The organism is Salicola sp. AFF1 (assembly GCF_056783195.1).
Map to the genome: position 1 here is coordinate 1 of NZ_JBXAYL010000024.1, position 42,045 is coordinate 42,045.

40 protein-coding genes are annotated in these 42,045 nt (G+C 59.9%); 24 read left to right on the forward strand and 16 right to left on the reverse strand.

Annotation, left to right across the window (positions count from 1 at the left end):
• The 6 genes from AC1RQI_RS13745 to AC1RQI_RS13770 all read left to right on the forward strand — a co-directional run.
• The coding region (locus AC1RQI_RS13745; protein WP_481905225.1) for a sensor histidine kinase at positions 1–984 on the forward strand (984 nt) is incomplete at its 5' end.
• A complete protein-coding gene (locus tag AC1RQI_RS13750) occupies positions 981–1,418 on the forward strand; it encodes a response regulator (RefSeq protein ID WP_416633923.1) in 438 nt (145 codons plus the stop codon). The genes AC1RQI_RS13745 and AC1RQI_RS13750, both read left to right, overlap by 4 nt.
• 175 nt (positions 1,419–1,593) lie before the next feature.
• Positions 1,594–4,008, forward strand: coding sequence for a Lon protease family protein (locus tag AC1RQI_RS13755; RefSeq protein WP_481905226.1), 2,415 nt, complete (start codon positions 1,594–1,596; stop codon positions 4,006–4,008).
• Positions 3,992–4,849 carry a universal stress protein gene (locus AC1RQI_RS13760; protein ID WP_481905227.1) on the forward strand — a complete coding sequence of 286 codons (858 nt, stop codon included), beginning with the start codon at positions 3,992–3,994 and terminating at the stop codon, positions 4,847–4,849. The genes AC1RQI_RS13755 and AC1RQI_RS13760 overlap by 17 nt, the downstream gene beginning before the upstream one ends.
• Before the next feature lie 226 nt (positions 4,850–5,075).
• Positions 5,076–7,805 (forward strand): cation-translocating P-type ATPase, encoded by a 2,730-nt coding sequence (locus AC1RQI_RS13765; RefSeq protein ID WP_481905228.1) that lies wholly within the window; start codon positions 5,076–5,078, stop codon positions 7,803–7,805.
• Positions 7,806–8,019: 214 nt separating this feature from the next.
• A complete protein-coding gene (locus tag AC1RQI_RS13770; RefSeq protein WP_481905229.1) occupies positions 8,020–8,817 on the forward strand; it encodes a BPSS1780 family membrane protein in 798 nt (265 codons plus the stop codon).
• 61 nt (positions 8,818–8,878) lie between these two features.
• Here the strand turns inward: AC1RQI_RS13770 and AC1RQI_RS13775 are convergent, their stop codons facing one another.
• Positions 8,879–9,664 (reverse strand): hypothetical protein, encoded by a 786-nt coding sequence (locus AC1RQI_RS13775; protein WP_481905230.1) that lies wholly within the window; start codon positions 9,662–9,664, stop codon positions 8,879–8,881.
• A 59-nt stretch (positions 9,665–9,723) separates the two neighbouring features.
• Positions 9,724–10,752 (reverse strand): hypothetical protein, encoded by a 1,029-nt coding sequence (locus tag AC1RQI_RS13780; protein WP_481905231.1) that lies wholly within the window; start codon positions 10,750–10,752, stop codon positions 9,724–9,726.
• Between the two features lie 279 nt (positions 10,753–11,031).
• On the opposite strand from AC1RQI_RS13780, the gene AC1RQI_RS13785 reads away from it, so the two are divergent.
• On the forward strand, positions 11,032–11,598 hold the full coding sequence (locus tag AC1RQI_RS13785; RefSeq protein WP_481905232.1) for a Fic/DOC family protein: 567 nt from the start codon (positions 11,032–11,034) through the stop codon (positions 11,596–11,598).
• A gap of 417 nt (positions 11,599–12,015) precedes the next feature.
• Positions 12,016–12,540, forward strand: coding sequence for a DUF805 domain-containing protein (locus AC1RQI_RS13790; protein WP_481905233.1), 525 nt, complete (start codon positions 12,016–12,018; stop codon positions 12,538–12,540).
• A 22-nt stretch (positions 12,541–12,562) separates the two neighbouring features.
• On the opposite strand, the gene AC1RQI_RS13795 is transcribed toward AC1RQI_RS13790, so the two are convergent.
• The 7 genes from AC1RQI_RS13795 to AC1RQI_RS13825 form a co-directional block, all read right to left on the reverse strand.
• Positions 12,563–13,906 (reverse strand): DUF58 domain-containing protein, encoded by a 1,344-nt coding sequence (locus AC1RQI_RS13795; RefSeq protein ID WP_481905234.1) that lies wholly within the window; start codon positions 13,904–13,906, stop codon positions 12,563–12,565.
• Entirely contained in the window at positions 13,903–14,883 is a 981-nt protein-coding gene (locus AC1RQI_RS13800; RefSeq protein ID WP_481905235.1) for an AAA family ATPase, read from the reverse strand. The genes AC1RQI_RS13795 and AC1RQI_RS13800 overlap by 4 nt, the downstream gene beginning before the upstream one ends.
• The gene (locus AC1RQI_RS13805) at positions 14,880–16,055 is read right to left on the reverse strand and encodes a DUF4350 domain-containing protein (protein ID WP_481905236.1); all 1,176 of its coding nucleotides are present in this window, start codon (positions 16,053–16,055) and stop codon (positions 14,880–14,882) included. The genes AC1RQI_RS13800 and AC1RQI_RS13805 overlap by 4 nt, the downstream gene beginning before the upstream one ends.
• Complete coding sequence (locus tag AC1RQI_RS13810; RefSeq protein WP_481905237.1) at positions 16,048–17,517, reverse strand: DUF4129 domain-containing protein; 1,470 nt, start codon at positions 17,515–17,517, stop codon at positions 16,048–16,050. Before AC1RQI_RS13810 ends, AC1RQI_RS13805 begins: the two co-directional genes overlap by 8 nt.
• Complete coding sequence (locus AC1RQI_RS13815; protein ID WP_481905238.1) at positions 17,507–18,478, reverse strand: stage II sporulation protein M; 972 nt, start codon at positions 18,476–18,478, stop codon at positions 17,507–17,509. Before AC1RQI_RS13815 ends, AC1RQI_RS13810 begins: the two co-directional genes overlap by 11 nt.
• Positions 18,475–19,176: an RDD family protein gene (locus AC1RQI_RS13820; RefSeq protein ID WP_481905239.1), complete on the reverse strand. Its 702-nt coding sequence runs from the start codon at positions 19,174–19,176 to the stop codon at positions 18,475–18,477. The genes AC1RQI_RS13815 and AC1RQI_RS13820 overlap by 4 nt, the downstream gene beginning before the upstream one ends.
• A gap of 143 nt (positions 19,177–19,319) precedes the next feature.
• A complete protein-coding gene (locus AC1RQI_RS13825) occupies positions 19,320–20,816 on the reverse strand; it encodes an AAA family ATPase (RefSeq protein ID WP_481905240.1) in 1,497 nt (498 codons plus the stop codon).
• Positions 20,817–21,250: 434 nt separating this feature from the next.
• Between AC1RQI_RS13825 and AC1RQI_RS13830 the strand changes: the two genes are divergently transcribed.
• Positions 21,251–21,550 (forward strand): hypothetical protein, encoded by a 300-nt coding sequence (locus AC1RQI_RS13830; protein ID WP_481905241.1) that lies wholly within the window; start codon positions 21,251–21,253, stop codon positions 21,548–21,550.
• 19 nt (positions 21,551–21,569) lie between these two features.
• Here AC1RQI_RS13830 and AC1RQI_RS13835 read toward each other — a convergent pair whose 3' ends face one another.
• Positions 21,570–22,448 carry a LysR family transcriptional regulator gene (locus tag AC1RQI_RS13835; RefSeq protein WP_481905242.1) on the reverse strand — a complete coding sequence of 293 codons (879 nt, stop codon included), beginning with the start codon at positions 22,446–22,448 and terminating at the stop codon, positions 21,570–21,572.
• Between the two features lie 165 nt (positions 22,449–22,613).
• Here AC1RQI_RS13835 and AC1RQI_RS13840 point away from each other — a divergent pair, with 165 nt between their 5' ends.
• From AC1RQI_RS13840 to AC1RQI_RS13885, 10 genes are all read left to right on the forward strand, one after another.
• Positions 22,614–22,994, forward strand: a complete 381-nt coding sequence (locus AC1RQI_RS13840; protein WP_481905243.1) for a carboxymuconolactone decarboxylase family protein — start codon at positions 22,614–22,616, stop codon at positions 22,992–22,994.
• A 277-nt stretch (positions 22,995–23,271) separates the two neighbouring features.
• Positions 23,272–24,528, forward strand: coding sequence for a diguanylate cyclase (locus AC1RQI_RS13845; RefSeq protein WP_481905244.1), 1,257 nt, complete (start codon positions 23,272–23,274; stop codon positions 24,526–24,528).
• A gap of 90 nt (positions 24,529–24,618) precedes the next feature.
• Complete coding sequence (locus tag AC1RQI_RS13850; protein WP_481905245.1) at positions 24,619–25,629, forward strand: AraC family transcriptional regulator; 1,011 nt, start codon at positions 24,619–24,621, stop codon at positions 25,627–25,629.
• A gap of 136 nt (positions 25,630–25,765) precedes the next feature.
• The gene (locus AC1RQI_RS13855; protein WP_481905246.1) at positions 25,766–27,088 is read left to right on the forward strand and encodes a sphingomyelin phosphodiesterase; all 1,323 of its coding nucleotides are present in this window, start codon (positions 25,766–25,768) and stop codon (positions 27,086–27,088) included.
• Between the two features lie 3 nt (positions 27,089–27,091).
• A complete protein-coding gene (locus AC1RQI_RS13860) occupies positions 27,092–28,072 on the forward strand; it encodes a hypothetical protein (protein ID WP_481905247.1) in 981 nt (326 codons plus the stop codon).
• Between the two features lie 379 nt (positions 28,073–28,451).
• Positions 28,452–29,366 carry a ubiquinol oxidase subunit II gene (gene cyoA / locus AC1RQI_RS13865; RefSeq protein WP_481905248.1) on the forward strand — a complete coding sequence of 305 codons (915 nt, stop codon included), beginning with the start codon at positions 28,452–28,454 and terminating at the stop codon, positions 29,364–29,366.
• Positions 29,367–29,370: 4 nt separating this feature from the next.
• On the forward strand, positions 29,371–31,362 hold the full coding sequence (gene cyoB, locus AC1RQI_RS13870) for a cytochrome o ubiquinol oxidase subunit I (protein ID WP_481905249.1): 1,992 nt from the start codon (positions 29,371–29,373) through the stop codon (positions 31,360–31,362).
• Positions 31,363–31,364: 2 nt separating this feature from the next.
• Complete coding sequence (gene cyoC, locus AC1RQI_RS13875; protein ID WP_416635691.1) at positions 31,365–31,961, forward strand: cytochrome o ubiquinol oxidase subunit III; 597 nt, start codon at positions 31,365–31,367, stop codon at positions 31,959–31,961.
• A 2-nt stretch (positions 31,962–31,963) separates the two neighbouring features.
• Positions 31,964–32,287 carry a cytochrome o ubiquinol oxidase subunit IV gene (gene cyoD, locus AC1RQI_RS13880; RefSeq protein ID WP_416633947.1) on the forward strand — a complete coding sequence of 108 codons (324 nt, stop codon included), beginning with the start codon at positions 31,964–31,966 and terminating at the stop codon, positions 32,285–32,287.
• Between the two features lie 61 nt (positions 32,288–32,348).
• Complete coding sequence (locus AC1RQI_RS13885) at positions 32,349–32,960, forward strand: Yip1 family protein (RefSeq protein ID WP_481905250.1); 612 nt, start codon at positions 32,349–32,351, stop codon at positions 32,958–32,960.
• 79 nt (positions 32,961–33,039) lie between these two features.
• Here the strand turns inward: AC1RQI_RS13885 and AC1RQI_RS13890 are convergent, their stop codons facing one another.
• Positions 33,040–33,171 carry a helix-turn-helix domain-containing protein gene (locus AC1RQI_RS13890; protein ID WP_481905260.1) on the reverse strand — a complete coding sequence of 44 codons (132 nt, stop codon included), beginning with the start codon at positions 33,169–33,171 and terminating at the stop codon, positions 33,040–33,042.
• Here AC1RQI_RS13890 and AC1RQI_RS13895 point away from each other — a divergent pair.
• Positions 33,133–33,291 carry a hypothetical protein gene (locus tag AC1RQI_RS13895; RefSeq protein WP_481905261.1) on the forward strand — a complete coding sequence of 53 codons (159 nt, stop codon included), beginning with the start codon at positions 33,133–33,135 and terminating at the stop codon, positions 33,289–33,291. The genes AC1RQI_RS13890 and AC1RQI_RS13895 overlap by 39 nt on opposite strands.
• Positions 33,292–33,375: 84 nt before the next feature.
• On the opposite strand, the gene AC1RQI_RS13900 is transcribed toward AC1RQI_RS13895, so the two are convergent.
• Positions 33,376–33,888 (reverse strand): hypothetical protein, encoded by a 513-nt coding sequence (locus tag AC1RQI_RS13900; protein ID WP_481905251.1) that lies wholly within the window; start codon positions 33,886–33,888, stop codon positions 33,376–33,378.
• A complete protein-coding gene (locus tag AC1RQI_RS13905; RefSeq protein WP_481905252.1) occupies positions 33,885–34,373 on the reverse strand; it encodes a hypothetical protein in 489 nt (162 codons plus the stop codon). Before AC1RQI_RS13905 ends, AC1RQI_RS13900 begins: the two co-directional genes overlap by 4 nt.
• 858 nt (positions 34,374–35,231) lie before the next feature.
• Here AC1RQI_RS13905 and AC1RQI_RS13910 point away from each other — a divergent pair.
• On the forward strand, positions 35,232–36,224 hold the full coding sequence (locus AC1RQI_RS13910) for a virulence RhuM family protein/type II toxin-antitoxin system death-on-curing family toxin (RefSeq protein WP_481905253.1): 993 nt from the start codon (positions 35,232–35,234) through the stop codon (positions 36,222–36,224).
• 41 nt (positions 36,225–36,265) lie between these two features.
• Complete coding sequence (locus tag AC1RQI_RS13915; RefSeq protein WP_481905254.1) at positions 36,266–36,484, forward strand: hypothetical protein; 219 nt, start codon at positions 36,266–36,268, stop codon at positions 36,482–36,484.
• On the opposite strand, the gene AC1RQI_RS13920 is transcribed toward AC1RQI_RS13915, so the two are convergent.
• Both AC1RQI_RS13920 and AC1RQI_RS13925 read right to left on the reverse strand, forming a co-directional pair.
• Positions 36,448–37,617 (reverse strand): Fic family protein, encoded by a 1,170-nt coding sequence (locus AC1RQI_RS13920; RefSeq protein ID WP_481905255.1) that lies wholly within the window; start codon positions 37,615–37,617, stop codon positions 36,448–36,450. The genes AC1RQI_RS13915 and AC1RQI_RS13920 overlap by 37 nt on opposite strands.
• A gap of 64 nt (positions 37,618–37,681) precedes the next feature.
• Positions 37,682–37,813 (reverse strand): hypothetical protein, encoded by a 132-nt coding sequence (locus AC1RQI_RS13925; protein WP_481905256.1) that lies wholly within the window; start codon positions 37,811–37,813, stop codon positions 37,682–37,684.
• 76 nt (positions 37,814–37,889) lie between these two features.
• On the opposite strand from AC1RQI_RS13925, the gene AC1RQI_RS13930 reads away from it, so the two are divergent.
• Positions 37,890–38,789: an acyltransferase gene (locus AC1RQI_RS13930; RefSeq protein WP_481905257.1), complete on the forward strand. Its 900-nt coding sequence runs from the start codon at positions 37,890–37,892 to the stop codon at positions 38,787–38,789.
• Between the two features lie 17 nt (positions 38,790–38,806).
• On the opposite strand, the gene AC1RQI_RS13935 is transcribed toward AC1RQI_RS13930, so the two are convergent.
• A complete protein-coding gene (locus tag AC1RQI_RS13935; protein WP_481905258.1) occupies positions 38,807–40,105 on the reverse strand; it encodes a methyl-accepting chemotaxis protein in 1,299 nt (432 codons plus the stop codon).
• Positions 40,106–41,650: 1,545 nt separating this feature from the next.
• Here AC1RQI_RS13935 and AC1RQI_RS13940 point away from each other — a divergent pair.
• Positions 41,651–41,956 carry a hypothetical protein gene (locus AC1RQI_RS13940; protein WP_481905259.1) on the forward strand — a complete coding sequence of 102 codons (306 nt, stop codon included), beginning with the start codon at positions 41,651–41,653 and terminating at the stop codon, positions 41,954–41,956.
• Positions 41,957–42,045 lie beyond the last annotated feature (89 nt).

Here is a 42,045-nt window from a genome sequence, read left to right on the forward strand (position 1 = left end):
GACCGCTGCGAGCCTTGCCCGGAGCCACTACACTGGCAGAAACGCCGTCTTCGGCCATTCATGAGAAATTCGGGCTATCTCGCCACGCCCGAGCCCCGGATGATGGGGCAGGGGCGCGACCTGTACGGTCTGGGTAAAGGCGGGGAGGAGATTCCCATTGAAGTGGGGCTTACCCCAATCCGCATGCCCGATGGCCCCCATGTGCTCAGTGCCATTATTGACCTCACCTACCGCAAGCAGGCCGAAGAAGCCCTGGCCCGACAAGCGGATGAACTGGCGCGCTCCAACGCCGAGCTGGAGCAGTTTGCGTATGTGGCGTCCCACGATCTTCAGGAACCGTTGCGGATGGTGCGCAGCTACACCGAGCTGATGGAAAAGCACCTGGGGCAGGAACTGGATGCCAAGACGGCCAAGGCCATGAAGTATGTGGTGGAAGGCGCCGAGCGGATGCAGCTGTTGATTGACGACCTGCTTCTGTATTCACGGGTGGGGCGGGGGGAGCTGGACATCACCCGGGTGGACGTCAACACTGTGGTTAAGCATGTAGTGAACCTCCTTAGTGTCAAGATTGCCGAACAGCCGGGTGCCAGCGTGACCTGGGATGAGCTTCCAACGGTGATGGCGTCGGAGTCCATGCTCGTACAGCTTTTCCAGAACCTGCTCTTCAACGGGCTGAAGTTCCATGGAGACGAGCCGCCAAGGGTTCATGTGACCTGTGAGGAAACCGCCAGTGAATGGATCTTTCATGTGGAAGACAATGGCATTGGCATTGACCCACAGTACGCCGAGCGCGTGTTCCAGGTGTTCCAGCGCTTGCATGAGCGTGCCCGCTATCCCGGAACCGGCATTGGCCTGGCGGTTGCCAAACGGATCGTGGAGCGCCACGGGGGAAGCATCGGGTTCGACTCCCGGCCGAACGCCGGAACCCGCTTCTATTTTTCCCTGCCAAAGGTGCTCAGGACGGGGAAAGGGGAAGGCCCATGAAGTCGCAATCCTGTGCCATTGATATCCTGCTGGTTGAGGACAATCCCGCTGATGTGGATCTGACCATTGAAAGCTTCGCGGAAGCGGGAAATCGGGCTTGCCTGTATCCGGTCAGCGATGGTGAGGAGGCCATGCGCTTTCTGCGCCACGAAGGTGAACATAGCGGGTCGGTGCGCCCGGACCTGGTGCTGCTGGATCTCAATCTGCCCCGGATGGACGGTCGTGAAGTGCTGCAGGCCATCAAGACCGACCCGGATCTCCGGTCACTCCCAGTGATTGTGCTGACATCCTCCCAAGCGCAGAAGGACATTACGACCAGCTACGAGCTGCATGCCAATTGCTACATAACCAAGCCCCTTGGCCTTTCTCAATTCTACCAGCTTGCCGAAGCCATTGAGGTCTTCTGGAGCGATGTGGCTACCCTGCCGGCATAGCCCTCTTCCCTCGCGGGGTATTCAGGTGTCACCTTAATTAGGCCGCTGTTGGTCGTTGTGGTTGCACGGCACGAGTTCCTTGCGTGCCTTTCCGCGAATCAGCTGTGGCTGAAACGAGCCCTGTGCTGATCTGGACAGCGGCGTGATTCGAAACGGAGCAAGGAGTTGGTGTTTCATGACTCGACCTGAACCGCTGGCCACTGAGTCGCTTTACCGTACCTGCGAGCTGGAAAGGCTGGCTTTTGACACAAGCGATGAGCTGGAAGCCCTGGATCAGCCGCTGGGCCAGGAGCGGGCCCTGGATGCCCTGACATTTGGCACCGGCATGCCGGGAAACGGCTACAACCTCTTTGTGCTGGGCCCTCAAGGTTACGGTAAGCATGACGTCGTGGAGCGCTTTCTGAAGGAACGCGCAGCCAGCGAGGCGGTCCCCAACGACTGGTGCTACCTCTATGATTTCGAGCAACCCAACACCCCCAAGCTGGTGGACATGCCGGCGGGCCAGGGCGATCAACTGAGAAAGGACCTTGATCAACTGGCGGAAGACCTGCGCTCGGCCGTTCCGGCGACCTTTGAAAGCGACGAATACCAGAACCGGCTGCAGGAAATCCAGCAGGAATTCCGGCAGAAACAGCAGGACGCGTTCAAGGAAATCCAGGATGAAGCGGAAAGCAAGCGTATAGCGCTCATGCAGAGCCAGACCGGCTTCAGCTTTGCGCCCAAAAAGGCCAATGGCGAGGTCATGAGCGCGGAGGAGTTCCAGAACCTGGAAAAGTCCGTCAGGGACCGGCTCCAGGAAGACATTGAGGCACTGCAGGCCAAGCTCCAGAACGTGGTCCAGCAGGTGCCCAAATGGCAGAAGGAGACGCAGGAGAAGGTGCGGGAGCTGAACCAGCAGATGGCAAACCTGGCTGTTGGCGAACGCATCGGTGCGTTCAAGGAATCCTATAACGATTATCCGCGTGTTCAGAGCCACCTCGACGCCATCCAGCAGGATGTGGTTGATCACGTCGAAGTTTTTGCCGGGCAACAGGACGAAAAAAACCAGATGGGCATGATGCAGGTACTGGCGCGTTACGGTGCCAACGTTCTGGTCAACCATGCCAATCAGGATGGCGCCCCGGTGCGCTATGAAGACCTGCCCACCCACCAGCGATTGGTGGGGCGGGTGGAGCACCGCGTCCAGCAGGGGGCGCTGCTCACGGACTTTCGCCTGATCCGGGCCGGAACGCTCCACACCGCCAATGGTGGCTACGTGGTCATCGATGCCCGCAAGCTGTTGATGCAACCCCTGGCGTGGGAGAGCCTCAAGCGGGCGTTGTATTCGCAGAAGGTCCGCATTGAATCACCGGAGCAGTTGTTCAGCGTCATGAGCACGGAGTCGCTGGAGCCGGAACCGATGCCCTTGTCGGTTAAAGTGGTGCTCATCGGGGATCGTCTGCTCTACTACCTGCTGGCTGCCTACGATCCGGACTTTATGGAGCTTTTCAAGATACAGGCGGATTTTGAGGAGGATCTGGCGCGAACCGAGGATAATGAGCAGCTCTATGCCCGGCTGATCGCCACCATGGCCCAGCGCGCCGAGCTGGCGCCGTTGCAGCGTGATGCCATGGCGCGGCTTATTGAGCATGCCAGCCGTCTTGCCGGTGATCGGGAGCGCCTCACAGCCCAACAACGGACGCTGGACGAACTGCTCCGGGAAGCGGCGTTCTGGGCACGCGAAGATGGGGCAAGCGGCGTGGAGGCTGACCACATCCAGAAAGCCATTGATCAGAAAACCCACCGGTCGGGGCGTATTCGCGACCAGATGGACCGGAGCATCCAGCGTGGCATCCTGATGGTGACCACCAGTGGGGAGGCTGTGGGCCAGATCAATGGCCTTTCGGTCATGCAGCTGGGGGATTCTGCTTTCGGCCGCCCCACCCGCATTACGGCCACGGCCCGTCTGGGCGCGGGCAAGGTGGTGGACATCGAGCGTGATGCCAACCTCTCCGGCGACATCCACGCCAAGGGGGTGATGATTTTGTCGCATTGCCTGGCTGGACGCTACGCGCGTGACCGTCCTCTGTCACTGTCCGCGAGCCTGGCGTTTGAGCAGAATTACGCCATGGTGGACGGTGACAGTGCCTCGGTTGCGGAATTATGCGCCCTGCTGTCAGTCCTGGGCGATGCGCCCCTTAAACAGGGGCTTGCCGTTACCGGCTCCGTGAACCAGATGGGCGAGGTCCAGCCCGTGGGCGGGGTGAACGAAAAGATTGAGGGGTTTTTCGAGGTCTGTCAGGCGCGGGGGCTTGATGGTCAGCACGGGGTGATCCTGCCTGCCGCCAACGTTGAACACCTGATGCTCAGGTCTGATGTGAGGGAGGCGGTCGATCAGGGGCGGTTCCATGTGTACCCGGCTTCAACAGTGGACGAGGTGCTGGCGCTTCTCACTGACCTTGAGCCCGGTGAGCGTGACGCCCAGGGCTTTTACCCGCCAGGCAGCCTGAACCGCCGGGTAGAAGACCGGCTCATTGATTTCTCCGAGCGCCATCGCCGCTGGGATCAACAAGCGAACGAGGAGCAGTCGTCCAATGACCAGGGGCAATGATGCCGAGCCATTGATGGAGCGGATATGGGTGCTGCTGGACAGTTCCCACCAGAGCCGTGTGGCACTGGAAACGGCCGTCGACCTTGCCGCGTTGCTGGACATTGAACTCCAGGGCCTGTTCATCGAGGATGAAAACCTGCTGAAGATGGCGGAGCTGCCCTTTACCCGGGAAGTGGGAGCAACTTCGGCTGCCACTCGCCCGCTCGACAGCCAGACGCTGGAGCGGCGCCTGAAGCGGGAAGCGCAACAGCTTGAGCAGCATCTGGCGCTCCAGGCTCAGGGGCGGCGGCTGCGTTGGGGGTTTCAGGTCAGGCGTGGCTCACTCCCGGAGGCCGCTCTCAGCAGTGTCTCGCCGCAGGATCTGGTCACCATGGGCAAGGTGGGCTGGTCCTCCAGTCGCGGTGAACATCTGGGACGTACAGCCAGAGCCATGCTGGGGGAGGCGCCGTGTTCGGTATTGTTTACCAGCGAAACGGCTGCTTTCGAGGCAGACCATCCCATCGTGGTCTGGTACGAGCCGCACTACGGCGCCCAGGAGGCACTTGAGACGGGGTTGCGGATCGCGCGTGCGGAGCGGCGCCCATTGAAGCTCTTATGGGCTACCCAAGAGACCGGGCCTGAAGCCGGTGAACGCCAGGAAGTGGAGGCCAGGGCCCTTGCCAGTGGTGTGGCGCTGGAAGTCGAGTCGTGGCCCCGGGCCGATGCTAGTGCCCTGGCAGCGTTCGCGGCGCGCACCCGAGCCCGGGCACTGGTGATCAGCCGCAGGAGCCCGGTCCTGCACCAGAGCGGTGATCGGGGGCTGGCGGCGCATGGTCCGTATTCATTGGTGGTCGTGCCCTGAACGCTTCTGGGTGCAAACAGCCCGCCACTGTGACGCGCACCCCATGCTGGTTCCGTGTACCGCACGGAACCAGTGGCGCGATCGGGTCGTTGACGCCGTTCATAAGGCGTTGGTATTAATGGAAAGAGCATGGAGCTGAACCGAGCGAGCGCCACCGTTACAGGGGCCTTGTGAGATCCTTGCCGTCTGTTTCTATGGCAAGCCACCAACCAAACGCCGGGAAAACGTGAGCAACGAGCAAGCACCCAGCACGGGCTCTGGAGCCCAGGAAGTCCCACCCCACGCACAAACAGGTGATGCGGTCCTTGATGCTTTTGAAAGCGATGCGCAGGGCCTGTCGAGCGAGGAAGCCAGCCGCCGGCATCAGCACTATGGCCCAAACCAGCTCCCGAGCCGACGCCAGCGGGGGCCTGTCGCCCGCTTCCTGGCGCAGTTCCAGGATGCACTGGTCTATGTGCTGATTGTTGCCGCCGGCATCACGGCCGCTCTGGGCCACTGGATTGATACGGCCGCCATTATTGGCATTGTCATCATCAATGCCGTGATCGGCTTTGTTCAGGAAGGGCGGGCCGAGCGTGCCCTGGCTGCCCTCCACGGGTTGCTGTCCCCCAGGGCCCGTGCTCGGCGTGACGGGCGCAACCGGGTCGTGGATTCTGCGGATCTGGTGCCAGGGGATATCGTCCTGCTGTCAGCCGGAGACAAGGTGCCAGCGGATGTTCGTCTGCTCAGGGTGCGTAGTCTGTTGGTTGATGAGGCAGCGCTCACCGGTGAATCCGAAGCGGCGGAGAAACAGTCGGACCCGGTGGCTGCGGAGGCAACCCTGGGGGACCGGTTCGACATCGCATACTCGGGCACGTTGGTGCGCAGCGGTGAAGGCGAGGGCGTTGTGGTTGCCACCGGCGCGAAGACCGCCATTGGCGCGATGAGCTCGATGCTTGCGGGGGTCGAGAAGGTGGCGACGCCGCTTACACGCCAGATACGGACGTTCGGGCGGCGCCTGACCGTCGCCATCGTGATTCTGGCGGCAGCCGTTTTCGGCCTCGCCACCCTGGCGCGGGCCTATCCCGTGGCCGAGGCCTTTCTGGCCTCCGTGGGCATCGCCGTAGCGGCCATTCCCCAGGGGCTGCCCGCGATCATGACCATCACCCTGGCTGTTGGCGTCCAGGCCATGGCCCAGCGCCGAGCTGTTATACGGCGGATGAACGCCGCGGAAACACTGGGCTCGGTGACCACCATCTGCTCGGACAAGACGGGCACCCTGACCCGCAACGAGATGACCGCCGTGACCCTGGCCACCTGTGCCACTGAGGCGCAGGTCACCGGTACGGGCTACGCACCCAGCGGGCGGATCGAGCGTGATGGCGAAGCACTTGATATTGACGCATTACCGGACGTGAAGGCGTTGGTTCGGTGTGGGTTGCTGTGCAATGAAGCCGAACTGGAACAGGATGATGAAGGCGAATGGCAGCTCCAGGGCGATCCTACGGAAGGGGCACTGGTTACGCTGGCCCTTAAGGCCGGGCTGGAACCCGCTGGCGAGGCGCAGGCCGCCCCGCGCATCGATAGCATCCCCTTTTCCTCCGAAAACCGGTATATGGCCACGCTCAACCGCTTTGACGAGGGCCTGTGTATTGCCGTGAAGGGGGCGCCGGAGCAGGTGCTGACCATGTGCAGCCACGTGCGCCATGGCGACACGGTTGATGTCATTGATGCCGACGCCTGGCACGAAAGGGCGGAGCAGATCGCAGCCCAGGGGCAACGGGTGATTGCCATCGCCCAAAAGCCGGTCTCCGGGGAGCTGTCATCCCTGGCCCCTGGGGATGCGGACGAAGGGCTTGTCCTGCTGGGCTTTCTGGGACTCATTGATCCGCCTCGCCAGGAGGCGGTGGATGCGGTGGCCGAGTGCCAGTCAGCCGGAATCCGGGTGAAGATGATCACGGGGGATCACGCCCGAACCGCCTGTGCCATTGGCGCCCAGATGGGGATTGGGGATGGCCAGCGGGTCCTGGTTGGAACCGACCTCGATGCGCTGGATGAAACGGCGCTGCGCGAGCGGGTGAGCGATACCGATGTGTTCGCGCGGGTCAGTCCGGCGCACAAGCTCCGGTTGGTCAAGGCGCTTCAGGCCAAGGGGGACGTGGTGGCGATGACCGGGGATGGGGTTAATGATGCCCCGGCGCTGAAGCGGGCTGATGTAGGCGTGGCCATGGGCCAGAAAGGCACGGAGGTGGCGAAAGAGGCCGCCGAGATCGTGCTCACCGATGACAACTTTGCTTCCATCGCGGCCGCGGTGCGCCTTGGACGGGCGGCTTACGACAACATCAAGCGATCGGTGCTGTTCCTGTTGCCGACCAATGGCGGCGAGGCACTGGCCATTATCGCGGCGGTGCTGATCGGCATGCAGCTGCCCGTGACCCCGGTCCAGATCCTCTGGGTGAACATGGTGACGGCCGCAACACTGGGGCTCGCGTTAGCCTTTGAGCCACCGAGAAAGGAGGTGATGCAGCGTCATCCACGCTCACCCAATGAGCCCATTGTCTCCGGCCAGCTTCTGGCGCGTATTCTTCTGGTTTCGGTCGTGATGCTGGTGGGCACCTTTGGGTTTTACGGGGCCCTGCGCAGCATTGACGTCTCACTTGACGTGGCGCGTACCGCGGCCGTCAATGCCCTGGTGCTGTTTGAGGCCGCTTACCTGCTCAGCGCCCGGCTGCTGGAACGCCGGCTGAGGCACTGGCGGGACTTTACGGGTAACCAGGCCGTCTGGAAATCCATAGGCATTGTGCTGGTACTGCAACTGGTATTCACCTACATGCCCGGGCTTCAGGTCCTGGTGGGGTCGGCACCGATGCCCGCCTGGTACTGGGCCGTGCTCGTTCCCATGGCACTGCTCGTGCTGCCCATTGTGGAGCTGGAAAAGCGGTTATGGGAGACGCGACCAGGCGCTGGTGCCCATTAGAGGCCGGCAAGGGGAGCGCCTCTATTGCTAGCAGGGGTTATTTTCTCTAGGCTCGTCCATTCGAGGGAGGGAGCGCCCACCACGCATGGACGGGCAGAGAAGCGGCTTCGGTTCAGGACCCCTGCTTTCCGCTGATTCTTTACGCACCGTCACAGTGGCGGCGCCCGCCCGTTCAACCAGAAGGGTTCACCAAGCGTTACAGGGAGGCAAGATAATGAGTAATGAGGCGTATGCCCAACCCGCCACAGAAGAAGCGGCGGGCACGAGTTCTGGGGGACTGCAGCTGGGCGCGTCCCGATCCCGGCCAGTCGGGCATGGTTGGCGCTGGATCAGTCAGGCCTGGTCGCTGTTTGCACCGGCCTGGGGATCTTGGATTCTGGCGGCGTTGTTGTTCATCGTCATCGTGTCGGTGGTGCAGGTGATTCCCATGATCGGGATGCTGGCCAGCATGCTGCTGAGTCCACTTCTAACCGCTGGCGTACTCGCCATGGCACACCGTGCGCAGGAAGGCGGTGGTGTGGAGATTCCAGACCTTTTTGCGGCCTTTCGCGAACGCACTGGCCCTCTCCTGGGGCTTGCAGCCCTGAACCTCGGGGTAAGCGTGCTCCTGTTTGTGGTGGTATTGGTGCCCGTGTTGTTCTCTATGGACTTTACTGCTTTGGCGCAGATGAACCCAGAGGGTCAAGCGGCGGCCCAGAGGGTGATGGCTGACATGGGGACAGGGGCCATTCTGGGTCTGTTGATCATGCTGGCGCTGTTCATTCCGTGGCTGGCCGCCTACTGGTTTGCCATCCCGCTGGTGTTCTTCGGTAACTACGGCATTGGGGAAGCGCTCAAGAGCAGTCTGATTGCCTGCCTGCGTAACATCCTGCCCATGCTGTGGTTCAGCATTATCGCGTTGGTGCTGTTCATCGTCGCCGCCATTCCCTTCTTCCTCGGGTTTTTTGTGCTGCTGCCGGTGATGATGATCACCCAGTATTCCATGTTCCGGGATATCTACAGCGACGCCTGATACAGGAGGGGCGCTGGCGTTGGCAGGGAGAAGGTCCATGCCAACGCCAGCCCATGCCGGCTCAGCGGCGATAGCCAATCTCGATATGGGTCTTGCCGCCCGTGGTGCTGATGGAAACGTGTTCCTTTTGGGCGATTTCCCTGATCCGGTCCGAGGGACTTTGCTCATACAGGCCCGGGACACCGCCCTTGGCAAAGGTATACTGCACCTCCGGATCTCCCGCCGCGTCAAAACCGCTCAGCTTGTCCCGGTAGAACGCGATCACTTCCGACGGTGAGTCAGAGGTCGTCAGCTTGATGACGGAAACCGGGTTCTCGCCGAAAGTGTCCTCGTTGCTCAACATCATGCTTGAGCTCGGGTAGTGGGCCAGCACTTCGTGGTTGGGGTAAACAGGCAGGGTCACCCGGCTCTTGGGAATACCGGCGGCTGCTTTTTTGGCGGCTGCAGCCATCTTCTCCATTTTTTTCTTGAACTTCTTTTGGGCTGCTTGTGGCGACTGGGATTGCGTCTGCTCATGCTTGTTGCCGTGCCTTTCATCGCAGGCCTTTATCCGTTCTATTGAGATACCCAGCTCGTCACTGACCTGGTTTCTTTGACATTGACCAAAGGCTTGGGTCGTGACTTTGGAAACCCGTTCGACACAGGTATCAATGCTGGTGTCCATGCTTTGCCTGCAGGTGGTGGCCTCGATGCCGAGGCATTCCATCATGGCGGTGTTGCCGCACCACTCTTTGGATTGCGCCTTCATCATCTCAATGGCGGGGTCATTCTGGCCGATGCCCATGGTGGGGGCTGCCATGCCTGTGAGGGCGGCAAGCCCCAGTGCCTGGATCCATTGTTTGTGCATGGGTGTTCTCCTTGATGTTTGAGGTTCCTTGGTCGAGCATCCGTGGCCAGTGGCACGGATCACTCGGTACTGGTTTGAGCCGCAGTGGACTGCTGTTTGTCGGTGGGCCCGGCGTCTGGCGCGTCTCCTTCCATCTCCTGGCCTTTCTCGCGATCCCAGGACAGGGCCTTATCCTTGAAGCTCGCGAACTGGTCGGAGACCTCGTTCAGCTTGGCATCCCAGTCCGGATCGGGTTCCTGACCCTCGGTGACCTTGAAGAACACCTGCATCAGGGCGGTCATGCCCATGGGCTCGATAACGGCCTGCTTGATGCCCCAGGCAAAGACCAGCGTCACGATAACGGTCAGCGAGCCCGCCATGCCTGGGAACAGGGATACCAGAGCGCCCACCGGCGCCAGGATCAGCAGGAAGACCAGGAAGGTGGTGCCCCAGATGAACAAGGCCAGGAAGAACGCGTTCTTGAGGAAGGCCTTGTAGTTCTGGGCGTAAAGGATCAGCGCCGTCTGGCTGGCACGCCAGGGGTTGTCGGCATCGTTTCGGATGTTGTAGGCCAGGATCACCTCGTCGAGATAGGTCAGTGACAGGTTGATGACCGTATTAACGAACTTGGCTATTCCGTCCAGACCAGGAATGGGAAGGAACGAGGTGATGGTGAAAAAGGCGCGGTTGAAGGCTTTGAGCACGCCCTTGATCAACTGGTCGAGCCCGAACAGGACTGAGGACTGGACAAAGCGCTCACGCACGATCTTCTGGGCGTGGTCAATCTGGCCCCGACCCTCAGGCAACTCCTTGCCTTCCAGAAGCTCGACAAGCACCGCGATATGGCCCGCTTTCACCATGTAAAGCAGGTATTCACGCAACAGGTAGGCAACCGTTGAGACGATACCAAAGCCGATGAGGCCACCCCAGACGCCGTAGGTGCCGGGTGCGTCGCCAATGGTACCAATGAAGTAGCCAAGGCCTGCGCCCACCCCCGTGGTAATGGCATAGGCCAGCGTAATGCCGAAATAGATCAGGAAGCGGAACACCAGGAACGGCAGGGTCTTCGCCATCAGGCTGAAGACGTCGCCCATCTTGAAGTCCATCATGCTCATATCTCCTTAAGCTGGGGAATCCTTGAAGCAAGCAACGTTGCCCGGTCGATGCTAACGAAAATGCACCGTGTCGGCCAGATTTCAGCGGCGTTGGCCTCTTATGATCCGAATTCAGGGTGTATTGTGCTGGGAATCTGGGCATCTGTTATAAGCTGAGACGGGCATTCGTTAGGTTTGCGTGCTCAGGTTGGTTGCCGAATTAGGGGGATCTTCGTGGCTGGTCGGTATGAGGTATTAGGCTCTGAGGGCGAATGTGAACCAGGTTCAGAGGGCTTGGTCCTGGTCAACAGGCATGGCATTACCTCGCCAGGGGATATCAATGAATTGGAGATGAGGCTGCTGCATGATCTGTACGCAGCTGTGTTGTTTGATCACCTACCTCTCCGCCAATTGACCGTTGAAGATCTGAAGATGTGGCATCGGCAGTGGCTTGGAAATGTCTATGAGTGGGCAGGACAGGAGCGCTCCGTGAACATGAGTAAAGGGGGCTTCCCCTTTGCTTCCCCCAGCAACCTCAGAAAGTTACTGGCGTTTTTCGAGGATGACGTTTTGACTAGAAATACCCCCTGCACAGGGATGGCAGAAGATGAGCTGGTGGTGGCAATAGCTGAAACGCACGTTGAGTTGATCCTGATCCATCCATTCAGGGAGGGGAATGGCCGGCTTTCACGCTTGCTTGCGGATGTAATGTCAGCCCAGGCGGGCTTCGGAACACTGGACTATAGCGAATGGGATGTTCACAAGGAGGCCTACATCGAAGCGATCCACCAAGGGATGGGCCGAGATTATACCTCAATGCAGCAATTGGTCCGGCAGGCTTTGGCTATCAGCCAGGGATAGGCGTACTCGTCAGCTTGCCAGCGTTATATGACTGTATTTGCTGCGTTTGTGCTTGAGCTTGGTTTCTAGAGACTGAATGCTCTCACCCGTTTCAATCGCAGTGGAACTGGCTACGGAGCGTCGAATGGATGCGCGAGTCACATTACGCTCGTTTTTGCGCTTTGTCGTTGCAGCCACAGGGTCCTCCCGAGCTTTGATAGCCTACTGGAAGTATTATAGCAGAAAGATAGGCTGCATTTGAGAGGCTTTGAGCCCAGTTATGGAGCAGGCAAGCATTGTAGAGAAGCGGTGGTGTCCCTGTTTCAGGTTAGCGCATCATGGGTGCAAGGATTGACCTTATGGGGGCTTTCAGTAAGCTGACCCCCTTCCTGAATGCAGGATACTCATACTTCAATGAACGCGGAAAAGGACAATGCAATGGAAGCAACCAACCCCTATCAAACGCCCGAGGGCAACCTTCAGCAGGAGGATGCCCTCCAGGCCGATGTAAAAGTCTTCTCGCCCAGTGGACGGATCGGGCGTCTGCGCTATCTGGCCTACTTTACCGCTTTGACCCTTGTGAGCTATGCCGTTGTGGCCATTCCGCTCATCATGATGGTGGGATCGGACGGCTCTGAGGGGGTAAGTGTCATCTTCAGTCTGGTTAATGCGGTGGTTAGTATTGCCGGGGCTGTGCTCGGTATTATCTGGGCCATCAAGCGGTTGCACGATCTGGACAAGACCGGCTGGCTGGCATTGCTGATGATTGTACCGCTTGCGAACTTCATCATGATTCTCATCCTGTTGTTCGCCCCGGGCACCCCCAACATCAACCGCTTCGGTCCGCCGCCGGTTCCCAACACCACGGGCGTCAAGGTCCTGGCGTGCCTGTTTCCGGTCCTTCTACTGGTCATCGCCATCCTGATGGGCGTGTTCATCAGCTTTATGGGCGGTATGCAGTAACAGCGCGTACCGAGGCGTGGGACTAGAGCAGTCCCGCTTCCTTGATTTCGAGGTACCGGTTAATGACCTGTGTGGTCAATGCCTGGGGGGCAGTGTCCAGCAGGAAGGCCCCTTCAGCACTCAGGCGCTCGTGGGTCTGGCGCCGCTGGCCCAGGTATTCCACGGTGCCGGCATAACGCAGGGCATTCTCCATTTCGTTGATCGGTTCCTCCAGTACGGCGTCCAGGGCCGGTTCCCGCAGTGAGGCGATCAGGACCAGGTGGCGCTTGCGCAGAAGGCGGATGGCCTGGAGCACGTCACTGGTGTCGTCGTCCCGCAGGTTGGTGACCAGCACCACCAGGGAGCGCTTGGGCTGGAAGCGAACCAGTGATTCCGCGGCGCGCAGGTAGTCGGAGGCGTGCGGCCCGGCATAAAGATCGTAGAACTGGTGCAGCAGGGCCGGTACGCTGGCGGTACCCTTGACCGGTGCCACCCAGCGCTGGGCGGCACCGAAGCTCATCATGCCCACGGCATCCCCCTGGCGGAGGGCTACATACGCCAGCATCAGCCCGGAGTTGAGGGCGTGGTCGAAGTGGCTCAGCTCGCCTTCCTGGGATTGCAGGCGCCGACCGGTGTCCAGAAGCAGGACAAGGTTCTGGTCTTTCTCCTGCTGGTATTCCCGGGCGATCAGTTCCCGCCGCCGGGCGCTTGCCTTCCAGTCGATCTGGCGCAGTGTGTCGCCCTCGCGGTAGTCGCGCAGCTGGTGGAACTCGGTGCCTTCGCCCCGGCGCTGGCGGCGGCGGATGCCCAGTTCAATGGCACGGTTTTCCGCGCCCAGCAGGTTGTAGCCGGCAATTGCCGCGAAATTGGGGAACACTCTGACCTGCTCCCGTTCTCCCATAAGGTACTGGCGATCCCATAGCCCCAGCCAGGACCGGCAGCGCAGTTCGGTGCCCGCCAGTGTCATCTCGCCGCGCCGGGTAGGGCGGACGGTATAGCGCACCTGGCTCAGTCGTCCCGGTACCAGTTCCACCTCCAGGGGCAGCTCGCGAAGGGCAAAACTGCCGGGAACATGGTCATGGAGGGTGATGGTCTGCGCACGCCGCATGTCATGGCGGACCGTCAGGCGGACCGGGGTCCAGCGGTCCAGCGCCATGCTGGCGGGGATCTGGCGCTGGATCTCGATCGCGGGGGCGTGGCGGGAAAGCCAGGCGTCCGATAAAGCCACCACACCGAACGCCCCCAGCACCGCTAATGTCGGGTGCTGCACCACGGCATGGGCGGAAGGCGCCAGGTAGGACAGCATCGTCAGCACCGCCCCCGCGATGAAAAAGCCGAGGAAGGCGTAGAGCAGTTGCTTTGACGGGCGCAGGCGTTTGAGTGTCATTGGCGCGGCGCGGCGGTCTCGTCCAGGATCTCCTGCAGTACCTGGTCGGGCTGGACGCCCTCGATCTCCATGTCGGCACTGAGCAGGAGGCGGTGGCGCAGTACTGGCCGCGCAACCGCTTTGACGTCGTCCGGGATCACGAAGTCACGCCCGGCCATCAGCGCGTAGGCCCGGGCCGCGTAGGCCAGCCAGATGCCGCCACGGGGCCCGGCACCCCGGTTGACACCGCGCCAGTCACGAGTGGCGCGTACCAGCCGCACCAGATAGGCCATAACGGCCGGGTCGATCTGAACGGAGCGGGTAAGCGCTCGCAACTGCTGGATCTGGTCCGGCTGCATCAGCTGCTCAACCTGTTCCAGGTACTGGTGCTGACCGGCGCTGGCCGTGACCTCCTGGACCAGTTGCACCTCTTCCTGTTCGCCCGGGTAGTCGATGAACACCTTGAACATGAAGCGGTCCAGTTCCGCTTCCGGAAGCGGATAGGTGCCTTCCTGTTCGATGGGGTTCTGGGTGGCCAGTACCATGAAGGGGTCGGCCACCCGGAAGGGATCGCTTTCGATGGTGACCTGTTGCTCCTGCATCACCTCCAGCAGCGCCGCCTGGGTCTTGGCGGGCGCGCGGTTGATCTCGTCCGCGAGAAGGAGGTTGGTGAAGACCGGCCCCTTGCGTACCTCGAACCGGCTTTCGTTCATGTTGTAAAGGGTGTGGCCTGTAACGTCCGTGGGCATCAGGTCCGGGGTGAACTGGATGCGCGCGAAGTCTCCGCTGAATGTCTTGGCCAGGGCCTGAACCAGCAGCGTCTTGCCCAGCCCGGGGACGCCTTCAATCAGAACGTGGCCGCCGGCCAGTAACGCCGTGAGCACCTGGTCGACCACCGTTTCCTGGCCCACCAATACCTGCTTCAATTGGTCCCGCACCCGTCCCAGCAGCGCCACGGCCTCCTGGGTCTCCATTGCGGTTGGGTTCGACTCGTTCATAGGCTCTCTCTCAAGGATTTCAGGGTTTGCATCGCCGCCAGGAAGGCGTGTTCATCCGTCGGGTTGCCGCCCATAGCCCGTGTTACCGAGGTCTCGTCCAGCCCGGCGTGATGGGCCAGGGCCTGGTGGCGTGCTTCCGGCCCCAGGGCCCGGAAACCGGGGATCGTCTGGGCGGCCAGGCCTTCAACCTCCTGCTGTACGGACCGCAGGAGCCGCTCCTGGCGGCGGTGGCGCCAGGCGAAGTGGGCGGCGGCGTCCACATGCTCCAAAAGGCTGCGTGGGCGCTGGCTGACGGACTCCCGAACCGGCCCGAAGCGCACGCCGTGGTGCCAGAGCAGCAACAGGATGCCGATTGCAAAAGCGAGGGCCGCCAGGCTGGCCCGGTTTTGGACTGCATCCCACAGTGAAGGCCCTTCCAGGTTGTGGAGAATGCGCAGCTTTGACTGCTCCGGCACGAGCCGCCACAGCAGGTAGGCATGATCATGGCAGCCCACATAGGCGTTGCGCCAGATCGCCGCGCTGGCGACGAAGGTGACCTGGCCCTTGCCGGCATCCAGCTGTACCAGGCGGGGGCCCGAATCATCGGCTACCTTGCGGCTCGTGTGATCTTCTGGAACCTGCAGGATGCGATCGCCGGTCATGGCCATCTGCAGTTCGGTTTCGTCGTCCGCCATGCTGAACGTGATGGGCGCTTGGAGGTCATCGCAGGCCTGGCCGGCCTTGGTGCCGGGGCCCGATCCCGACTCCGCCTCTTTTACACGGAGCCCGAAATGGTCGAATAACGGGGTCTGGATGGTACTGCTGAGCCCCACGAAGGGGTTTTCCGCTGTGACGATCAAATGGCCTCCGCGCTCAACCCACTCCAGGAGGTTATCGCTCCGGTGCTCGGACAGCTGGCCGTAGGCGTTGAGCAGGAGCAGGGTCTCATCGGCTCCGGGCATGGGGCGTTCGTTGTTGTCGCCATCCAGGCGGCTGAAACCGCGTTCCTTCTCAAAGGTGACGCCCCATTGCTGCAGGAAGCGGTTCGCAACCAGGAAGGGGTCCTGGTTGGCTTTGTCAGTGAAGCGGCCGTCGATGACCTGCTCTTTCCATTCCAGCGTCCACAGCCAGCCGCCGAGAAGGATCAGGACCACCATGGTGATCACGGTCAAAAGCCATGCCTGCCTATTCATTGGCATGCTCCTGCCGTGCTTCAAACAGGGCTGGCCACTGCTCACAGAGTTGCTCCACCTGCTCCGGGTGGGGCGGCCGGTGGGCATACGCCAGCTGCAGCCAGACGGTGGTCAGGCTGCGGAAATACTGGTCCAGGTCCTGCTGTTGCAGGTAGGTCACCCGGCGTTGGCAGTCCCCTTCGGTATCGCCCCGTTTGAATTCCACCGCGTACAGAGACAGGAGTCGGCTCAGGGTGCCACGATAAAGTAGGGCCAGGGCTGCGCGTGTCTGGCCGGCATGCCAGAGACGGCGCACCTCGCTAACGACATCCTCTGGCAGGGAGGCCTCGCGCACATCCAGCCCGAACAGGGTTTCTGGCGAGGCGTCGTCTTTTGTCCTGCGCCTGCGCTCGGGCAGCGGGAGGCCCTTGAGCGCCGGAATCAGGTGGGCATAGCGGAATACCAGCCAGACAACCAGCCCAATCAGCAGACCCCAGCCAAGCAGCTCCAGAATCAGGGCCAGCAGTTCAAAGTCAAAGCTGGGCGGCTCAGCGGGCTCGGGCTCGTCTGGCTCCAGCAGAAATTCGGGGAGCCAGATGGTTTCCTGGTCGGTAACCTCGTCGCTGTCAATGATGGTCTGGACTGTTTCCCGGGCGGCTTCCGGGGTGCGTTCCTGGGCTGCCCAGCTGGTCTGGGGCAAGCCCGTGCCCAGGGTTCCCAGAAGCAGGACCACTGCTGCCAAGCCGGCGCCCGCTCTTGGTGAGCGGCGCTCGGCCAGGCGCCGGAAGACCAGCTCAATGTCCCAGCCTTCCAGCTGGATGCGCCGGTTGAGATAGAGCATAAATCCACCGGCCACATAGAAGGGGGCCACTGCCGCCATGGCCGGCACACTCAGGCAAAACCAGAGCGGTTGCACGGACCAGAGCCCCATCAACGCATCCAGGCCCAGCAGTTGCGGGGGAATGAGCCATACCATCAGGATCATCAGGCTGGTGCTGAGAAAGCTCTCCACATGGATGCCAATAATGGTCAGCCATCCGGCGGCGGTGCCCTGTTCCCCATGCAATACAGCCAGCCGGCTCTGGCGGCGGCTGCCGGAAAGGCCCTCCAGCTGTTGCACCGGCATATCCATTGACCGGGTGGGGCTGAAGCGCCGCCATGTGAGTGCCTGCAGGAACTGGGGCCGGGCCAGGCGTGGGAAGGATGCCAGGGACTCCCGGATGGAGGGCATTTCGCCGAAAACCGCCCGGCTCAGTACGAACAGTAAAGCCTGCTCGGGCATGGGTTTCATCCACCAGACCAGGAGCGACTTCCAGGCCCAGCCGATGGGCAGGCAGGCGACCAGCAGCACCCAGGGCATCATGATCAGCAGCCACAGAAGGCACAGCCGCCCCCAATGGACGGCGCCCAGGCGCAGTCCCAGGTCCATCGCCTGCCATGCACGGATGGGGCGGGCATCAATGCGAAGGGCTTCAAGCTTCATGGCTGCGGCCCGCCCGGGTCAGGTAAAGCAGTACGAACAACCAGCAGGCCGTTCCCACACCGTACTTCACGGCATCCGTCACGGCGTGGTTGGACGACCAGAAGGCTTCCACGAAGGCAGCGATGATCAGCATCAGGATGACCCCGTACACCAGCCGGATCGCCGTCTGCCCGGCGTCCTTCAGTGCTGAAAGACGGCTTTGCGAGCCGGGAACCAGCAGGCTGTAGCCCAGCTTGAGGCCGGCTGCCCCAGCCAGGGCAATGGCGGTCAGCTCGAAGGCGCCGTGGCCGATCACGAAGGGGAAGAACGTACTGGTGTAGCCCAGGTTCTGCAGGTGTGCCGCCACCCCGCCCAACAACAAGCCGTTGAACAGCAGCATGAAAACGCTGCCAAGCATGAAGACCAGCCCGCTGGCAAAGCAACGGAATGCCACCGAGATGTTGTTGTAGATGTAGTAGCCAAACATCATCACGTCGGAGTCAGAAGCCCGGTCGCTGCCGAAACGCTCGGAGGCGGGGTTGTACATGTCTTCCATCTTCGTAACCTGGGTCGCATCCAGCAGGCCGTAGATGAGGCTGGGCTCAATCAGCACGGCCAGGTAGAACAGCAGCCCTGGCAGCACGAACACGGCCGATGCGACGGCCACCATTTTCCATTCCTGGCGCACCAGGACTGGAAACCCCACCAGGATGAAGGTCACCAGGTGTTGCCAGAAGCGGGTATTGAAGCGGTACAGCTGATGGTGGCCACGCAACACCAGGGCGTTGAGGCGCTCCACCAGGTCGGTGCGGTAGCCGCGTTCCTGGGCGATCGCCAGCAGTTGGCACATCTGGCGGTAACGGGCAGGGAAGCTGTCCAGAGCGTCGGCATCCGGATGCCTGGATTTTTCCAGTTCCGTCAGGTCCTGCTCAAAGCGTTCCCATTCTTGCTGGTGGCGCTGCTCGAAAATCTCCTGCTTCATGACGAACGCCCCGACAGGCCGCTGGCAATCTGGTGGAGGCGGGTCACGGCCTCGTCATCCCGGGCTTCCAATACCGGTGACAGGATATTGGCCAGTTCGCGTTGCCGATCTGCAGAGAGGCGCGGCGCGCGCGCGGAGAAATCGATAATGGCTCGCTGCTCGTCCCGGTTCAACGCAATGGGGGGCGGGCGTACCCCTTTGGTTTCCGCCAGAACGAGCGCCTCCGCTGCTGGCTCGTGGATGACGAGGGTGCCCGCCACCAGGTCGCCCAGGCGCTTGAATTGACCGTTCACCATCATGGAGACCAGTCCCACCACATAACCAATAGGCAGGATGTCCACCGTCCGGAGCAGGTTGCGTAGCATGGAGCCGCCCAGTGTGACGGCGGTGCCGTCATCATGCAGAACCCGGAGTTTCATCTGGCGCTTACCAGGAGTGGTCCCGTTGCGCCAGAGTTCGAACACTACCGGGTAGAGCCATTCCAGCACGAAATAGGCAAGAAGGAGCAGGCCGTTGCCGAAAAGACCGGCAAACGTCAGGATAAAGCCCAGAGCGACGTAGATGATGGAGCGGATCAGCAGGTCGATGAGATAGGCGACCGCGCGCACCCCAGGACCAGCCGGTGCCAGAGCGATCGCCACCCCTTCGGGCGTCGCAATGTGGCTCCGGCTGTCCAACTTCCTTGTGGTTGCTTCCATTGGCCGCATGGCTACAACTGGTTGATCGCAATAGGGGCGTGATGCTGAAGCCAGCCAGCTTAGCGGGCAAAAAAGCACGCGTCCAGTTCACTGCGCCTGGGAGTTGGTTCCAGGGTCGATACATCCTATAGCCCGGGTCAGTCCTAGTCCGCCCAGACAGCCCGATCCCCCGCCCACGCCCGCAGCGCTTCGATGGATTCCTCTTTCACGACCGACAGCGGCTGTGTATTGGACAGTTCATGGGCGATCAGGTCCGTGGTCATCGGCCGATCCTCCGCGTGGGCGTGGTAGAGGGCGGCCACCACCGCCTGTTCGATCTCGGCGCCCGAAAAGCCGTCGCTCATACTGGCAAGCCGTGGGAGGTCGAACTTGCCGGGATCCAGGTCCCGCTTGTTCAGGTGGATGCTGACGATATCCTTGCGGACGGTGTCATCCGGCAGGTCCACGAAGAAGATCTCGTCCAGCCGCCCCTTGCGCAACAGCTCCGGTGGCAGTTGGCTGACATCGTTGGACGTGGCCACCACGAAGACAGCCTCCTCGTTTTCCGCCATCCACGTCAGAAGGGTACCCAGAAGGCGCTTGGAGGTGCCGTTATCCTGATCCTCCTGGCCCATGCCCTTTTCGATCTCGTCCATCCACAGCACGCAGGGCGCCATCGTCTCCGCCAGCTGCAGCGCCTCCCGCATGTTCTTTTCAGACTCACCCACGAACTTGTTGAACAGTGCCCCGAAATCCAGCCGCAGCAATGGTGCCCCCAACAGTCCCGCGGTTGCCTTGGCCGCGAGGCTCTTGCCGCTGCCCTGAACGCCAAGCAGCATCACGCCTTTGGGCGGCTCCAGTGCCTGTGCATCGTCATTCTGGCTGAACGCGTTGCGGCGGCGCTGGATCCAGGTCTTGAGCTCCGAGAGGCCGCCCACCTCGGCGAACTGGGCCGTGTCGTATTCGTAGCTGAGCACCGCATCCATGCCCATCAGCTCGAATTTTGCCTTGCTTACTTCAGGGACGTCGTCCGTGGTAATGGCACCGTCATTCACAATGGCCCCACGCGCCAGCCGGCGGGCTTCACTGAAGCTCAGCCCCTTCAGGTTCTGGATCAGCTGCTCCAGGGCGCGGCGCTCCGTACGGACCTTGTCCGCACCGTGGTTGAGCTGCCATTGGCGGGCTTCCTCGCGGATAATGGTGAGCAGTTCCCGTTCGGTGGGCATGCGCATCGCCAGCTTCGTGCACAGGTGCTGGATCGACGCCGGGATACTGACCGAGTGGCCCAACAGCACCAGCGTATGCCCGAGCCGTTCGTAGGCCAGGGCAACGTCCTTGATCTGGCGCTCCGGCTTGGGCGAGCGTTCGAAGTAGGGCGCGATGTCACACAGGACGTAGATGCAGTGCCCGCCCGTATCCTTCTTGATGTAGTCGAGTGCGTCTTCCGGATCGGTGTAATCCTCGTCCTCGTCACTGCTCGGCTCCAGCCCATAACCGAGCCGCCTAAGACCATCGGTGCAGGTCCACTGCATGGCGCCCGAGCGCTTCTTGAGCGCCAGTTCGCCAATCAGTTTGACCACTCGCGCTTCGTCGCGTGACTCGATGACGATCACCGGCTGGCCGGCCTCGATCATCAACCGCATATCCCTGACTTCCGACATGGTTGCCTCTTCCGTTTCTGTCCTTCCTGACGAACTTGTACCGTTTTAGAGTAGCCAAGTCCAGCAGCATGAGGGGGCAACGTTGGCAGGTTGGGCGTCTTCACCGGCAATTCGCGCCCTTCATTATGTGCGTTTTTTCCTACACGCTGCCTGGCAAATGTCCTATAGCAGGAAGGACTCAAGGGCGGTATTGTTACCACTAACATCAACGGATGATCACCCCCTTGCACGGATGCTGCTTGCATGGACGCGGAGGGGGTGCGCCACCTGCTTCAGTGGTGGTACGGCCAGGAGGGACTGGCACCATTCAGCAATCGCATCATCGTGCCTTTACCCTTGTTTATGGATCAGGCCCAGCTCGTTGGCCTGGGGCGGGAAGCCATAGGCGCGTTATGCCAGGGAATGCAAACCTGTAATAGGGAGGTTTCTGAACCATGTCTCTGGGCTGGACGCTCGCAGGCGCTGTTCTACAGGGACTGCATGCCTTTTGGGCATTGCTCTTCGTTATCTTCTCCGCCACCTCCCTGGGGCTGGCAGACGGCAAAGCGCCGATCCATAACGCGATCCTGGACTTCTCTCTGAAGGGGGTTCCCGCCATACCTGCGTTGACCGGGTTCGTGCTGATCATCTTCTATTCCATGGGTGCGAGCGCAAGAGCCTACTGGCTGCATTTGCTGCCGCTCGCGACAACCGTTGCCTACACTGTCTATGTGGTTGTGCTGAATGACGTCTAGAGCTGTAAGGGGATACTCCTTATCCGCTCAGCCGTTCGTGATGTTGGCTCACCAGGTCCGTGAGGAAGTCGGCCAGCACCCTCATGCGTCGTGATCTTGCAAGGTCTGTTTGCATGACCAGGTAGATCGGTTGATCAACCCCAATGGTCGAGTCTACGCAGACCAGCCCCCTTTCACGGGCAATGAAGTGGGGGAGCACCGCAAGCCCGAGTCCTGCCTGGGCTGCCGCCACCTGTGTGGCAAGTGAGGTGGTGGTGAGCGCAGGGTTGCGTCCACGCAGGACCCGTTTCATCCATTGAGCGACAGGCAGGTGCGACTGCAGCTCGTCCCAGGTGATGAAGGCATCCGTCTCAAAGTCGATCTGGTTGGCACCAGGCGCGCGCCGAGAGGCATAGTCCGCGCTGCAATAGAGGCCGTACCCCAGAGTGCCGAGACGGCGCAGCGTGACATTCCCTCTCTCGGGCCGGACCATCCGCAACGCAAGATCGGCATCCCGGCGATGCAGGCTAGTGGTCGCGATGTCGGTCACCAATTCAACCGACAGTTCGGGGTATTGGGCACGAAACGCCGGGAGTGCTGGCAGTATCAAGTCGGTAGCGAGGTTCTCGGCTGTGGCCAGTCGCACCTGGCCACTCACCTGCGCCTGTGTATCCGCGCCCGAGATGAAGGCCTGTGCTGCCTCTTCCAGGGCCTCGGCTTTCTCCACCAGGTCGGTGCCATCCTCGGTTAGCTGGTAGCCCGATTGCTGACGCACGAATAGAGGGAGATTCAGGGCAGCTTCGAGCCGCTCAATACGCCGGGAAAGGGTCGCAAGCCCCAGGTTGAGCTCCTGCGCAGCAGCACTCAGCGTCCCGCAGCGTGCTACAGCCAGAAATGCCCGGGTGTCATCCCAGACCAAGCCGCGAGGCGTCCCATTTCCGATAACGGAAATCCTTTTCCCGGATTCGTTCGTTTTTTTCATTTGTCGATTCTTTCACGCTGTATTCCTGATCATCAAGGAGACAGACATGGAAAAGCGAACAGGCGAACGCTGTACCTCCAAAGGCATGAAAGGAGTGACCGTATGAGTGCCACACCCTCTGACCGGCGCGCCCAGGCCCTGGCCCTGCTCGAAAGGCTTGAGCCCGGCGCACCTGAACGCGTTGCAGGCAACCTTGATGGGTTTCATGATGAGGCGACCGAGATACTGTTGGGATTTTCGTTTACGGATGTGGTGGCTCGTGATGGGCTATCGCTGACGACCCGCGAGATGCTCACCGTCGCCATGCTGGCTGCCATGGGGACGGCCCCTGGCCAGCTCGAATTTCACATGCGGGCCGCGTTGAATGTCGGCGTTACCCGTGAGGAGCTTGTAGAGATTGTGCTGCAGGTGGCGGTCTACGCGGGCATTCCTGCGTCGATGAACGCCATCACAGCGGCGAAATCCGCCTTTGCAACCGTCTAGTTTGTGCCCTTCCAGAAACACCGGTTCTAAGCCGATTCAATTTGTCTCTCGTGCCCCACTTTAGGGGGCGGGGCGTTTCACTGCGTGTTGCTGCGGCTGGTGATGCCGCTGGAGTAATTTGTCTGATCGGCTAAACTGATGGTTACTCGGGCGGCAATGCACGGTAGGGGTGAACAATTGCTGGCTCCATGCGGCTTGCCATCCTTAAAGCGACATTGCGACCCAAATCCCCAAACCCTGGGGGTGACTGGTTGCCGAAACTCCCAGGTCCGGCGCTATGGCAAACAGCGGCACCATCCTTCTCATTGAAGACAGCTCCATGATTACCAAGGTGCTGCGCCACCTCATGAAACAGGAGCTGAACCTGCCCTGTGACAGCGTTGGAACGTTCGCCGAGACTCAGCAGAGGCTTGATCAGCGGTCGGAGGACTATTTCGTCGCGATAGTGGATCTGCATCTGCCGGACGCGCCCCATGGGGAAGTGCTGGATGCGGTGATTAAGGCAGGCGTACCAGCGATTGTGCTGACAGCCACCTTTGATGAGGGGCGGCGCGAGGATATTCTGAACAAACCCATTGTGGATTATGTGGTAAAGGAAGGCCGCCATTCCTACCGGTACGTAGCGCGACTGATTCAGCGCCTGGAGCGTAACCAGCGAATCAAGGTTTTGGTGGCCGACGACTCAGAGACCTCGCGCAACTATATCAGGAACCTGCTGTGCAATCACTTGTATCAGGTTTACACGGCGGCTGATGGCCGCGAGGCGCTGCAATGCATCCAGCACGACCCGGCCATTAAGTTGTTGATCGTTGACTACCACATGCCGGAGATGGATGGGGTTGAGCTGATCCGCCTCCTGCGCCACAAGTACCAGTACGATGATCTGGTGATCATTGGCCTGTCCGGCCACGGTCACGCCAGCCTCTCTGCTCGCTTTATCAAGAACGGGGCCAATGATTTCCTGATCAAGCCTTTCTCACAGGAGGAGTTCCACTGCCGGATCATGCAGAATATTGAGGTGCTTGAGACGCGATTGCGGCTACATGAACTCGCGATCCGGGATCACCTGACGGGGCTCTACAATCGCCGCCACCTTTTCGAGGTTTGCGGGGAACAGTATCTCGAGGCCCGACGGCATCTGAATCCGTTTACGGTGGCGGTGGTGGATATCGATCATTTCAAGTCCATTAACGACTCCTATGGCCATGAGGTGGGAGACCGGGTGATCGCGCTAGTCGCCGATCGGATGCAAGCCTATTTCAGCGGTAGCTTTGTGGCACGGCTTGGCGGGGAGGAGTTTGGCGTGGTGTTCGCCGAGCGATCCCTGGATGCTGTCCGCGGTGAACTGGATGCCTTCCGGGAAGAGATGGCCAGCAAGGGGGTCGAACTGACCGATTACAGCCTGGGCATTACGGTGAGCATCGGCGCCACCGACGATTATGGCGATACCTTTAACGATATGATCAAGCGCGCGGACGAGCTGCTCTATGCATCCAAGGAAGGCGGGCGCAACCAGTTGACTTTAATCGAATAATCGGACCAGCTCTTGCTGGTTCTGGCGACATTCCCTCGAGGATCCATCTCTCGGAAGCTGACAAGTACGGATACAGCAGGAGCTTTTGCCATGGCGAGCGCCGGCTTCACCATCAGCACCGCCTACCTGCACGGTTTGACCAACTATTTTGAGGCGTGCGGCCAGGATGCCAGGCGTCTTCTGGCCACGTTCAGTCTTGATCCGCGGATCCTGGACGATCCCAACCACCGGCTGGCCGTAACAACCTACGAGGCCATGCTTGAGCATGGCGAGGTCATTCTGGCGGACCCGGACATTGGCCTCCATGTGGGTGAACGGATCAAGCCCGGCCAGTACGGTGCGCTGGGCTATTCCATCATGAACTGTGCCACCCTCGAACAGGGGGCGCTCCGGCACATGCGTTACGAGAACCTGGTGAGCACCATCGCCAGGACCCGCTACCTGACCAACGAGGATCCGGCCAGGCTGGTCTGGGATGTGGGCGAACGCCAGGTGTGCCGTCATTTCGCCGAGGCGATCGTGGCCAGCTGGGTAGCGTTCACGCGCTGGATTACGGGCCGTGACCTGGCGCCGGAGTGCATCATGTTCCGCCACCCCGGGCCGGCGGATACAGCCACGCACGAGCGTCTCTTCCAGTGTCCGGTGTATTTCGGCCAACCCCAGGTCGAAGTGCGTTTTCCCCAACAATACCTGGACATCCGGTTGCCCCTCCACGATCCCTGGATCGTGTCGATGATGGACGCCTACGCGGAAAAACAGGTGCGTGAGATTGAATCGGTTGATGATGTCGTCTCGGAGGCGCGGACCCTGATCACGGAACGGCTCAAGGGCGGGGAGCTGAGCCTGGCGGCGCTGGCGGGTCAGCTGGGGCTGTCCGGGCGCCAGTTGCAGCGGCGTCTGCGCGAATCCGGTCTTAGTTACCAGTCGCTCGTTGACGACACTCGCCGTACCCTGGCCCTGAATTTCATCATGGACGCACGTTTGAGTGTGCTGGACGTTGCCTTCCTGGTCGGCTTTTCCGATGCCAGCGCGTTCCAGAGGGCCTTCCGCCGCTGGACGGGGGTGAGGCCGGGCGAGTATCGCAACAGGGCGGCTCGCTGACTCCTGGCGCGCGGGGCCATGCACTGGCGTGCGGGAACAATCCGAAACCGGCAGTAGCGCACATTCCGTCGACGGGTCCCGGGTTTAGGTTGCTTTTGTGGGCAGTCCCAACAATAACAACCAGGAGACCTTGACCATGAACCGAACCACAATCCGGGCCTGCACGACAGTCCTCTTCGTTGTGGCCATGGCCTCGGCCCAGGCCAACAGCGATATCTATCTGACCAACAGTACCCATGAAACCGTGCGAATCGATGTGCGTCACCATGGCAACGGCGACAAGCTGACCGAAGGTGACGAATGGGAGCAGACCACGACGGCAATCGCCCCTTTTGCCACTGAAAGGGTGCTTACCTTCAACCGCTTCTCCGGGCTTGAAAGTGGTGCTACCTACCACTTTGAAACCCTCGTTCAAGGCAAGACCGCCAGTGTCACACTGCGCCAGGTCATGCAGGGGACCTTCTATGGCAGCCGTATCCGCCATGGTGCGCGAGGGGCGTTTGGGGCGCCACTGGTGTCCGACCGGGGCATTCACCGATTTGATACCCGTTTTGATGCCATCCCGTCAGTCCTGGCGTTCAAGGCCCACCGCACTTTCGGCTATGACGACTTTCGCTATACTGTGACCAACCGGTCGCAACCCGAGCCCGTTAGCGGGCCCAACGAACTCAAGGTCCTGACCCACAACATCTGGGCGCTTCCGGTTATTGCCGATAACATTGGCGAGCGCCTGGATGAATTGCCGCGGTTCCTGAAGGGGGCTGACGTGCTCCTGCTTCAGGAAGCGTTCGACGCGCGCAGCGAGGACCTGCTGCTTGAACTGTCCGATGAATATCCCTATCAGACCGAGATCCTGGACGGTGCGGATCCCAACCTGCTCAATGGCGGGGTCGTCGTTGCCAGCCGTTATCCCATCGTCAATACCGAATACCATGTCTACCCGGACTGTGTGGGCACGGACTGTTTAACGGATCGGGGTGTGGTCTATACCGAGATCATCAAGGACGGTCAGGCCTTTCATGTGATGGGCACCCATACCGCTTCCAGTGACAGTGACGAGGCACGCCAGACACGCATGAGCCAGTTCCGCCAGATGCGCGAGCTGGCGGACCACCAGGAGATACCCGGTTTCGAGGCGCTGATCCTTGGCGGTGATTTCAACGTTAACAAGCGCAAGTTCCCGGGGGATTTCGCCCGCATGCAATCCATACTCAACGCCACCATGCCACGGGCAACCGGCTATACCAGGGCCACCTTCGACGCCGAGGTCAACCGCAACGCCGATCGCACCTCGAACAAGGTGGAATACCTGGACTACGTTCTGGTGGCGAACGACCACCGCCAGCCGGCGGCGTCGGTCAATGACGTGCGCGTGCCACGCTCCGTCTCAGAGGATCTCTGGAGAGTCTGGGATCTGTCGGATCACTTCCCGGTGTTTGGCCACTTTGAGTTCGAGTAGGTTATGAAGCGGCTACTGATGCTTGTTCCAGGCCTGGTGCTGGGCGCGTTCCTGGCGGCCCTGTGGTGGTGGACACCAGGGGGCAATGGCATTGCCATGGAAGTGGCCGGGCCTTCCGCGGCCCAGGAAGAGGCCTTACCAGCACCGACCGAAAGCGTGAGCCCGGCCCCTGATGAACGCCTCCAGGGCGCGAAGGACCGGCTCCAGGGCGCCATCGAGCGCTGGCAGAAGAGGTTGAAGAGGCACCAGCAGAACCCTGGCAACCTAAGGCGGTTCTTTCGCCGCCTGGACGGGCAGTGCGACAGCCCCCCGGAATGTGAAGCGTTGTTAGAGGCTGTTCTGGAAGGGTACGGCGATGCGGCGTTTGCCGGACGGGTTCGGGCCATCATGGACCAATGGTGGCGCTATCGAGAGAGACAGGATAGTGCCGTCATGGCCAGGGATACGCCACTGACCCGACGTCTGGACTCGATCAGGAATCTGCGCGTGGATGCCTTCGGCGCCGAATCCGCCAGGATGCTGTTCGGCCGTGAGCATGCCAGGATCCGTTACCGGAACCGTTATCACACCTTCCTGCAGGAGCGGGCGCCGCACATGACGCCCCGGCAACGCCTGGAAGCGGTGGAGAAGCTGCGTCGCGAGGCACTGGGCAAGCATTATGCAACCCTTAATCAGGGGGAAACCGATCGCGAGCGCTATAACCGTGAACTGGAGCTGCGTCTGGTGGGGGTGGAGGACGAGAGCGAACGCCGCTCGCTGGCCATCAAAGTCGGAAAAAAACACTTTGATACTGACAAGGCACAGGCGATTGCCGAACGCATGGAGCAGGAACGCGAACAGCAGGCCAGGGTGCGCGAGTACAAAAGGAGAGTGCAGGCCCTCGAAGCTGAAATGGCCGGTCGCCGTGACACGGATCCGGATTGGGAGGCCACCTATCGGCAGCGCCTGCGCAAGATCAGAAGCGAGACTTTTGGCGCTGACTGACCGGGCCAGGCTCGATCCTGACCCGGAGTCCGTTCCTCAATGGCGGCCAGCAGTCCGTGCGCTGCCACTCCCTTGAGCCCATGGAATGGCGAAACCATTACCGTTTGGTAAGCAAGTTTCGCGACGATTACGCTCTATGGTAGCTTTCCGCCCCGAGAGCAGGTGGCCATAGGGCGCGCCTCGGGCTTTTCAGGATGGGATCGGTCAACACGGGCCGTTCATCACCCGAAGCGTCTGAGGAGACCTTCGCCGACCTGCCTTTCGTTGACAGCACCGGGCGTCCGTCATGCCGTAGCTGGCAGTCTTCACCTAAAAAGGTAGCAACCTAACTAATAGGTTGCAATCATATGTGCTGTCTTGCCCGTCACAAAGAGGTTTCATGATGAGGAAGAACCGTCACTGGCGTCTCTTTGGCGCCATCCTCCTGGGTCTCCTGCCATTGGTGTTGTCGGGCTGCAGCTCGGCACTGATGGACCCGAAAGGGCAGGTGGGGGAAGAGCAGCGTGTGCTGATCCTGACCGCCTTCTCCCTCATGCTCATCGTCGTCGTCCCCGTAATCGTGATGACGTTGGTGTTTGCCTGGCGCTACCGCGAGGGCAATAAAGAGGCGTCCTACAGGCCGGATTGGGCCCATTCAACGGCGATTGAAGTCGTGGTGTGGCTGATCCCGTGCCTGATCATCGTGGTGCTGGCGATCCTCACCTATTGGACGTCCCACAGTCTGGATCCAATGAAGCCGATCGAGACGGACAGCGAGCAGGACGCGCTGGAGATCCAGGCCGTCTCGCTGGACTGGAAATGGCTGTTCATTTACCCGGATCAACAGATCGCGACGGTGAACGAGGTGGCCTTCCCTGAAGATCGCCCCATCCATTTCCGCGTCACCTCTGGTTCCGTAATGAATGCCTTCTTCATTCCCGCACTGGGCACCCAGATCTACGCGATGGCGGGAATGGACGCCAACCTCAACCTGATTGCCAACGAGAAGGGCACCTTCGAGGGGCGCTCCACCAACTACAGTGGCGCCGGCTTTTCGGGGATGACGTTCCAGTCCCGCGCCCTATCTGAAAGCGGCTTCAAGGAGTGGGTCCGGACGGTGAAGGACGCGTCCGGGACGTTGACCTACCCGACGGAATACAACGCCCTGGCCAAACCGAGCCATGACGCCCCGGTGCAGTACTACTCGGACATTTCCGAAGGGCTGTACGGCGACATTCTGGACCGCTTCCGCAAAGCCCCCGAGATGGCGGGCCAAGCGCATGAGGGCGGCCACACCGACGAGGCAGTGGAGTAACGACATGCTGGGAAAACTGAGTCTTGAGTCCATTCCCTACCACGAGCCGATCATCATGTCGGTGGTCGTGGTCATGGCGCTGGTCGGCGCCTTCCTGGTCGGCTGGGTCACGTTCCATCGCAAATGGGTGTACCTGTGGAACGAATGGATTACCTCCGTCGACCACAAGAAGCTGGGCATCATGTACTTCCTGGTGGCGTTGGTGATGCTGCTGAGGGGGTTCTCGGACGCGATCATGATGCGTGCCCAGCAGGCCATGGCCGCCGGCGGCGCCGAGGGCTACCTGCCGCCTGAGCACTACGATCAGATCTTTACCGCCCACGGCGTGATCATGATCTTTTTCGTCGCGATGCCGATGATCATCGGCCTGATGAACCTGGTGGTGCCGCTTCAGATCGGTGCCCGCGACGTGGCGTTTCCGTTCCTGAACAACCTCAGCTTCTGGCTGTTCGCCGCCGGCGTCGTCTTGGTCAACCTCTCGCTGTTCGTCGGGGAGTTCGCCAAGACCGGTTGGCTGGCCTACGCGCCCCTTTCAGAGACCAGCTACAGTCCCGGGGTCGGGGTGGACTATTGGATCTGGGCCTTACAGATCTCCGGCCTCGGGACCACGCTGACCGGCATCAACTTCTTCGTGACCATCATGAAGATGCGCACCAAGGGCATGACGCTGTTCCGGATGCCGGTCTTCACGTGGACCTCGCTGGTGGCGAACGTCCTGATCATCGCCTCCTTCCCGATCCTGACGGCGACCATCGGGCTGCTGACCCTGGACCGTTACCTGGACTTCCACTTCTTCACCAACACCCTGGGCGGCAACATGATGATGTACGTCAACCTCATCTGGGCCTGGGGCCATCCAGAGGTGTACATCCTGATCCTGCCGGCGTTCGGCGTATTCTCGGAAGTCACCTCCACCTTCTCGAAGAAGCGCCTGTTCGGCTACAACACCATGGTCTGGGCCACCCTCAGCATTGGCGTGCTGTCGTTCCTGGTGTGGCTCCATCACTTCTTCACGATGGGGGCGGGCGCCGACGTCAATGCCTTCTTCGGGATCATGACGATGGTCATCGCCGTACCGACCGGCGTGAAGATCTTCAACTGGCTGTTCACCATGTTCCGCGGGCGGATTGAGTTCACCTCGCCGATACTCTGGACGCTCGGGTTCATCATCACGTTCACCCTCGGCGGCATGACGGGCGTCATGCTGGCGGTTCCGGCGGCCAACTTCGTCCTGCACAACAGCCTGTTCGTCATCGCCCACTTCCACAACGTCATCATCGGCGGCGTGGTGTTCGGCATGTTGGCCGGGCTGACTTTCTGGTTCCCGAAGGCCTTCGGCTTCACGCTGGACGAAAAGTGGGGCAAGCGCTCGTTCTGGTGCTGGATCATCGGCTTCTACGTGGCCTTCATGCCGCTCTACGCATTGGCGTTCTTCGGGGCGGTCCGGCGCATGCAGTCCTACGACCAGGCGCAGTGGCAGCCGCTGATGATCGTGGCGTTCATCGGGGCCGTCATCATCATGTGCGGCATTCTCTGCACGGTCATCCAGTTTTACGTGAGCATCCGTGACCGCAAACAGCGTGCGGACCTCACGGGCGACCCCTGGAATGGGCGCACCCTGGAATGGGGCATGTCATCCCCGCCCCCGTTCTACAACTTTGCGCACCTGCCGGAGGTGGAGAGCATCGACCACGTCTGGGAACTGAAGCAGCGCAACGGCGGTATCCTGCCGCGACCGTCTCCGGAAGAGACCACGTACGAGGAGATCCACATGCCGCGCAATACCGTTGCGGGACCGCTGATCGGGTTCTTCAGCATCGTGTTTGGTTTCGCTCTGGTGTGGCACATCTGGTGGATGGCTGGCGCCGGCGCGATCGGCATCTTCGTTGCGTTCCTGATGCGCGTGTTCAATGACGACATTGATTATCACGTGCCGGTGGACGAGGTGAGAGCCATTGAGACCCGGCACTATCAACAGGCAACCATTCGGGCATGACCATGACGAGCGATGTAATAGACAATCACCACGACCATCCCGATCCCGGCGACATGACGGTGTTCGGTTTCTGGCTCTACCTGATGAGCGACCTGATCATCTTCGGTTCGCTGTTCGCCACCTACGGGGTGCTGCACAACGCCACCGCCGGGGGGCCGGGCACGACGGACATTTTTGAACTGGACTTCGTGCTGGTGGAGACCTTCCTGCTGCTGTTCAGCAGTTTCACCTACGGCATGGGCGTGCTGGCCATGCAGCGCGACCGGCTGGGTCAGCTGATGGGCTGGCTCATCGCCACCTTCCTGCTCGGCGCTGCGTTCGTGGGCATGGAAGTGTACGAGTTCCATCACCTGATCAGTGAAGGCTTTGGGCCGGATCGCAGTGCCTTCCTGTCCTCCTTCTTCGCGCTGGTCGGCACCCACGGCCTGCACGTGACCTTCGGCCTCATCTGGATGGCGGTGATGTTCGTGCAGCTGCCCACCAAGGGCCTGAACCACATGACGCGCCCCCGGGTGATGTGCCTGAGCCTGTTCTGGCACTTTCTGGACATTGTCTGGATCTGTGTCTTCAGCTTCGTCTATCTGATGGGAGCCCTGTAACAATGAGTGAATCATCCCAAGACAGCCACAGTCACGGCAGCGTCCGCTCCTACGTTCTGGGGCTGGTGTTGTCGATCATCCTGACGGTGATCCCCTTCGGTCTGGTGATGAGTGGCGGCCTCAACGAGACACTGGTCATGATCGTCATTTCCGCAGCCGCCGCCCTCCAGGTGCTGCTGCAGCTGGTGCTGTTCATGCACCTTAACCTGAAGACCGAAGAGGGGCGCGATTCCGGGGCCTTCATCTTCTTCACCACGGTTATCCTGGTGCTCGTGGTGGGCGGCTCGCTGTGGATCATGTACCACCTGGACCTCAACCTGATGTAAGCCGCGTCCACGCTGAACGATAGTGGCCGTGGGCAAGCTGTGATTTTCAAGGAAGGTGTTTATGCTGACGCACGTTTGGGGATTATTGGTCCATCCGCGCAAAGAATGGACCCAGATCGACGAAGAACAGGAAACCGTCCCGCACTTCTACGCGCACCACGTTCTGCTCATGGCGGCCATCCCGGTGCTCTGCGCCTTTATCGGGACGACGCAGGTCGGCTGGGGCTTTGGCGGGGACCACGCCTTTATCAAGCTGGATCTGTGGAGCGCCTTCTACGCCGGCGCCGCTTTCTACATCGCGATTCTGGGCGCCGTGTTCCTGGTCGGCAGCGTTATCCACTGGCTGGCCCAGCGCTACGCCGCTCCCCCCAGCCGCCGTCGTTGCGTTGTCTTCGCCGGCTACATCGCCACCCCGCTGTTCCTGAGCGGGCTGGTGGCGGTCTATCCGCTGGTGTGGCTGTGCCTGCTGGCCGGCACGGTGGGGCTGTGCCTTACCGTTTACCTGCTGTATCTGGGCATTCCGTATTTTCTCGGCATCAGCTCCAAGGAGGGCTTCATCGTCTCGAGCACCACCCTCGCCATCGGCGTGCTGGTTCTGGAGGCACTGCTCGCGATTACGGTCATTCTCTGGGGCTATGGCGAAGTGCTGTTGCCCTGGGTGTTCCGTTTTTGAGGTGGGTTGGGCCCCAGGCAGCGTATGCCGTACGTGGGTTTGTTGATTGAGGGTGCCATTCAAAGGGACACTGGAGCGGTTACGCTGAGCGCTCCAGTGCAGTCAGCTTTAGTTCATAACCACAGGCATGCGCATAGCGGGTGAGCATCTTCCAGCTCGGGTTGCTCCGTCCGTGCTCCAACCTGCTCACGTTGGATTTCTGCGTACCCATGCGTTCGGCAAGCTCCTGCTGGGTCAAGCCCGCGCTTTTGCGCATGGAGAGAAGCTGGTCAAGGTTGAGAAAGGTGAGGAAGATGAATCCGGGGAGGCTCGGGATATGGCTGCGGAGTAGGGGATGCGTGAGATGAAGTGTCTAGGAAGCTTTAGACGCTAACGGGAACGTGGCGGGTCGAATAGACCCGCCCTGGAACATGGTTCACGCTTGGTTTTTCAGAATCTGCTCAATCTTCGAGCGATCCTCTTGAGGGTTTTTGCCGCGAAGTAAGTCCACGTATTCCGGTACTGTAAGTTCGTGTTTGAGGTCGCGCTGGTCGGGATCGGCCCCGTTTTCGAGCAGGAATTCGACGATCCGTGGCTTATTCAACAACACGGCCGTATGTAGCGGTGGCAGCCCATGGACCTCGGAAGGTTGGTGAATGGAAATGCCTTGCTCCAGAAAAAACGTCATCAGGCGCCGTCGCATCTGACGGTCTTCGACGCCAAAGAAAAACGACAGGCCGTTGCCTTGCTCCAAGAACTCTATGTCCTCCTCGGTACCGCGAAAATTGAAGAGATAGTATTCACACACCGGCTGTGGGACGTAATCCCCTTCCGGGTGGGTGACACACAGAGAGACATATTCAATGTTGGATGTCTCCAGGTACCAGACCATTAGGGTCGCGTACAGAGTCAGTGCTATCGCGATCAGCGAGACGGCAATCTTTTTCATGTCAGCTTCCAGACTCTTTCGACTGTCCGCGGGCCGCCCCCAGCTGTGTAGGCTAAAAAGGCCCCATTGACTTTGAGGTTACCGGCGGTGCCGTTGTAGTGCATACGCAGTATTGGACGGAAGTTCAGAGCCAACCGTTCACGCACGCGTTCGTATATTTCGATCTTGGTCAGATCACGTGCTGTCGCGTGCTTGAACCAGTGCTTGGCGGCCTTCTTCCCGAATTTCTTGAGAATCTTCCTGATGTTGGGCCTCGGGCTCAGCAAGGACTTGAACAGGATTTCTATGAACCCGAACGAATACGAGGCATCCACCGCCTCGACGAGGAGACCCTGAGCGAACTCACGAAGGTCATTATCAACATGCATCTGTTCGATCATGTTGTGCTTGTTCCTGAAAAAGAACTTCAGGATCTCGATCGTTTCTTGTTCGTCGAGAATCAGCTCGTCCTCGGTGAACTGCTTTAGATGAACTCGGCTAGCCATGAATCGGTCCTTAATTGCTATTGGCTGATCGGTTATCCCATACCGCAAGTTGGTCTCGGCTTGTGTCTTCAGGAAGGCGGCGCACCAGCAGTCTTTGGCAGATTGTGGAATATACCGTGCTGGGGGATAGATGGGAGTGGCTTTCCATGCTTTACCTTCCCTGATAATAAAGTCCTCACTCTGGAGCAGTGCTGCATCCAGTGCAGCCTGAAAACTACCCCGCTAAGGTGTCATTGTCAAACCTTTGGGATGCTTTCAAAGGTGTAGCTGAAGAGTAAGCGGTCCACGAACCCCATCTTAACGGCTTGAGCCGGATTCGCCCGACTGACCGACACCCAGGCGTCTACTGTATCGGGGGCTTGCCAAACGTCACCCATTCTTAATATGAAGCTAGTCCGGCCTAAGCGGACTGTCGATGCCGTCTTTACGGATTGTTACATTTTGGGGTGCATCGTAAGCGCCAATCAATCGACCCGCTTGCCCCAGGCGGTGACTCGCGAGACAGACGTTATCGTCGTTCAACGATCTCTGCTACGCTCAAGGAAAGCACCACCCGGCACCAGACACCTATCGAAGAACAACAGCGCATTGTTGAGGAAGTTGATACGAAACTATCCGAGCTTGATGCCATTGGAGCTACAATCGACAGCGGATTGTCACGATCTGAACTGCTGAGAGACAGTCTGTGTTGAAATGTGCTTTCGAAGGTAAGCTTGTTCCGCAAGATCCCAACGACGAACCCGCCAGCGTGCTACTTGAGCGTATCCGCCAAGACCAGCCCGCACGAATAAAAAACGGCGCAAGCGGGAAGCAACGGCAGAGTTGTTCGATGATCAACATCGATCGCATGGAGGCGATATGAACGACATTGTGATTTTTGAGGATAGCTCCCAGGAAGTTGAAGTACGTCTGGAAGGTGAAACGGTTTGGCTGACCCAGCGACAAATGGGTGAGCTCTTTGATACCACCCCGGAAAACGTCCTGATGCACCTGAGGAACATTTTCCGGGAGGAGGAGCTGTCGGAGGCCGCAACTACTAAGGATTTCTTAGCAGTTCGTCAGGAAGGCAAGCGCCAGGTTCGTCGCCGTCTCAAGCACTACAACCTGGACGCGGTCATCTCCGTCGGTTACCGGGTCAACTCAAAACTCGCCACCCGCTTCCGCCAATGGGCCACCCGCATCCTCCGCGAACACCTTACTCAGGGCTACACCCTGAACGACCACCGCCTGGCCCAGCAGGGCCTTGAGGAGCTACAGCAGGCTGTGGAACTGCTTGGGCAGACCCTGACCAAGCAGGCCCTGGTCTCCGATGTTGGTCAGGAGGTGGTGGGGCTGATCCTGGGCTACGCACGCACCTGGCGCCTGCTTCTGGATTATGACGAGGGTGAACTGGGTATTCCGGCGGGAGCGCGCCCGGCGCGTGGTGTTTTGAACTTCGATGAAGCCCGTCGTGCCCTGGATGCCCTGGCTGGGGAGCTGCGCGAGCGTGGTGAAGCCAGCGAGCTGTTCGCCCGGGACCTGGGTGATGGGCTTGCGTCCATCCTGGGCAACCTGGAACAGAGCATGTTCGGCGAACCCCTCTATAGAACCCGGGAAGAACGGGCCGCCCATCTTCTGTATTTTGTCATCAAGAACCACCCCTTTTCGGATGGCAACAAGCGCTCGGGTGCCTTCCTGTTTCTGCTCTATTTGCGCCAGGAAGGGATGCGCCTGTCGCTGGACGATAACGGCCTAACGGCTCTGACTCTGTTGATCGCTGAGAGCGACCCCAAGGCGAAGGACCTGATGGTACGGCTCGTCGTGAACCTGCTGGCAACGGAACCTTCAAACCAGTCGGACGGTACAGAATGAATGCTGAATAACTCGGCTCCAGGATCTGGAACTTCTGTTACATGCTCGGGCAGATCTTCACCAAGGCCCAGAACAGGATCCAGGACCCCGCCAAACTGGCGCGGCTGATCGACATGATCGACGCCGAGAACTGGGTCATGCTGGATGCCGAGGTGAAGGGCGATATTTCGAAGACCTGCTGGAGCGCAACGCCCAGGGCACCAAGTCCGGCGCCGGGCAGTAATTACTCCGCGCCCGCTGATTGGCGCCATGGTCGATAACACCCTGGCAAATGGTACCGGGTGCTGCGACCCCCCTCCGGGAGCTTTTCCAGACACCCTTTCTGCGCCAGATCGCTCAGATGGCGGGTTGCCGTTGCCTTGCTGACTTTTGCGAGTTTCTGATATTTCGCTGCGCTGATGCCATCCTCAAAGTTGTCTGGCCCACCCTCCAATAGACGGTTCAGTAGTTTTTGCTGGCTGCTGTTCAACTCGACATTTTCAAATCTCTGCCAGAACCTCGCTTTTTGGAGGGTCCGGTCAATGGCAACTTGGGCCTGGTCCAGCGCCTCGGAAAGCGTCTTCATGAACCAGGTCATCCAGGGAGAGATATCAAGTCCGTTCCGTTGTGTGTTCTCCAGAATATCGTAATACCCCTTGCGGTTATCCAGGATCGCTTCGGACATGGCATAAAGGCGAATGCTGTGATCGTCTGCCTGCGCCAGTGCCAGATCGGTGATCGCCCGGGTGATCCGCCCATTGCCGTCGTTGAAAGGGTGGATCGTGACAAACCACAGGTGGGCGAGCGCTGCCCGCTCAAGTGGCTCGATGGTGTCCTGATCCCGCGACTCATTGAACCAGTTAAGGAAGTTGTTAACGTCCCGCTCCAGCCTGTGCGGGGGCGGGGCTATGAAGTGGATGCGCCTGCGGTCGGCACCGCGCCAGGAAACCACTTCCATCTCCTCATCCCTCAGCGAGCCTATAGCGATCCTGGGCCCAATACGTGGTGGTTCCGGGAAGAGCCAGCGGTGCCATTGGAGTAATCGTTCCAGTGTCAGGTCCTCATGACGGTTATCAATGGCATCAAGCATCATATCCGCTACGCCCTCGCTCCGCGCTGAGGTCGGATACTGTTGTTCGTGAGTGACGCCCAGCCGGTTGGCCAATGATGATTTCACTGAGAGAGCATCCAACCGCTCTCCTTCGATAGCGGAAGAGGCGAGGATGTTGTGCAAAAGGGTGTCGAGCATTTTCTCTTTGCCGGTGTCCTCCAGCACACTCGCTTTGCCCAACAGCTGGCCTATCTGTTTCTGGATATCACGGATAAGGGCGGTGACGGAGGTGTCCCAGTCGAACTCGGGCCAATCCGGGCTCTGCCAGATCCACTGATAGGTGCTGTTTTCCGGCGTCGGCATGAGGAAGTCGCTGTTTCATGGGCCAATGAGCCGATTATGGCACTTATTCGGCTCATGGCTCGAATCAGAGCTGCCCCACCGGGCTGCAGCCGCGCGTGGCCAGTGCCAGGTTCGTGCTGAGCCGGACCTGCTCGTAGTACTGGTCCGCGGCGTCCACGCCTTGCGATGCAAGAGGACCGCAGGAAGTGGAACGCATGACCCGATGCTCATTGATCTATAGCCAGACGCCTCAAACAATGGGCACCTTAAAAACTGATTGGCGATTCATATCCATGCTCAATCTCCTGCCGAAACCCCTGCTCGGGGTACTGAACTCGCTACTGCTGGCGGTGAACACCGTCTTCTGGTGCGTGCTGCTCTACATTCCCGCCATCCTGAAGCTGATTATCCCCATCCGCGGGTGGCGGGTGTTCTGTACCCGGCTCATTATCTGGATCTCCCAGTGCTGGGTGGCCTGCAACAGTGGCTGGATGCGCCTGACCCACCGCACCACCTGGGACGTCTCGGGGCTGGAAGGGCTGAGCCGCGAGGGCTGGTACCTGGTCATGTCCAACCATCAAAGCTGGGTGGATATTTTCGCGCTGCAGCACATCTTCAACCGGCGCATCCCATTCCTGAAATTCTTCCTCAAGCAAGAGCTCATTTGGGTACCGGTGATCGGGCTGGCCTGGTGGGGGCTGGACTTCCCGTTCATGAAGCGCTATTCCCGGGAATACCTGGAAAAGCACCCGGAGAAACGCGGTGAGGACATGAAGGCCACCCAGCGTGCCTGCGAGAAATTCAAATACACCCCGGTCAGCGTCATGAACTTTCCGGAAGGCACGCGCTTCACCCCGGTGAAGCATGCCGCCCAGCAATCCCCCTACAAGCATCTGCTGCGCCCCAAGGCCGGCGGGACCGCCTTCGTCCTGGAAGCCATGGGCGACACGCTCTCCACGATGCTTGATATCACCATTGCCTACCCGAACGGGCGCCCCGGGCTCTGGGAATTCATGTGCGGGCGGGTCACCCACATCGTCATCCGCGTGGAGCAGGTGCCCATCCCGGAGCATCTGCGGGGCGGCGATGATCGCGAGGACGGATCCCATCGCCAGCAGGTCAAGGAATGGCAGGAAGGGCTCTGGGAGCGCAAGGATCGGCTGCTGGATGAACTGAAGGCCAGGGCGGAGTGATGGGCCCGGAGCAGGGTCTACCCGCTCAAGGCGTTAATGGAGTCCTGCAGGCTCCGTGCTTCCTTCAGAATATCCCCGACGATCGTCTCAGCGTCGATCACCTGCTCTTCACCGCTCCGGGTCTGCTCGGCGACCTTCTCAATCCGTGAGACCACGTTGTTCGTCTTCGTCAGGATCCCATGGATGACTTCGGAGATCTCCTTGGTGGAGTCACTGGTATTGCCGGCAAGCTTGCGGACCTCATCCGCCACGACCGCAAAACCGCGCCCCTGTTCACCGGCGCGGGCCGCCTCAATGGCCGCGTTCAACGCCAGCAGGTTGGTCTGGTCCGCCACACCGGCAATGGTTGTGATCATCTGCTCGATGTTCTGGGACTGACTGTTCAACTCAGTGACCATGGCGCGGGCGTCCTCAACCCCCTGCTTGATCTCCTCGGAGGTACGCCGCGAGGATTCAAGCGAACTGACTGCCGTGGTGGCGATCTCCACGGTCTTCTGCGCCGTGTTGGAGGCCGCTTCCGCCGCCTGGCGGGTCTGGTTGGCCTGCTGCACCCGATCCGTAATGTCACTGGCGAACTTGATGACCTTCAGGGTCCGCCCCTTATCATCCAGAATCGGGTTATAGCTGGCTTCGAGCCAGAGTTCCCGGTCGTCCGCGCGCAGGCGCTTGAACTGGCCGGTCTTGTAGTGGCCCTGGGCCAGTTCCGCCCAGAAATTCGGGTTTTCCTCGTAGAACGCCGGATCGCACAGCATGCGGTGGTGCTGGCCCTGCAGCTCTCTCAGCGGGTAGCCCACTGCATTGAGGAAATTCTGGTTGGCACTGATGATGGTGCCATCGGGATGGAACTCGATAACCGCGAGGGAGCGATCCATGGCCTCGGCAACGGCCTCCTTGTTCCGAATCTGCTCGTGCTCCTCGGTCACGTCCGAGGCCATCTTCATGACCCTGGAGGTTCTGCCATCACTGCCCTTGATGGGGAAATAGGTGGCCTCCAGCCAGATGGCCTGGCCGCTGCTGGTCTTGCGGGGAAAAGTGCCTGAATGCGAGCGGCCATCACGCAGGGACTGCCAGAACTGCTGATACTCCCGGCTCTCGGCGATCTCTGGCGCACAGAAGATGCGATGGTGCTGCCCGATGACCTGATCGCGTGTGTAGCCAACGGTTTTCAGGAAGAGATCATTAACGTCACGGATGATGCCATCCGGCGAGAACTCAATGGTGGCTATCGATTCATGGATGGCGTCCAGAACGGCCGTCTTGTCAGCCAGCTCGTTCCGGCATGCCTCGTACTCGCGCTTGGGAATACCACCCAGCATTCGCTACCTCTTCGCTCGAAACCGATGTACGGTCCATCGTTCATTGATATTCATAATCCTAGCTCTGGCAGGCCCATCGCTCCACCCGAGGGCTTATATTGCCCGGGGTTCAGTCATAAATAGGGATGCAGGCGCGAATTGGATGTTACAGAGTGTTTTCCTGAATCAGGGTGCGTGGCAGGGGGCATCTGGAGCGTTCATCCGGAGAAGGCACCCAATCGCATCGTCAAGCGTTTCCTGGCTGTTTGAGCCATATCATCCTCATTACCATCAGATCTCTGCTACGCTCAATTAAGGGTCATTTCAGACACCACCAACGTCCTGCCCTCGACGTTTGAAGTCTTCTGCATGATCGACCTGGCCGGATGCTTCGCCGGGAAAAAGGTGTTCTTTTGAAGATAAACTCCAAGTGCTCGATGGATTACTAATTGATTGGCTTTTCCTGTCCCTCGGCGTACAGGACAAGCGGTTTGTCGCCTTTTGGGATGCGAACAATCGTGACCAACTTTCGCTGTTCTGCCTGGATGTCCGTAGGGCAGTTTTCTTCAATATGGCAACGAACTACCTCCAAGCGCCTTTTGCCGTTGGAGTTGGACACCTTTACGCCAGGCGAGTGGTAAAGGGTTTCAGCAGGTGTGCGATAGTGGAGGATTACATTGTCGGTACCCTTCGTCACTTTCTCAATCTGCACCTGATCAACAGGATAAACACCGCTCTCGGCAGAGCTGCATCCCGACAATAGAGAAAAGATAACCAAACAGCCTCTAGCCATCCTCATAATACGCCCTTATCCGGCTAAACTGCTTTGTTGCACATCTCCAGGGGATGCCGGTGACTTACGGCTTGTCGTTTGCCCAGATTCCATCGCCTTGATTGAGGCGCCGAGCTCGCGTGGTGTTTCAACACCGAGCCAATCATTGGCATCAACATCAATCCCAACAACACTGTAGAATAGGTCGCTCGCCCAGGAGGAACAGTTATGGGTGTAATCCCAATGGACGCGTTTTTGAGGAATGCGTTTAACCGCTTCGTGCGAACCTTGGAAAGGCGATAAAACCGACTTGCAGCAGGCCTGGATCCTGCCTCCATGTTGACCCTGACATCACTTTTTCCCCTGTTATCCACCGTGCGGGGGTGCCCATCCGGCCATAGTCCGAAGAAAACGGTTTTGCTTCCCTCTTGGACCGAAATCCATGCATGGCCTGATGTAAAAGAGTGTTCGTCGCCCGCTATATTACTGTGAATACCCAGAACGACGGGGCCCGGAAAGGTAGGTATTTTTGCCTTATCCTTTGACATAACGAATCCGTCCAGTTGGATGATCAATTCAATTTTAAGCGACGCTATCACCCCGCCAAAATACTGTCAATTTAAGTCTGGCAAGCAACGGGGCACTTGGTGCACGCCTAAAACCAACGCTTTATCGTCCTCACCTTCAAAATCTCTGCTACGCTCAAAGAAAGCACCACCCGCCGCAAACCCGGCTAACCCCCGGGAAGCCGTTGCGCGCGCAGGATGTAGGACCCACAACAAGGACAATGCGCAATGATCACGCTCCCCGATTGCGTTACGCGTGGCGAAGTCGCCCGTCTCGTCCCCGTCACCGCCGACACCACCAACGTCGTGCCCTCGAAGTTTGAAGTCTTCTACATGGTCGACCTGGCCGGACGCTTCGCCGGGAACAAGGTGTTCATTGATGAGCTGGAAGCGGCGGTGCCGCGTTTCTATGAGCAAGTAGGGCAGAGACTCCGGGCCTGGGTGGCGCCGCCGCCTAAGATTAATCGGCGGGATCCGGTTGAAAAGGGTGAGGATGACCGCTCCGATGAAGATCAGGATTTGGCTGCGGAGTAGGTGTGGCAACTACTACTAATCCGAAATAAAGTAGCCGAACATTAGTCGGAGATATAAGCCAGTTCGGGGTGCTGAAAAAATGACTTCAG

Coding starts and splice junctions, on each gene's coding strand:
- AC1RQI_RS13750 (WP_416633923.1), top strand. CDS start 981: ATGAAGTCGCAATCCTGTGCCATTGATATCCTGCTGGTTGAGGACAAT.
- AC1RQI_RS13790 (WP_481905233.1), top strand. CDS start 12,016: ATGGAAGCAACCAACCCCTATCAAACGCCCGAGGGCAACCTTCAGCAG.
- AC1RQI_RS13775 (WP_481905230.1), bottom strand. CDS start 9,664: ATGCACAAACAATGGATCCAGGCACTGGGGCTTGCCGCCCTCACAGGC.
- AC1RQI_RS13855 (WP_481905246.1), top strand. CDS start 25,766: ATGAACCGAACCACAATCCGGGCCTGCACGACAGTCCTCTTCGTTGTG.
- AC1RQI_RS13830 (WP_481905241.1), top strand. CDS start 21,251: ATGTCTCTGGGCTGGACGCTCGCAGGCGCTGTTCTACAGGGACTGCAT.
- cyoB (WP_481905249.1), top strand. CDS start 29,371: ATGCTGGGAAAACTGAGTCTTGAGTCCATTCCCTACCACGAGCCGATC.
- AC1RQI_RS13815 (WP_481905238.1), bottom strand. CDS start 18,478: ATGAAGCAGGAGATTTTCGAGCAGCGCCACCAGCAAGAATGGGAACGC.
- AC1RQI_RS13850 (WP_481905245.1), top strand. CDS start 24,619: ATGGCGAGCGCCGGCTTCACCATCAGCACCGCCTACCTGCACGGTTTG.
- AC1RQI_RS13760 (WP_481905227.1), top strand. CDS start 3,992: ATGACCAGGGGCAATGATGCCGAGCCATTGATGGAGCGGATATGGGTG.
- AC1RQI_RS13925 (WP_481905256.1), bottom strand. CDS start 37,813: ATGCGTTCCACTTCCTGCGGTCCTCTTGCATCGCAAGGCGTGGACGCC.
- AC1RQI_RS13770 (WP_481905229.1), top strand. CDS start 8,020: ATGAGTAATGAGGCGTATGCCCAACCCGCCACAGAAGAAGCGGCGGGC.
- cyoC (WP_416635691.1), top strand. CDS start 31,365: ATGACGAGCGATGTAATAGACAATCACCACGACCATCCCGATCCCGGC.
- AC1RQI_RS13885 (WP_481905250.1), top strand. CDS start 32,349: ATGCTGACGCACGTTTGGGGATTATTGGTCCATCCGCGCAAAGAATGG.
- AC1RQI_RS13905 (WP_481905252.1), bottom strand. CDS start 34,373: ATGGCTAGCCGAGTTCATCTAAAGCAGTTCACCGAGGACGAGCTGATT.
- AC1RQI_RS13935 (WP_481905258.1), bottom strand. CDS start 40,105: ATGCTGGGTGGTATTCCCAAGCGCGAGTACGAGGCATGCCGGAACGAG.
- AC1RQI_RS13795 (WP_481905234.1), bottom strand. CDS start 13,906: ATGACACTCAAACGCCTGCGCCCGTCAAAGCAACTGCTCTACGCCTTC.
- AC1RQI_RS13900 (WP_481905251.1), bottom strand. CDS start 33,888: ATGAAAAAGATTGCCGTCTCGCTGATCGCGATAGCACTGACTCTGTAC.
- AC1RQI_RS13800 (WP_481905235.1), bottom strand. CDS start 14,883: ATGAACGAGTCGAACCCAACCGCAATGGAGACCCAGGAGGCCGTGGCG.
- AC1RQI_RS13860 (WP_481905247.1), top strand. CDS start 27,092: ATGAAGCGGCTACTGATGCTTGTTCCAGGCCTGGTGCTGGGCGCGTTC.
- AC1RQI_RS13840 (WP_481905243.1), top strand. CDS start 22,614: ATGAGTGCCACACCCTCTGACCGGCGCGCCCAGGCCCTGGCCCTGCTC.
- AC1RQI_RS13755 (WP_481905226.1), top strand. CDS start 1,594: ATGACTCGACCTGAACCGCTGGCCACTGAGTCGCTTTACCGTACCTGC.
- cyoA (WP_481905248.1), top strand. CDS start 28,452: ATGATGAGGAAGAACCGTCACTGGCGTCTCTTTGGCGCCATCCTCCTG.
- AC1RQI_RS13845 (WP_481905244.1), top strand. CDS start 23,272: ATGGCAAACAGCGGCACCATCCTTCTCATTGAAGACAGCTCCATGATT.
- AC1RQI_RS13810 (WP_481905237.1), bottom strand. CDS start 17,517: ATGAAGCTTGAAGCCCTTCGCATTGATGCCCGCCCCATCCGTGCATGG.
- AC1RQI_RS13915 (WP_481905254.1), top strand. CDS start 36,266: ATGCTCGGGCAGATCTTCACCAAGGCCCAGAACAGGATCCAGGACCCC.
- AC1RQI_RS13940 (WP_481905259.1), top strand. CDS start 41,651: ATGATCACGCTCCCCGATTGCGTTACGCGTGGCGAAGTCGCCCGTCTC.
- AC1RQI_RS13825 (WP_481905240.1), bottom strand. CDS start 20,816: ATGTCGGAAGTCAGGGATATGCGGTTGATGATCGAGGCCGGCCAGCCG.
- AC1RQI_RS13820 (WP_481905239.1), bottom strand. CDS start 19,176: ATGGAAGCAACCACAAGGAAGTTGGACAGCCGGAGCCACATTGCGACG.
- AC1RQI_RS13910 (WP_481905253.1), top strand. CDS start 35,232: ATGAACGACATTGTGATTTTTGAGGATAGCTCCCAGGAAGTTGAAGTA.
- AC1RQI_RS13805 (WP_481905236.1), bottom strand. CDS start 16,055: ATGAATAGGCAGGCATGGCTTTTGACCGTGATCACCATGGTGGTCCTG.
- AC1RQI_RS13780 (WP_481905231.1), bottom strand. CDS start 10,752: ATGATGGACTTCAAGATGGGCGACGTCTTCAGCCTGATGGCGAAGACC.
- AC1RQI_RS13930 (WP_481905257.1), top strand. CDS start 37,890: ATGCTCAATCTCCTGCCGAAACCCCTGCTCGGGGTACTGAACTCGCTA.
- AC1RQI_RS13920 (WP_481905255.1), bottom strand. CDS start 37,617: ATGCCGACGCCGGAAAACAGCACCTATCAGTGGATCTGGCAGAGCCCG.
- cyoD (WP_416633947.1), top strand. CDS start 31,964: ATGAGTGAATCATCCCAAGACAGCCACAGTCACGGCAGCGTCCGCTCC.
- AC1RQI_RS13890 (WP_481905260.1), bottom strand. CDS start 33,171: ATGGGTACGCAGAAATCCAACGTGAGCAGGTTGGAGCACGGACGGAGC.